The organism is Streptomyces sp. NPDC029151 (assembly GCF_055564315.1).
The window spans coordinates 115,343-172,657 of record NZ_JBVHWQ010000011.1 but is presented as its reverse complement, the minus strand read 5'-3'; the positions used below and the strand labels follow the sequence as shown (position 1 = coordinate 172,657).

The 57,315-nt window shown below is 72.1% G+C and carries 52 protein-coding genes (2 of these 52 only partly in view); 40 read left to right on the top strand and 12 right to left on the bottom strand.

Annotated elements, in window-relative coordinates; translation table 11 throughout:
- On the top strand, nt 1-3,638 hold the 3' portion of the coding sequence (locus tag ACZ4VF_RS32575) for an AAA family ATPase (protein WP_467930519.1). The gene continues 52 nt to the left of window position 1, outside the view; the window shows 3,638 of its 3,690 coding nt (coding positions 53-3,690); its start codon lies off the left edge, out of view; its stop codon occupies nt 3,636-3,638.
- 199 nt (nt 3,639-3,837) lie between these two features.
- Nucleotides 3,838-5,256: a sugar porter family MFS transporter gene (locus tag ACZ4VF_RS32570; RefSeq protein WP_467930518.1), complete on the top strand. Its 1,419-nt coding sequence runs from the start codon at nt 3,838-3,840 to the stop codon at nt 5,254-5,256.
- A 1,324-nt stretch (nt 5,257-6,580) separates the two neighbouring features.
- On the opposite strand, the gene ACZ4VF_RS32565 is transcribed toward ACZ4VF_RS32570, so the two are convergent.
- Nucleotides 6,581-7,564 (bottom strand): LLM class flavin-dependent oxidoreductase, encoded by a 984-nt coding sequence (locus tag ACZ4VF_RS32565; protein ID WP_467930516.1) that lies wholly within the window; start codon nt 7,562-7,564, stop codon nt 6,581-6,583.
- Nucleotides 7,565-7,618: 54 nt separating this feature from the next.
- Nucleotides 7,619-9,067, bottom strand: a complete 1,449-nt coding sequence (locus ACZ4VF_RS32560) for a cytosine permease (protein ID WP_467930515.1) — start codon at nt 9,065-9,067, stop codon at nt 7,619-7,621.
- 170 nt (nt 9,068-9,237) lie between these two features.
- On the opposite strand from ACZ4VF_RS32560, the gene ftsY reads away from it, so the two are divergent.
- Complete coding sequence (ftsY, locus tag ACZ4VF_RS32555) at nt 9,238-10,440, top strand: signal recognition particle-docking protein FtsY (protein WP_467930514.1); 1,203 nt, start codon at nt 9,238-9,240, stop codon at nt 10,438-10,440.
- A 128-nt stretch (nt 10,441-10,568) separates the two neighbouring features.
- On the opposite strand, the gene ACZ4VF_RS32550 is transcribed toward ftsY, so the two are convergent.
- Nucleotides 10,569-11,225 (bottom strand): bifunctional DNA primase/polymerase, encoded by a 657-nt coding sequence (locus ACZ4VF_RS32550; RefSeq protein WP_467930512.1) that lies wholly within the window; start codon nt 11,223-11,225, stop codon nt 10,569-10,571.
- A gap of 474 nt (nt 11,226-11,699) precedes the next feature.
- On the opposite strand from ACZ4VF_RS32550, the gene nsdA reads away from it, so the two are divergent.
- From nsdA to ftsH, 6 genes are all read left to right on the top strand, one after another.
- Nucleotides 11,700-13,178 (top strand): transcriptional repressor NsdA, encoded by a 1,479-nt coding sequence (nsdA, locus tag ACZ4VF_RS32545; protein WP_467930511.1) that lies wholly within the window; start codon nt 11,700-11,702, stop codon nt 13,176-13,178.
- Nucleotides 13,179-13,568: 390 nt separating this feature from the next.
- Nucleotides 13,569-14,909, top strand: a complete 1,341-nt coding sequence (locus tag ACZ4VF_RS32540) for an ammonium transporter (RefSeq protein WP_467930510.1) — start codon at nt 13,569-13,571, stop codon at nt 14,907-14,909.
- Nucleotides 14,906-15,244, top strand: coding sequence for a P-II family nitrogen regulator (locus ACZ4VF_RS32535; RefSeq protein ID WP_030990174.1), 339 nt, complete (start codon nt 14,906-14,908; stop codon nt 15,242-15,244). Before ACZ4VF_RS32540 ends, ACZ4VF_RS32535 begins: the two co-directional genes overlap by 4 nt.
- A gap of 50 nt (nt 15,245-15,294) precedes the next feature.
- A complete protein-coding gene (locus ACZ4VF_RS32530; RefSeq protein WP_467930509.1) occupies nt 15,295-17,748 on the top strand; it encodes a [protein-PII] uridylyltransferase in 2,454 nt (817 codons plus the stop codon).
- Between the two features lie 83 nt (nt 17,749-17,831).
- Complete coding sequence (gene ffh, locus ACZ4VF_RS32525) at nt 17,832-19,379, top strand: signal recognition particle protein (protein WP_467930507.1); 1,548 nt, start codon at nt 17,832-17,834, stop codon at nt 19,377-19,379.
- Between the two features lie 179 nt (nt 19,380-19,558).
- A complete protein-coding gene (gene ftsH, locus ACZ4VF_RS32520) occupies nt 19,559-21,523 on the top strand; it encodes an ATP-dependent zinc metalloprotease FtsH (protein WP_467930505.1) in 1,965 nt (654 codons plus the stop codon).
- Here the strand turns inward: ftsH and ACZ4VF_RS32515 are convergent.
- Nucleotides 21,504-22,400: a class I SAM-dependent methyltransferase gene (locus tag ACZ4VF_RS32515; protein ID WP_467930504.1), complete on the bottom strand. Its 897-nt coding sequence runs from the start codon at nt 22,398-22,400 to the stop codon at nt 21,504-21,506. The two genes, ftsH and ACZ4VF_RS32515, sit on opposite strands and share 20 nt — an antisense overlap.
- Nucleotides 22,401-22,945: 545 nt before the next feature.
- On the opposite strand from ACZ4VF_RS32515, the gene ACZ4VF_RS32510 reads away from it, so the two are divergent.
- The 17 genes from ACZ4VF_RS32510 to ACZ4VF_RS32430 all read left to right on the top strand — a co-directional run bounded on the left by ACZ4VF_RS32510 (nt 22,946) and on the right by ACZ4VF_RS32430 (nt 36,011).
- A complete protein-coding gene (locus ACZ4VF_RS32510; protein WP_467930503.1) occupies nt 22,946-23,542 on the top strand; it encodes a hypothetical protein in 597 nt (198 codons plus the stop codon).
- Nucleotides 23,543-23,849: 307 nt separating this feature from the next.
- Complete coding sequence (gene rpsP, locus ACZ4VF_RS32505) at nt 23,850-24,269, top strand: 30S ribosomal protein S16 (RefSeq protein ID WP_189981066.1); 420 nt, start codon at nt 23,850-23,852, stop codon at nt 24,267-24,269.
- A 5-nt stretch (nt 24,270-24,274) separates the two neighbouring features.
- Nucleotides 24,275-24,514, top strand: coding sequence for an RNA-binding protein (locus tag ACZ4VF_RS32500; protein ID WP_003973401.1), 240 nt, complete (start codon nt 24,275-24,277; stop codon nt 24,512-24,514).
- A 103-nt stretch (nt 24,515-24,617) separates the two neighbouring features.
- Nucleotides 24,618-25,163, top strand: coding sequence for a ribosome maturation factor RimM (gene rimM, locus ACZ4VF_RS32495; RefSeq protein ID WP_467930501.1), 546 nt, complete (start codon nt 24,618-24,620; stop codon nt 25,161-25,163).
- Nucleotides 25,160-25,993, top strand: a complete 834-nt coding sequence (trmD, locus tag ACZ4VF_RS32490) for a tRNA (guanosine(37)-N1)-methyltransferase TrmD (RefSeq protein ID WP_467930500.1) — start codon at nt 25,160-25,162, stop codon at nt 25,991-25,993. The genes rimM and trmD overlap by 4 nt, the downstream gene beginning before the upstream one ends.
- 136 nt (nt 25,994-26,129) lie before the next feature.
- Nucleotides 26,130-26,480, top strand: coding sequence for a 50S ribosomal protein L19 (rplS, locus tag ACZ4VF_RS32485; protein ID WP_205384398.1), 351 nt, complete (start codon nt 26,130-26,132; stop codon nt 26,478-26,480).
- Nucleotides 26,481-26,525: 45 nt separating this feature from the next.
- Nucleotides 26,526-27,227: a signal peptidase I gene (gene lepB, locus ACZ4VF_RS32480; protein WP_467930499.1), complete on the top strand. Its 702-nt coding sequence runs from the start codon at nt 26,526-26,528 to the stop codon at nt 27,225-27,227.
- Nucleotides 27,220-28,311: a signal peptidase I gene (gene lepB, locus ACZ4VF_RS32475; RefSeq protein ID WP_467930497.1), complete on the top strand. Its 1,092-nt coding sequence runs from the start codon at nt 27,220-27,222 to the stop codon at nt 28,309-28,311. The genes lepB (ACZ4VF_RS32480) and lepB (ACZ4VF_RS32475) overlap by 8 nt, the downstream gene beginning before the upstream one ends.
- On the top strand, nt 28,199-29,176 hold the full coding sequence (gene lepB / locus ACZ4VF_RS32470) for a signal peptidase I (protein ID WP_467930496.1): 978 nt from the start codon (nt 28,199-28,201) through the stop codon (nt 29,174-29,176). The genes lepB (ACZ4VF_RS32475) and lepB (ACZ4VF_RS32470) overlap by 113 nt, the downstream gene beginning before the upstream one ends.
- A 66-nt stretch (nt 29,177-29,242) precedes the next feature.
- Nucleotides 29,243-30,028, top strand: coding sequence for a signal peptidase I (gene lepB / locus ACZ4VF_RS32465; RefSeq protein ID WP_467930495.1), 786 nt, complete (start codon nt 29,243-29,245; stop codon nt 30,026-30,028).
- Nucleotides 30,018-30,566 carry an NUDIX hydrolase gene (locus ACZ4VF_RS32460; RefSeq protein WP_467930493.1) on the top strand — a complete coding sequence of 183 codons (549 nt, stop codon included), beginning with the start codon at nt 30,018-30,020 and terminating at the stop codon, nt 30,564-30,566. Before lepB (ACZ4VF_RS32465) ends, ACZ4VF_RS32460 begins: the two co-directional genes overlap by 11 nt.
- Before the next feature lie 56 nt (nt 30,567-30,622).
- Nucleotides 30,623-30,931, top strand: a complete 309-nt coding sequence (locus ACZ4VF_RS32455; protein ID WP_014675276.1) for a DUF2469 domain-containing protein — start codon at nt 30,623-30,625, stop codon at nt 30,929-30,931.
- A gap of 106 nt (nt 30,932-31,037) precedes the next feature.
- Nucleotides 31,038-31,400, top strand: coding sequence for a YraN family protein (locus ACZ4VF_RS32450; protein ID WP_467930492.1), 363 nt, complete (start codon nt 31,038-31,040; stop codon nt 31,398-31,400).
- On the top strand, nt 31,401-33,026 hold the full coding sequence (locus ACZ4VF_RS32445; protein ID WP_467930491.1) for a YifB family Mg chelatase-like AAA ATPase: 1,626 nt from the start codon (nt 31,401-31,403) through the stop codon (nt 33,024-33,026).
- Complete coding sequence (dprA, locus tag ACZ4VF_RS32440; RefSeq protein WP_467930489.1) at nt 33,023-34,183, top strand: DNA-processing protein DprA; 1,161 nt, start codon at nt 33,023-33,025, stop codon at nt 34,181-34,183. Before ACZ4VF_RS32445 ends, dprA begins: the two co-directional genes overlap by 4 nt.
- Nucleotides 34,184-34,546: 363 nt before the next feature.
- A complete protein-coding gene (gene whiG, locus ACZ4VF_RS32435; protein ID WP_225823156.1) occupies nt 34,547-35,389 on the top strand; it encodes an RNA polymerase sigma factor WhiG in 843 nt (280 codons plus the stop codon).
- 64 nt (nt 35,390-35,453) lie between these two features.
- A complete protein-coding gene (locus tag ACZ4VF_RS32430; RefSeq protein WP_467930603.1) occupies nt 35,454-36,011 on the top strand; it encodes a TetR/AcrR family transcriptional regulator in 558 nt (185 codons plus the stop codon).
- 64 nt (nt 36,012-36,075) lie between these two features.
- On the opposite strand, the gene ACZ4VF_RS32425 is transcribed toward ACZ4VF_RS32430, so the two are convergent.
- The gene (locus ACZ4VF_RS32425; protein WP_467930488.1) at nt 36,076-36,645 is read right to left on the bottom strand and encodes a murein hydrolase activator EnvC family protein; all 570 of its coding nucleotides are present in this window, start codon (nt 36,643-36,645) and stop codon (nt 36,076-36,078) included.
- Between the two features lie 273 nt (nt 36,646-36,918).
- Between ACZ4VF_RS32425 and rpsB the strand changes: the two genes are divergently transcribed.
- The 14 genes from rpsB to ACZ4VF_RS32355 all read left to right on the top strand — a co-directional run bounded on the left by rpsB (nt 36,919) and on the right by ACZ4VF_RS32355 (nt 50,977).
- On the top strand, nt 36,919-37,815 hold the full coding sequence (gene rpsB / locus ACZ4VF_RS32420; protein ID WP_467930487.1) for a 30S ribosomal protein S2: 897 nt from the start codon (nt 36,919-36,921) through the stop codon (nt 37,813-37,815).
- Nucleotides 37,816-37,974: 159 nt separating this feature from the next.
- Nucleotides 37,975-38,811, top strand: a complete 837-nt coding sequence (tsf, locus tag ACZ4VF_RS32415; protein WP_467930485.1) for a translation elongation factor Ts — start codon at nt 37,975-37,977, stop codon at nt 38,809-38,811.
- Nucleotides 38,812-39,012: 201 nt separating this feature from the next.
- A complete protein-coding gene (gene pyrH, locus ACZ4VF_RS32410) occupies nt 39,013-39,771 on the top strand; it encodes a UMP kinase (RefSeq protein ID WP_388322516.1) in 759 nt (252 codons plus the stop codon).
- A gap of 187 nt (nt 39,772-39,958) precedes the next feature.
- Nucleotides 39,959-40,516, top strand: coding sequence for a ribosome recycling factor (gene frr, locus ACZ4VF_RS32405; RefSeq protein ID WP_014675285.1), 558 nt, complete (start codon nt 39,959-39,961; stop codon nt 40,514-40,516).
- On the top strand, nt 40,516-41,658 hold the full coding sequence (locus ACZ4VF_RS32400) for a phosphatidate cytidylyltransferase (protein ID WP_467930484.1): 1,143 nt from the start codon (nt 40,516-40,518) through the stop codon (nt 41,656-41,658). Before frr ends, ACZ4VF_RS32400 begins: the two co-directional genes overlap by 1 nt.
- 375 nt (nt 41,659-42,033) lie before the next feature.
- Entirely contained in the window at nt 42,034-43,206 is a 1,173-nt protein-coding gene (locus tag ACZ4VF_RS32395; protein WP_467930602.1) for a cytochrome P450, read from the top strand.
- Between the two features lie 237 nt (nt 43,207-43,443).
- Nucleotides 43,444-43,878, top strand: a complete 435-nt coding sequence (locus ACZ4VF_RS32390) for a hypothetical protein (protein ID WP_467930483.1) — start codon at nt 43,444-43,446, stop codon at nt 43,876-43,878.
- Between the two features lie 78 nt (nt 43,879-43,956).
- On the top strand, nt 43,957-44,241 hold the full coding sequence (locus ACZ4VF_RS32385) for a hypothetical protein (RefSeq protein WP_467930482.1): 285 nt from the start codon (nt 43,957-43,959) through the stop codon (nt 44,239-44,241).
- A 453-nt stretch (nt 44,242-44,694) separates the two neighbouring features.
- Nucleotides 44,695-44,895: an SCO3870 family protein gene (locus tag ACZ4VF_RS32380; protein ID WP_467930480.1), complete on the top strand. Its 201-nt coding sequence runs from the start codon at nt 44,695-44,697 to the stop codon at nt 44,893-44,895.
- 214 nt (nt 44,896-45,109) lie between these two features.
- A complete protein-coding gene (rlmN, locus tag ACZ4VF_RS32375; RefSeq protein ID WP_467930479.1) occupies nt 45,110-46,216 on the top strand; it encodes a dual-specificity RNA methyltransferase RlmN in 1,107 nt (368 codons plus the stop codon).
- 199 nt (nt 46,217-46,415) lie between these two features.
- Nucleotides 46,416-47,489 (top strand): thiamine ABC transporter substrate-binding protein, encoded by a 1,074-nt coding sequence (locus ACZ4VF_RS32370; protein WP_467930478.1) that lies wholly within the window; start codon nt 46,416-46,418, stop codon nt 47,487-47,489.
- A 44-nt stretch (nt 47,490-47,533) separates the two neighbouring features.
- The gene (locus tag ACZ4VF_RS32365) at nt 47,534-49,135 is read left to right on the top strand and encodes an ABC transporter permease (protein WP_467930476.1); all 1,602 of its coding nucleotides are present in this window, start codon (nt 47,534-47,536) and stop codon (nt 49,133-49,135) included.
- Entirely contained in the window at nt 49,136-50,155 is a 1,020-nt protein-coding gene (locus ACZ4VF_RS32360; RefSeq protein ID WP_467930475.1) for an ABC transporter ATP-binding protein, read from the top strand.
- Between the two features lie 24 nt (nt 50,156-50,179).
- Nucleotides 50,180-50,977: a maleylpyruvate isomerase family mycothiol-dependent enzyme gene (locus tag ACZ4VF_RS32355; RefSeq protein ID WP_467930474.1), complete on the top strand. Its 798-nt coding sequence runs from the start codon at nt 50,180-50,182 to the stop codon at nt 50,975-50,977.
- A gap of 100 nt (nt 50,978-51,077) precedes the next feature.
- On the opposite strand, the gene ACZ4VF_RS32350 is transcribed toward ACZ4VF_RS32355, so the two are convergent.
- The 7 genes from ACZ4VF_RS32350 to ACZ4VF_RS32320 all read right to left on the bottom strand — a co-directional run.
- Entirely contained in the window at nt 51,078-51,776 is a 699-nt protein-coding gene (locus tag ACZ4VF_RS32350) for an LAETG motif-containing sortase-dependent surface protein (RefSeq protein ID WP_467930473.1), read from the bottom strand.
- Between the two features lie 166 nt (nt 51,777-51,942).
- Nucleotides 51,943-53,067: an LOG family protein gene (locus ACZ4VF_RS32345; RefSeq protein WP_467930471.1), complete on the bottom strand. Its 1,125-nt coding sequence runs from the start codon at nt 53,065-53,067 to the stop codon at nt 51,943-51,945.
- 36 nt (nt 53,068-53,103) lie between these two features.
- Nucleotides 53,104-53,511, bottom strand: coding sequence for a VOC family protein (locus tag ACZ4VF_RS32340; protein ID WP_467930470.1), 408 nt, complete (start codon nt 53,509-53,511; stop codon nt 53,104-53,106).
- A 124-nt stretch (nt 53,512-53,635) separates the two neighbouring features.
- A complete protein-coding gene (locus tag ACZ4VF_RS32335; RefSeq protein WP_467930469.1) occupies nt 53,636-54,841 on the bottom strand; it encodes a hypothetical protein in 1,206 nt (401 codons plus the stop codon).
- Nucleotides 54,823-55,563: an ABC transporter ATP-binding protein gene (locus tag ACZ4VF_RS32330; RefSeq protein ID WP_467930467.1), complete on the bottom strand. Its 741-nt coding sequence runs from the start codon at nt 55,561-55,563 to the stop codon at nt 54,823-54,825. Before ACZ4VF_RS32330 ends, ACZ4VF_RS32335 begins: the two co-directional genes overlap by 19 nt.
- A 189-nt stretch (nt 55,564-55,752) precedes the next feature.
- Complete coding sequence (locus tag ACZ4VF_RS32325; protein WP_467930466.1) at nt 55,753-57,117, bottom strand: aspartate aminotransferase family protein; 1,365 nt, start codon at nt 57,115-57,117, stop codon at nt 55,753-55,755.
- 19 nt (nt 57,118-57,136) lie between these two features.
- Nucleotides 57,137-57,315 carry the final stretch of an Lrp/AsnC family transcriptional regulator gene (locus ACZ4VF_RS32320; protein ID WP_467930465.1) on the bottom strand. 343 nt of this gene lie beyond the right edge of the window, so only the last 179 of its 522 coding nucleotides appear in the window; its start codon lies beyond the right edge, outside the window — the gene reads right to left on this strand; it ends in the stop codon at nt 57,137-57,139.

The window sequence follows — 57,315 nt, the reverse complement described above, 5'->3', positions numbered from 1 at the left end:
CCACGCTCCGGTTCGAACCCGGCATCACGTGCGTCGTCGGCCCGAACGGCTCGGGCAAGTCCAACGTCGTGGACGCGCTCAGCTGGGTCATGGGCGAACAGGGCGCCAAGTCGCTGCGCGGCGGCAAGATGGAGGACGTCATCTTCGCCGGCACCACCGGCCGCCCGCCGCTCGGCCGCGCCGAGGTGTCCCTGACCATCGACAACTCCGACGGGGCCCTGCCCATCGAGTACGCCGAGGTCACCATCACGCGGATCATGTTCCGCAACGGCGGCAGCGAGTACCAGATCAACGGCGACACCTGCCGGCTGCTGGACATCCAGGAGCTCCTCTCCGACTCCGGCATCGGCCGCGAGATGCACGTCATCGTCGGCCAGGGCCAGCTCGACTCCGTCCTGCACGCCGACCCCATGGGCCGCCGCGCCTTCATCGAGGAGGCGGCCGGCGTCCTCAAGCACCGCAAGCGCAAGGAGAAGGCGCTGCGCAAGCTGGACGCGATGCAGGCCAACCTCGCGCGCGTGCAGGACCTCACCGACGAGCTGCGGCGCCAGCTCAAGCCCCTCGGCCGGCAGGCCGCCGTCGCCCGCCGGGCCGCCGTCATCCAGGCCGACCTCCGCGACGCCCGACTGCGACTCCTCGCCGACGACCTCGTACGCCTGCGGGAAGCCCTCAGCGCCGAGATCGCCGACGAGGCCGCCCTGAAGGAACGCAAGGACACCGCGGAACAGGAGCTGAAGAAGGCCCTCCACCGCGAGGCCCTGCTGGAGGACGAGGTCCGCCGCCTCGCCCCGCGCCTCCAGCGCGCCCAGCAGACCTGGTACGAGCTGTCCCAGCTGGCCGAGCGCGTGCGCGGCACCGTCTCGCTGGCCGACGCCCGGGTCAAGAGCGCCACCTCCGCCCCGCCGGAGGAGCGGCGCGGCCGGGACCCGGAGGAGCTGGAGCGCGAGGCCGCCCGCGTCCGGGAACAGGAGGCGGAGCTGGAGGCGGCCCTGGAGGCGGCCCAGCGGGCACTGGACGACACGGTCGCCCACCGCGCCGAACTGGAGCGCGAGCTGGCGGCCGAGGAGCGCCGGCTCAAGGACGTCGCCCGCGCCATCGCCGACCGCCGTGAGGGCCTGGCCCGCCTGTCCGGGCAGGTCAACGCGGCCCGCTCCCGCGCGGCCGCCGCGCAGGCCGAGATCGACCGGCTGGCCACGGCCCGTGACGAGGCACAGGAACGCGCGGTCCGTGCCCAGGAGGAGTACGAGGCCCTCCAGGCCGAGGTCGACGGCCTCGACGCCGGCGACGCCGACCTGGCCGAGCGGCACGAGGCTGCCAGGCGCCGGCTGGCGGAGGCGGAAGCGGCCCTGGGCGCGGCCCGCGAGGCACTCACCACGGCCGAGCGCAGCCGCGCCGCGACCCAGGCCCGCCACGAGGCCCTGGCCCTGGGCCTCCGACGCAAGGACGGCACCGGCATACTGCTCGGCGCCCGCGACCGCCTCACCGGAGTCCTGGGTCCCGCGGCGGAACTGCTGAGGGTCACCCCGGGCTACGAGATCCCCCTGGCGGCGGCCTTCGGCGCGGCGGCAGACGCCATCGCCGTGACGACCCCCGCGGCGGCGGCCGAGGCGATCACCCTGCTCCGCAAACAGGACGGGGGCAGGGCGGCCCTGATCCTGACGGGCGCGCCGGAGGAAGCGCCCCACAGGAGCGCGGGGGACGGCGCTTCCGGCCACGGTGGACCGGCGGCCGCCGATGGCGGGCCGGCGGCCGGCGATGGCGGGCCGGCCTCCCGTGGGGCCGCCGGCCCCGCGGCCGAAAACCTCTCCGGCACGCCCCTCCCCGGCACGGCACCAGCCCCCCTCCCCGCCGCCGACCTCGTCCGCGGTCCCGCCGAGCTGATGCCCGCCGTCCGCCGCCTCCTGCGCGGGATCGTCGTGGTGGAGACCCTGGACGACGCCGAGGCCGTCGTCTACTCCCACCCGGAGCTGACCGCGGTCACCGCCGAGGGCGATCTCCTGGGCGCCCACTTCGCGCACGGCGGCTCGGCCGGCGCGCCCAGCCTGCTGGAGGTGCAGGCCTCCGTCGACGAGGCCGCCGCCGAGCTGGCCGGCCTGGAGGTGCGCTGCGCGGAACTGGCCGGGGCCCAGCAGGCCGCGGCCGAGCACCGCGAGCAGGCCGCCGCCCTCGTGGAGGAACTCGCAGAGCGCCGTCGGGCCGCCGACCGGGAGAAGTCGTCCGTGGCCCAGCAGCTCGGCCGGCTCGCCGGGCAGGCGCGCGGCGCCGCCGGGGAGGCCGAGCGGTCGGCCGCGGCGGCGGCTCGTGCGCAGGAGGCGCTGGAGAAGGCCGTACAGGAGGCCGAGGAGCTGGCGGAGCGGCTGGCGGTGGCCGAGGAGATGCCGGTGGAGGAGGAGCCGGACGCCTCGGTGCGGGACCGGCTCGCGGCCGACGGGGCCAACGCCCGGCAGACCGAGATGGAGGCCCGCCTCCAGGTCCGTACGCACGAGGAGCGGGTCAAGGGGCTCGCCGGCCGCGCCGACTCGCTCGACCGGGCGGCCCGCGCCGAACGCGAGGCACGCGCGCGTGCCGAGCAGCGCCGGGCCCGGCTGCGGCACGAGGCGGCGGTCGCGGAAGCCGTCGCCTCCGGGGCCCGGCAGCTGCTCGCGCACGTGGAGGTGTCCCTCGCGCGGGCCGAGCGGGAGCGTTCCGCCGCCGAGGCGGCCAAGGCCCGCGGTGAGCAGGAGCTGGCCGCCGCCCGTACGGCGGGCCGTGAACTGAAGGCGGAGCTCGACAAGTTGACGGATTCGGTCCACCGGGGCGAGGTACTCGGTGCCGAGAAGCGGCTGCGCATCGAGCAGCTGGAGGCCAGGGCGCTGGAGGAACTGGGTGTCGAACCGGAGGGGCTGGTGGCGGAGTACGGCCCGCACCAGCCCGTGCCGCCCTCGCCCCCCGCCGACGGCGAGCAGCTGCCCGAGGATCCGGACCACCCGCGCAACCGGCCGCGCCCGTTCGCGCGCGCCGAGCAGGAGAAACGGCTCAAGGCCGCCGAGCGGGCGTACCAGCAGCTGGGCAAGGTCAATCCGCTGGCGCTGGAGGAGTTCGCGGCGCTGGAGGAGCGGCACAAGTTCCTCAGCGAGCAGCTGGAGGACCTGAAGAAGACCCGCGCCGACCTGCTCCAGGTGGTGAAGGAGGTCGACGAGCGCGTCGAGCAGGTGTTCACCGAGGCCTACCGGGACACGGCCCGGGAGTTCGAGGGCGTCTTCAGCCGGCTGTTCCCCGGCGGTGAGGGCCGCCTGGTGCTGACCGACCCCGACAACATGCTCACCACGGGCGTGGACGTCGAGGCGCGGCCGCCGGGCAAGAAGGTCAAGCGGCTCTCCCTGCTCTCGGGCGGCGAGCGCTCGCTGACGGCCGTCGCGCTGCTGGTGTCGATCTTCAAGGCCCGGCCGAGCCCCTTCTACGTCATGGACGAGGTCGAGGCCGCGCTGGACGACACCAACCTCCAGAGGCTGATCCGGATCATGCAGGAGCTGCAGGAGGCCTCACAGCTGATCGTGATCACGCACCAGAAGCGCACGATGGAGGTCGCCGACGCGCTCTACGGCGTGTCCATGCAGGGCGATGGCGTGTCCAAGGTCATCTCGCAGCGCCTGCGGTAGCACGCGTCAAGATCAACTCACTCTGTGTTCAAAAAATGAACACAGAGTGCTGTGTCGTATCTAAAAACTCACAGCCGTTGAAGTATTGACTTCGAAACTTGAAGGCATAGTCTCTGCAACGTTGCTTTTACCTTCAGGTGTCGCCACCTGAGAGGGCTCACCCCACACGGCAGCGTTGCCGTGGCCCGAGGAGATACACGTGACCAGCACAGCGCAGGCACCTCAGTCAGGAGCCAGGACGGCTCAACCCGAACATCTCGGGCACGTCATCTTCATCGCAGCGGCTGCCGCGATGGGCGGCTTCCTCTTCGGCTACGACAGTTCCGTCATCAACGGGGCCGTCGAGGCCATCCGCGACCGTTACGACATCGGATCCGCCGCACTCGCCCAGGTCATCGCGATCGCACTGATCGGCTGTGCCATCGGCGCCGCCACCGCCGGCCGCATCGCCGACCGGATCGGCCGCATCCGCTGCATGCAGATCGCCGCGGTCCTGTTCACCATCAGCGCCGTCGGCTCCGCGCTGCCCTTCGCGCTGTGGGACCTCGCCTTCTGGCGCATCGTCGGCGGTTTCGCCATCGGCATGGCCTCCGTCATCGGCCCGGCCTACATCGCCGAGGTCGCCCCGCCCGCCTACCGTGGCCGGCTCGGCTCCTTCCAGCAGGCCGCGATCGTCGTCGGCATCGCCATCTCCCAGCTCGTCAACTGGGGCCTGCTCAACGCCTCCGGCGGCGACCAGCGCGGCAAGCTGATGGGCCTGGAGGCCTGGCAGGTCATGCTCGGCGTGATGGTCGTCCCGGCCGTGCTCTACGGCCTGCTCTCCTTCGCGATCCCCGAGTCCCCGCGCTTCCTGCTCTCCGTCGGCAAGCGTGAGCGCGCCCGCGAGATCCTCGCCGAGGTCGAGGGCAAGGAGATCGACCTGGACGCCCGGGTCGCCGAGATCGAGCTGGCGATGAAGAGCGAGCACAAGTCCTCCTTCAAGGACCTGCTCGGCGGCTCGTTCTTCTTCAAGCCGATCGTCTGGGTCGGTATCGGCCTGTCGGTCTTCCAGCAGTTCGTCGGCATCAACGTCGCGTTCTACTACTCCTCGACGCTGTGGCAGTCGGTCGGTGTCGACCCGACGGACTCGTTCTTCTACTCCTTCACGACGTCGATCATCAACATCGTCGGCACCGTGATCGCGATGATCTTCGTGGACCGCGTCGGCCGCAGGCCGCTGGCCCTCATCGGCTCCGTCGGCATGGCCGTCGGCCTCGCGCTGGAGGCCTGGGCGTTCAGCTACGACCTGGTCGGCGGCAAGCTCCCGAGCGCGCAGGGCTGGACCGCCCTGATCGCCGCCCACGTCTTCGTCCTCTTCTTCGCCCTGTCCTGGGGTGTGGTCGTCTGGGTCATGCTCGGCGAGATGTTCCCGAACCGGCTCCGCGCCGCCGCGCTGGGCGTGGCCGCCGCCGCGCAGTGGATCGCCAACTGGGCCATCACCGCGAGCTTCCCGTCGCTGGCCGACTGGAACCTCTCCGGCACCTACGTGATCTACACCGTCTTCGCCGCGCTCTCCATCCCGTTCGTCCTGAAGTTCGTCAAGGAGACGAAGGGCAAGTCGCTGGAGGAGATGGGCTGAGCCTCGTGACGAGGCACCCCTGAACTCGGGGGGAAGGGCCAAGTCCCCGCTGCCCCTCCCCTCGAACCGTCCGCCGCCCCCGGCCCGGCCACTGCCCGGACCGGGGGCGGCGGTGTCGTACGACCCGACACCCACGACCCACTACGGCCGCCGACCGTCCCGACACCCGAGCCCGGCCGCCCCGGTGTCCGGCTGCCCTGGTGTCCGGCCGCGCTGGTGTTCTGGGCCGCTCCGTTTCCTGGCCGTTCCGGTTCTTGGTCGCCCTGGTGTTCTGGGCCTGCCTCCGTCCCCGCCCGCCCCGCCTCCCGGCCGTCCCGGTGTCCGGCCGCCCTGATGTTCCGGGCCGCTCCGTTTCCTGGCCGTTCCGGTTTCTTGGGCGCCCTGGTGTTCTGGGCTTGTGTCGGTTCTGGGCCGCTCCCGGTTTCTGGCCGTTCCGGTTCTTGGTCGCCCTGGTGTTCTGGGCCTGCCTCGGTCCCCGCCCGCCCCGCCTCCCGGCCGTCCCGGTTCCCATCGGCCCGGTGTCCTGGGCCTGCCTCGGTTCCCGGCTGTCCCGGTGTCCTGGGCCCGTCCTGTGCCCTAGGCCTGTCCCGGCCCCAGCCGCCTCCGTTTCCGGCGTTCCGGTGTTCTGAGCCGGCCCCGGTTCCCGGCTGTCCTGGTATCCCGGGCCCGTCCGTGTCCTGCCCCGGCTCCGGCCGTTCCGGTGTCCTGGGCCTGCCCAATTCCCAGCTAGCCTGCCCCGGCCCGGCCCCCTCGGTCTCCGGCCGTCTTGGTGTCCTGGGCCGTCCCGATTCCCGGCCGCCCCGATTCTCGGCCGTCCCGGTTCCCGGCTGTCCTGGTGTCCTGGGCCCGCCTAGGTTTCCTGGCAGTGCCGGTGCTCAGCCGTTCCCATCCGCCGACAGCCCGCCAGACTCAGCAGCTCCACCACCAGACTCAGCGGTCAGAAGCCCCAGCAGACCAGCAGCCCCGGCGACCCCCCAGACTCGGCACCCCAGCATCTCAGCACCCCAGCACCGCCAGCAGCCCGGTCACCCAGCCGAGCATGCCCGCCCCCCGGCACGCTCCAGCTCCGCCACCTCCAGTCCGGCGACCCCCCCGTCAGCCCGAGCATGCCCGCCCCCCGGCACGCTCCAGCTCCGCCACCTCCAGCTCCGCCACCTCCAGCTCCGCCACCTCCAGCCCCGGCCCGGTCGCGCCGGTGTCCACAACCCGCCGGTTTCTCCGCAGGCCGTGCGCCGCAGGCCGTGCGCGCCCCGCCCCCTCCCGTCGGCATACGGGCGCGATCACGCGGCGCCTGCCGGGCTGCCGGTCCTCCTCGGTGGCGGCTTCACGGCCGGGGTCGGTCCGTCAGCGCCGGAAGAACCCGTTCCGCGAACAGGGCGAGGCTGCGCCAGCCCTCCTCCACCGGCATCCCGCCCGCCAGGGGATGCAGCACCAGGCTCTCCAGGCCCTGCGCCACGCACTGCTCCGGGGTGAGGATCCGGTACACGCCCTCCGCGCGCAGCTCCGCCACGGTCGTGGCCGCCGACCGCACCGCCGAGCGGATGCCGCCCGGCTGCCAGGAGGCGTAGGTCCGGGCCTCGTGCAGGAAGTGCCCGCCGTACCGGGCCCACCCCCGGTCCGGGTCCTCGGCGAGATGGAGGAGTGGCGTCTCGGCGGCCGGCATCATCGTCCAGCCCTCGGTGCCGTACTCGGTCAGCTTCTCCTTGTAGTACGCCTCCAGGTCGGGCAGGTGCGCGCTCGGGAAGAAGGGCAGGCCGAACCGGGCGGCCCGGCGGGCGGCGGCCTTGGAGGAGCCGCCGACCAGCAGCAGCGGGTGCGGGTCGGTGCACGGCCGCGGGGTGAGCCGCACCCTGCGGCCCCGGTACGTGAACTCCTCGCCGGTCCAGGCGTCGAGCAGCGTCGAGAGCAGCTCGTCCTGGAGCCGGCCCCGGCGCCCCCAGTCCACGCCGAACAGGTCGTACTCCTCCGGCCGGTACCCGATCCCGGCCACGGTCACCAGCCGGCCGCCGCTCAGCAGGTCCAGGACGGCGATCTCCTCCGCCAGCCGCAGCGGATCGTGCAGCGGGCCGATCACCGCCGACACCGTCACAGCGATCCGGCGGGTCGCGCCGAACACCGCGCCCGCGAAGGCGAACGGCGAGGGCAGCCAGTTGTCGTCGGCGCCGTGGTGCTCCTCGGTCTGCACGGTGCCGATCCCGTGCTCGTCCGCGTACGCGGCCATCTCCAGGGCGGCTCGGTAGCGGGCGGAGAGGGCGGCGGGAGGGGCGCCGGGAGCGACGAGGTTGAAACGTACGACGGTGACGGGCATGCGAAGTCCCCCTCCGGTACGGCTCGGTGGAGGGGGACGGTAGCTGACGCAGCGTCAGACGGCCAGGGGCTCGGGCTCCTCGGCGGGCGCGCCGGCCGCCGGGCGCTCGACCGCCGGCTTCGGCAGCACCAGGTACAGCACGCCCGAGATCACGATCGTGGCGACCCAGCCGAGGCCGTACTCGCCGATCACGTTGTTCGCCGCGAGCGGGCCGGTGAACCAGTCCGAGGTGGTGAACATCAGGCCCGACAGCAGGCCCACCGCCCAGGCGGCCACGGCCGCGGGGGAGAAGCCGCCCTTGTACCAGTAGGCGCTGGTGCGGGTGGTGTCGGCCATCGCCCGGCCGTCGTACTCCGTGCGCCGGAACATGTCCGCGCCGAACACGCCGACCCAGGCGGAGAAGGCGACCGCCAGCAGCGAGAGGAAGGCGATGAACGAGCCCATGAAGCTCGTCGCGACCAGCATCAGCACCCCGCCGAAGATCAGCGAGATCACGGCGTTCACCGAGACCGCCCAGTGCCGGGGCACCTTGAAGCCCAGGGTCTGCGCGGTGAAGCCCGCCGAGTACATCGACATCGAGTTGATCAGCAGCATGCCGATCAGCGCGATGAACAGGTACGGCACGGCGATCCAGGTCGGCAGGATCTCGCCAAGGAAGGACACCGGGTCGCTCGCGGAGGCCAGGTCCGGCGTGGACACCGCCATCACCGCGCCCATCAGGACCATGGGCAGCACGACGACACCGGCGCCGCCGACCGCCGTACCCACGATCGCCTTGGAGGAGGCCGTGCGCGGCAGGTAGCGGGTGAAGTCCGGGGCGGACGGGATCCAGCTGACACCGCCGGCGGCGATCATGCCGATGCCGGTGATGACCGCGGCCGTGGAGCCGGCGCTGTGGTCCAGCACCTTCCGCCAGTCGGTGTTCGCCACCAGATAGGCCAGGACCAGCACCGAGAAGACACCGAAGAAATAGGTCGCGTACTTGTTGCACTTCTGGACGGCGTTGATGCCGAGTCCGGAGATCGCGAAGGTCGAGACGACGAACGCCAGCAGGGTCACCATGTCCAGGACGCTGTTCGCCTTGATGCCGAACAGGATGTCCAGGATGGTGAGCATCGCGTACGCGCCGGTCACCGCGTTGATGGTCTCCCAGCCCCAGCGCGCGACCCAGATCAGCGAACCGGGCAGCAGATTGCCGCGCTGACCGAACACGGCCCGCGACAGCGCCATGCCGGGCGCGCCGCCCCGCTTGCCCGCGATGCCGATCAGACCCACCAGGCCGTACGACACGAGTGGCGCGGCGACCGCGACGACCAGCGCCTGCCAGATGTTCAGGTGGTACGCCACGACCAGGCTCGCGCCCATGGTCAGGAGCAGCACGCTGATGTTGGCGCCGACCCAGGTGGGGAACAGCTCCCGGGTCTTCGCGGTGCGCTCGTGGTCGGGGACCTGCTCGATCCCGCGCGTTTCGAGAGCGCCTTCGGTCTCGACGGATTTACTCATGAAAGAGGTGCCAGACATGGGGGGACAGGGTGACGTGGGGACTCTACGCGCGTGGATCGCGTGCCCACCATCGTACTTTGCTCCGAGTCCTCATGCTAAGTGGCCTTTGTCTCTCGGACGAAGCCACAAACGGGGTTCCGGCGCACCCCATGTCCGATACTGGTCGGGTTATGGAAACCGTCATCCTTGCTGTAGTCATCGCCGTGGTCGTGCTCGGCGCGCTCGGCGGGCTGATCGTGGGCAGCCGGCGCCGGAAGCCGCTGCCCCCGCCGCCCCCCCGCACGCCCGACATCACCGCGCCCCCGGCCGAGCCGCACGTCGGCGACGAGGCCGAGACGCCGCGCGACGAACCGCGCCGCACGATCGAGGAGGTGGATCTCCCCGGCGGCCCCGCACCGGTCGTCGTGGAGGAACCTCCGACCGTCGAGGCTCCCGGGATCGAGATCCCGGAGCCCACCGCGGGCCGGCTGGTCCGCCTGAGGGCCCGCCTCTCCCGCTCCCAGAACGCCCTGGGGCAGGGCCTGCTCACGCTGCTCTCCCGCGAGCACCTGGACGAGGACACCTGGGAGGAGATCGAGGACACGCTGCTCACCGCCGACGTCGGCGTGCAGCCCACCCAGGAACTCGTCGAGCGGCTGCGTGAACGCGTGAAGGTCCTCGGCACCCGCACCCCCGAGGAGCTGCGCGGACTGCTCCGCGAGGAGCTGCTCAAGCTGATCGGCACCGATGTCGACCGCACCGTGAAGACCGAGCCGGAGGATCGCAAGCCCGGCATCGTGATGGTCGTCGGCGTCAACGGCACCGGCAAGACCACCACCACCGGCAAGCTCGCCCGTGTGCTCGTCGCCGACGGCCGCAGCGTCGTCCTCGGTGCCGCCGACACCTTCCGGGCCGCCGCCGCCGACCAGCTCCAGACCTGGGGCGAGCGCGTCGGTGCCTACACCGTGCGCGGACCCGAGGCCGGCGACCCCGCCTCCGTCGCGTTCGACGCGGTGAAGGAGGGTAAGGAGATGGGGGTCGACGTCGTCCTCATCGACACCGCCGGGCGCCTGCACACCAAGACCGGCCTCATGGACGAGCTGGGCAAGGTCAAGCGCGTGGTCGAGAAGCACGCGCCGCTGGACGAGGTGCTGCTCGTCCTGGACGCCACCACCGGCCAGAACGGCCTGGTGCAGGCCCGTGTGTTCGCCGAGGTCGTGGACATCACCGGCATCGTGCTGACCAAGCTGGACGGTACGGCCAAGGGCGGCATCGTCATCGCGGTCCAGCGCGAGCTGGGCGTGCCGGTCAAGCTGGTCGGCCTCGGCGAGGGCGCGGACGATCTCGCGCCGTTCGAGCCGGAGGCGTTCGTGGACGCGCTCATCGGAGACTGAGCGGACAACCTCGCCGTGGCCGCTTGAACCACCCTGGGGGACTTCCCGGGTGGTCGAGCGGGCGAGAAGCCCCGCCCCCGAGGTGCAGTCGGGGACGGGGCTTCGCCATGTGTGCCGCGGGTGCGGCGTCAGGCCCGCGACCGGTGCGCGACGTACGCCAGCGTGCCCAGCAGCAGCCGCGCCGACGGGGGACGCGTCGCCGAGTCCAGCGCGGGCGGGCGCAGCCAGCGCACCGGGCCCAGGCCGCCCCGGTCGGAGGGCGGTGCGGTGATGTGCGTACCGGGGCCCAGGCCGCGCAGGTCCAGCGCGGCCGGGTCGTCCCACCCCGTGCGGTACAGCAGCCGGGGGAGGTCGGCGGCGGCACCGGGCGCGACGAGGAAGCGGGCGCGGCCGTCCGGTCCCGCGGTCACCGGACCGAGGGGGAGGCCCATGCGCTCCAGACGGACCAGGGCGCGGCGGCCGGCCGGTTCCGAGACCTCGATGACGTCGAACGCCTGGCCGACCGGCAGCATCACCGAGGCGCCCGGGAACTCCGACCAGGCCTTGCTCACCTCGTCCAGCGTGGCCCCGGCCGGCACCACGGGGGCGAAGTCCAGCGGATGCGCGCCCGGCGCCGGGCAGTCGGACCGCCCGCAGGAGCAGGCGCCCGCGGCGGCGCGTGCCCCCGGCACCACGTCCCAGCCCCACAGCCCGGTGAACTCGGCCACGGCGGTGCACTCCGCCGAGCGGCCGCGCCGACGTGTGCCGGAGCGGATCTCGCGGATGCCGCCGATCGTGAAGCCCATGCCCCCTCCAACGGGTCCGGCGCGCCGGTGGTTACGACACGGAACGAGACGGAAGCGGAACGTAACGCTACGGCTCCGCGTCCCGCGTCGGCGCGGGACCAAGGCGGCGCCTTGAAGCACGGTGGGTGGCACACCCGGTGATGCACGCCCCGGTGTGCATCACTCCGCCCGCTTCCCGGTCGTCCTGTGTCAAGTGAATCGCGCGCAGCCGATCGTGAGTTCATTCGAAGGGGTGGCGAATGGTGGCGTTTCCGGGAACCCTGTGGCTGGACGGGTGATCGTAAGATTACTGTGAGTGTGCGAGTCCCGGGGGCACATGCACTCGTGGGTATGCCGGAGGCAAGTCGTCAACGCGTTCGAAGGGTGAGAACCGACGGACGGGACACCGCGTCCACCGGCATTCTGATAGGGCTTGGCGCACCAGGCGACAAGTGGTCTCAGGGGACAAGTGGTCTCAGAGATGGGGGCGTTCCAGTGGGCGGCAACGGCGGTAGCGGGACACACGCTGACAAGCGGCCCAACGAGCTGCTCGGCTCGTGGTTCGTGCGCAGCGGCTGGTCCAAGGGCGAGCTCGCCCGCCAGGTGAACCGCAGGGCACGCCAGCTGGGCGCCAACCACATCTCCACCGACACCTCGCGGGTGCGCCGCTGGCTGGACGGGGAGAACCCGCGCGAACCGATCCCGCGCATCCTCTCGGAGCTGTTCTCCGAGCGCTTCGGCTGCGTCGTCTCCATCGAGGACCTCGGCCTGCGTGCCGCCCGCCAGTCACCCGCGGCCTCCGGCGTCGACCTGCCCTGGACGGGCCCGCAGACGGTCGCCCTGCTCGGCGAGTTCTCCCGCAGCGACCTGATGCTCGCCCGGCGCGGCTTCCTCGGCACCTCCCTCGCCCTGTCCGCCGGCCCCTCGCTCATCGAGCCGATGCAGCGCTGGCTCGTGCCCTCCCCGGCCTCCCCGGCCCCCTCCGAGCCCCGGCCCGCCGTCGACCCGCGCCGCCCCGGCCGGCTCTCCCGGCCCGAGCTGGACCTGCTGGAGTCCACCACCCGGATGTTCCGCCAGTGGGACGCCCAGTGCGGCGGCGGCCTGCGCCGCAAGGCCGTCGTCGGCCAGCTGCACGAGGTCACCGACCTGCTCCAGGAACCCCAGCCCGAGGCCACCACCCGCAAGCTCTTCCAGGTCGCCGCCGAGCTGGCCGAGCTGGCCGGCTGGATGAGTTACGACGTCGGCCTCCAGCCCACCGCGCAGAAGTACTTCGTGCTCGCCCTGCACGCCGCCAAGGAAGCCGGTGACAAACCGCTCGGCTCCTACATCCTCTCCAGCATGAGCCGCCAGATGATCCATCTCGGCCGGCCCGAGGACGCCCTGGAGCTGATCCACCTCGCCCAGTACGGCAGCCGCGACTGCGCGAGCCCGCGCACCCAGTCCATGCTGTATGCGATGGAGGCCCGCGCCTACGCCAACATGGGCCAGCCCGGCAAGACCAAGCGCGCCGTCCGCATGGCCGAGGACACCTTCGCCGAGGCCGACGACTGGGACGAGCCGGACCCCGACTGGATCCGCTTCTTCTCCGAGGCCGAGCTGTACGGCGAGAACTCCCACTCCTTCCGCGACCTCGCCTACGTCGCCGGACGCAGCCCCACCTACGCCTCCCTGGCCGAACCGCTGATGCGCCGGGCCGTGGAGCTGTTCGCCAAGGACACCGAGCATCAGAGGTCGTACGCGCTCAACCTCATCGGCATGGCCACCGTGCACCTGCTCCAGCGCGAGCCGGAGGAGAGCACCGCCTATGCCGCGCACGCCATGGACATCGCCAAGAAGGTGCGGTCCGAGCGTGTGAACACCCGTATCCGAAAGACGGTCGACACGGCCGTCCGCGACCACGGCGACCTCGCCGCCGTGGTCGACCTCTCCGACAAACTCGCCGTCGACCTGCCGGAGAACGCCGAAGCCGTCTGACCACCGCACACCCCCGAACCCCGGCCGCGGCCGGTCCTCCCGAACTGCCCGACTCGGCTCCCCCATGCCAGGTCATCGGAAGGCCCGCCGCGGCCGGTCCGCGTCTGCCCCGGCGCCCGCTCGCCGCCCTCCTCCGCGGCTGGTCCGCGTGCGTTCCGCGTCCGCTCCGCCGGAAGGTTGCGCCACGATAACGATCGGCGGGCCCGGATTCCGGCGCTTCATCCAGGCGTAACACGCAGGACGCCCTTGTCACCCCGGCGAAACAACGAGGGGCTTCGACCGAAACCGCGCTGCGCCAGTCTCATGGCGCATAACCGGCCCACCCCTCATCCGACCGGACCGCTCAGGCACCGCCCGCACGGGGCCGTACCAACCGACGAGGAGACGCCGATGGCACCAGCCATCATGCTTGCGGCGGACGCACCCAGACTGTCGTCCGCCAACACAGGCTTCATGCTCATCTGTTCCGCCCTGGTGATGCTCATGACCCCGGGACTGGCCTTCTTCTACGGAGGCATGGTCCGCGTCAAGAGCACCCTGAACATGCTGATGATGAGCTTCATCAGCCTCGGGATCGTCACCATCCTGTGGGTGCTCTACGGCTTCTCCCTCGCCTTCGGCACCGGCAACAGCCTCCTCGGTTTCAACGCCGACTGGATCGGGCTCAGCAACGTCGGCCTGACGGAACTCTGGGACGGCTACACCATCCCGGTCTTCGTCTTCATGGTCTTCCAGCTGATGTTCGCGATCATCACGCCGGCCCTGATAAGCGGCGCCCTCGCCGACCGGGTCAAGTTCTCCGCCTGGGCCCTCTTCGTCGCCCTGTGGGCCACGATCGTCTACGTCCCGGTCGCCCACTGGGTCTGGGGCGCCGACGGCTGGGCCTACAAGCTCGGCGTCATCGACTTCGCGGGCGGTACGGCGGTCCACATCAACGCCGGTGCGGCCGCGCTCGGCGTCATCCTCGTCATCGGCAAGCGCGTCGGCTTCAAGCGCGACCCCATGCGCCCGCACAGCCTTCCGCTGGTCATGCTCGGCGCCGGCCTGCTCTGGTTCGGCTGGTTCGGCTTCAACGCCGGCTCCTGGCTCGGCAACGACGACGGCGTGGGCGCGCTGATGTTCGTCAACACGCAGGTCGCGACGGCCGCCGCCATGCTGGCCTGGCTCGCCTACGAGAAGATCCGGCACGGCGCGTTCACCACCCTCGGCGCCGCCTCCGGCGCGGTGGCCGGTCTGGTCGCCATCACCCCGTCCGGCGGCGCCGTCTCCCCGCTGGGCGCGATCGCCGTCGGCGCCGTCGCCGGTGTCGCCTGCGCCGCGGCCGTCGGCCTGAAGTTCAAGTGGGGCTACGACGACTCCCTCGACGTCGTCGGCGTCCACATGGTCGGCGGCATCATCGGCTCCCTGCTGATCGGCTTCTTCGCCACCGGCAAGGGCCAGTCCACCGCCACCGGCGTCTTCTACGGCGACCACACCTTCACCCAGCTGTGGAAGCAGTGCGCCGGCGTCGGCGCGGTCCTCGCCTACTCCCTGGTCGTCTCCGCCGTCCTCGCCTTCCTCCTCGACCGGACCCTCGGCATGCGGGTCGCCGAGGACGAGGAGATCTCCGGCATCGACCAGGCCGAGCACGCCGAGACCGCATACGACTTCAGCGGCGCCGGCGGCGGCGTCACCGGAACCCTCGCCGCCCCGGCCCCGGCCGCCGCGCAGACCAGGAAGGTGGACGCGTGAAGCTCATCACCGCCGTCGTGAAGCCCCACCGGCTCGACGAGATCAAGGAAGCCCTCCAGGCCTTCGGCGTCCACGGACTCACGGTCACCGAGGCCAGCGGCTACGGCCGGCAGCGCGGCCACACCGAGGTCTACCGCGGAGCCGAGTACACCGTCGACCTCGTCCCCAAGATCCGCATCGAGGTCCTCGCCGAGGACGACGACGCCGAGCAGCTGATCGAGGTCATCGTCAAGGCCGCCCGCACCGGCAAGATCGGGGACGGCAAGGTCTGGTCCCTGCCCGTCGAGACCGCCGTACGGGTCCGTACGGGCGAGCGCGGGCCGGACGCCCTCTGACGCGTCAGAATCCCAGTCAGGGACACGCGAAACGGAACAGGAGTCGCCGGGTGACCGGAGCGGATGTGCGCGAAGAGACGGAAGACCCCGGACCCGGCGGCTACGCGGCGGCCCGGCTGCGCCTCCTCACCGAGGGGGCGCGGTCCGGGCCGCCGCGCCGTGCCGCCCTCGCCGACCTGACCGACGACTGGCTCGCCGGACTGTTCACCGCCGCCGCGGCCGGAACCCAGGGCGTGTCGCTGGTCGCCGTCGGCGGCTACGGCCGCGGGGAACTCTCCCCGCGCAGCGACCTCGACCTCGTCCTGCTGCACGACGGCTCCGACCCCGGCGCGGTCGCCGCCCTCGCCGACCGGCTCTGGTACCCCGTCTGGGACCTCGGCCTCTCCCTCGACCACTCCGTACGCACCCCCGACGAGGCCCGCAGAACCGCCGGCGAGGACCTCAAGGTCCACCTCGGCCTGCTGGACGCCCGCCACCTCGCCGGCGACCCCGCCCTCACCGCCGGACTGCGCACCACCGCCCTCGCCGACTGGCGCAACCAGGCCCCCAGACGCCTCCCCGAGCTCCAGGAACTGTGCGCCGACCGCGCCGCACGCCAGGGCGAACTCCAGTACCTGCTGGAACCCGACCTCAAGGAGGCCCGCGGCGGCCTGCGCGACGCCACCGCCCTGCGCGCCGTCGCCGCCTCCTGGCTCGCCGACGCCCCGCGCGAGGGCCTCGACGAGGCCCGCCGCCGCCTCCTCGACGTCCGCGACGCCCTCCACCTGGCCACCGGCCGCGCCACCGACCGGCTCGCCCTCCAGGAGCAGGACCAGGTCGCCGCCGAGCTGGACCTGCTCGACGCCGACACCCTGCTGCGGCAGGTCTACGAAGCGGCCCGGGTCATCGCGTACGCCAGCGACGTCACCTGGCGCGAAGTGGGGCGCGTCCTGCGCTCGCGCGCCGTCCGGCCACGACTGCGCGCCCTGCTCGGCGGCGGCAAACCGGTCACCGAACGGTCCCCCCTGGCCGAAGGCGTCGTGGAGCAGGACGGCGAAGTGGTGCTGGCCCGCACCGCACGCCCCGAACGCGACCCCGTGCTCCCGCTGCGCGCCGCGGCCGCCGCCGCCCAGGCCGGCCTCCCGCTCTCCCTGCACGCCGTACGGCGCCTGGCCGCCACCACGCGCCCCCTGCCCACGCCCTGGCCCGCCGAGGCCCGCGAACAGCTGGTCACCCTCCTCGGCTCCGGCCGCCCCACCGTCGAGGTCTGGGAGGCGCTGGAGGCCGAGGGCCTGATCAGCCGCCTGCTCCCGGACTGGGAGCGGGTCCGCTGCCGGCCGCAGCGCAACGCCGTGCACGTGTGGACGGTCGACCGCCACCTGATCGAGACGGCGGTCCGCGCCTCCGAGTTCACCCGCCGCGTCAGCCGCCCCGACCTGCTCCTGGTCGCCGCCCTGCTGCACGACATCGGCAAGGGCTGGCCCGGCGACCACTCGGTGGCCGGCGAGATCATCACCAAGGACGTCGCCGCACGCATCGGCTTCGACCGCTCGGACGTCGCCGTGCTGTCCCTCCTGGTCCGCCACCACCTGCTGCTCGTCGAGACGGCCACCCGCCGCGACCTGGACGACCCCGCCACCGTCCACTCGGTCGCCGAGGCCGTCGGCACCCTGAGCACCCTGGAACTGCTGCACGCCCTCACCGAGGCCGACGCCCTCGCCACCGGCCCGGCAGCCTGGTCCTCCTGGCGCGGTTCCCTCGTCGCCGACCTCGTGCGCCGCGTCCGCGCCGTGCTCGCCGGGGACGTCCCGCAGGAGCCCGAGCCGGCCGCGCCCACCGCCGAGCAGGAACGCCTCGCCGTCGAGGCCTTCCGCACCGGCGGCCCGGTCCTCGCCCTGCGCGCCCAGACCGAACCGGTCACCGGCGAGGAGCCGTCCGGTGACCCGGAACCCCTCGGCGTCGAACTCCTCATCGCCGTACCCGACCAGCCCGGTGTGCTCCCCGCGGTCGCCGGCGTGCTCGCCGTGCACCGCCTCACCGTCCGCACGGCGGAGCTGCGCGCCCTGAGCCTGCCGCACGACGTGGACGACGACGGCGCGGTCCTCCTCCTCAACTGGCGGGTGGCCGCCGAGTACGGCTCCCTGCCCCAGGCGGCCCGGCTGCGCGCCGACCTCGTCCGCGCCCTGGACGGCAGCCTCGACATCGCCGGCCGACTCGCCGAACGCGACGCGGCCTACCCGCGCCGCCGTGGCTGGGCGGCCCCGCCGGCGCGGGTCACGGTGGCCCCGGCCGCCTCCCACCACGCCACGGTCATCGAGGTCCGCGCCCAGGACGCCCCGGGCCTGCTCCACCGCATCGGCACGGCCCTGGAGAAGGCGGGCGTACGGGTGCGGAGCATGCACGTGTCGACGCTGGGCGCGAACGCCGTGGACGCGTTCTACGTCACGACGGGCACGGGCGCACCGCTGCCCGCCGGGGACGCGGCGTCGCTGGCGGGGGTGCTGGAGGAGACGCTTCGCGGATGACCTGCCCCGGTGCCTCCGGCGCCGGGATACCCTGGAGGGCGATTCCTTCAAGACCGTCACCGACCCCGAGGACCGCGAGCGCCGTGTTCGACACTCTCTCCGATCGCCTGTCAGCGACTTTCAAGAACCTGCGCGGCAAGGGACGGCTCTCCGAGGCGGACATCGACGCCACGGCGCGCGAGATCCGTATCGCGCTGCTCGAAGCGGACGTGGCGCTGCCGGTGGTCCGCACGTTCATCAAGAACGTCAAGGAGCGCGCGCTCGGGGCCGAGGTCTCCAAGGCGCTGAACCCCGCCCAGCAGGTGCTCAAGATCGTCAACGACGAACTGATCACCATCCTGGGCGGCGAGACCCGCCGGCTCCGCTTCGCCAAGCAGCCGCCCACCGTGATCATGCTGGCCGGTCTCCAGGGCGCCGGCAAGACCACCCTCGCGGGCAAGCTCGGCCGGTGGCTGAAGGAGCAGGGCCACTCCCCGCTGCTGGTCGCCGCCGACCTCCAGCGCCCCAACGCCGTGAACCAGCTGAGCGTCGTCGCCGAGCGCGCCGGTGTGGCCGTGTACGCGCCGGAGCCGGGCAACGGCGTCGGCGACCCGGTGAAGGTCGCCAAGGACTCCATCGAGTTCGCCAAGTCCAAGGTCCACGACATCGTGATCGTGGACACCGCCGGCCGCCTCGGTATCGACGCCGAGATGATGCAGCAGGCCGCGGACATCCGGGACGCGGTCGGCCCCGACGAGATCCTCTTCGTCGTCGACGCCATGATCGGCCAGGACGCCGTCAACACCGCCGAGGCCTTCCGCGACGGCGTCGGCTTCGACGGCGTGGTCCTGTCCAAGCTCGACGGCGACGCCCGCGGTGGTGCCGCGCTGTCGATCCGGCAGATCACCGGCAAGCCGATCATGTTCGCGTCGAACGGCGAGAAGCTGGACGACTTCGACGCGTTCCACCCGGACCGGATGGCCTCCCGCATCCTCGACATGGGTGACCTGCTCACCCTGATCGAGCAGGCGGAGAAGACGTTCAGCCAGGAAGAGGCCCAGAAGATGGCCTCGAAGCTGGCGTCCAAGAAGGGCCAGGACTTCACCCTGGACGACTTCCTGTCCCAGATGGAGCAGGTCAGGAAGATGGGCAGCATCAGCAAGCTGCTCGGCATGCTCCCGGGCATGGGCCAGATCAAGGACCAGATCGCCAACCTGGACGAGCGGGACGTCGACCGCACCGCCGCGATCATCAAGTCGATGACCCCGGCCGAGCGCCAGGACCCGACGATCATCAACGGCTCCCGCCGCGCCCGTATCGCCCGGGGTTCCGGTGTCGAGGTCAGCGCGGTGAAGGGCCTGGTCGAGCGGTTCTTCGAGGCCCGCAAGATGATGTCCCGCATGGCTCAGGGCGGTATGCCCGGCATGCCGGGGCTCCCGGGCATGGGCGGCGGCCCCGGCCGGCAGAAGAAGCAGCAGAAGAAGGCCAAGGGCAAGCAGCGCTCCGGCAACCCGATGAAGCGCAAGCAGCAGGAGCTGGAGGAGGCCCAGCGCCGGGAGGCCGCCGCGCAGGGCGGCGCTCTCGGGCTGCCGGGCCAGCAGGGCGGCCAGGACTTCGAGCTGCCGGACGAGTTCAAGAAGTTCATGGGCTGAGGTCCGCAAGGTCACGGGCCGAGGCCCGCTCGTACGACGCCGGGGGCGCTCCCTTCCGCAGGGGGCGCCCCTTCGCGTGCGCCGGCCCTCGTGCGGGCCGGTCCTTCACGCGCCGGTCCTCGCACACGCCGGGTTCTCTTGCGTGTGCCGAGGTACGCCATGTGCCGTAACGTCCAGGTATGAGCAATGCGGCGCCACCCCGCGAGGCCCCTGACCGGCCGTGGCGCGCCGAGGGCACCCCGGACGAGCCGCCCCGGCGCGGCGGGGGGCTCCGGGGCGGGAAGTGGTGGGGCCTGCTCGCCACCGCGGTGATCGTCTTCGTGCTGGCGTACCTGGGGCTGCACTACTTCGGCCAGGGCAACGAGCCGACGATCTCCTACACGCAGTTCAGCAGGGAGGTCACGGACGGCAACGTCGCCAAGATCTACTCCAAGGGCGACGCGATCCAGGGCCAGCTGAGGAGTCCACGCCAGGATCCGGAGGGCGGTGGCCGGTTCACCAAGTTCAGGACGCAGCGGCCGGCCTTCGCGGACGACAGGCTGTGGCAGAACCTGAGCAGCCACGGTGTCACGGTGACCGCGCGGCCGGTGGTGCAGGAACGCAGCCTGCTGTCCAACGTGCTCATCTCGCTGATCCCGATCGCGGTCCTGGTCGTGGTGTGGATCCTCGTGCAACGCCGGCTGGGCGGGATGCTGCCCGGTGCGGGCGGTCTGTTCGGCCGCCGCTCGCCGCCCCGGCCGGTGGGGCTGCTGCCGGACACCGAGCGCACGACCTTCGCCGACGTGGCCGGCATCGACGAGGTCAAGGGCGAGCTGGACGACGTCGTGGACTTCCTGGAGCACCCCGACGTCTACCGCAGGATGGGCGCGAAACTGCCGCGCGGGGTGCTGCTGGCCGGACCGCCCGGTACCGGCAAGACGCTGCTCGCACGGGCGGTCGCGGGTGAGGCCGGGGTGCCGTTCTTCTCGGCCTCGGCGTCCGAGTTCATCGAGATGATCGTGGGCGTGGGCGCCTCCCGGGTCCGGGAGCTGTTCGCGGAGGCCCGCAAGGTGGCGCCGTCGATCATCTTCATCGACGAGATCGACACCATCGGCCGCGCGCGGGGCGGGAGTGCGTCGATGAGCGGTCACGACGAGCGTGAGCAGACGCTGAACCAGATCCTCACGGAGATGGACGGCTTCTCGGGGTCCGAGGGGGTGATCGTCATCGCGGCGACCAACCGGGCGGACATCCTCGACCCGGCGCTGACCCGCCCCGGCCGTTTCGACCGGGTGGTCACCGTGGCCCCGCCGGACCGGGCCGGCCGTGAGTCGATCCTGCGGATCCACACCCGGCGGATCCCGCTCGCGCCCGATGTGGACCTCGCCCGGATGGCGCGGGTGACCCCGGGCATGACCGGTGCGGATCTGGCCAATCTCGCCAACGAGGCCGCCCTGCTCGCGGTCAAGCGCAAGCAGCAGGAGGTGACCGGCGCCGACCTGTCGGAAGCGCTGGAGAAGGTGCAGCTGGGCGCCGAGCGGACCCTGGTCATGCCGGAGGACGACCGTCGCCGTACCGCGTACCACGAGAGCGGCCACGCCCTGCTGGGCATGCTGCAGCCGGGCGCCGACCCGGTCCGCAAGATCACGATCGTGCCGCGCGGCCGGGCGCTCGGGGTGACCATGTCCACGCCGGAGGTGGAGCGGTACGCGCACTCCGAGGTGTACCTGCGCGGACGGATCATCGGCGCACTGGGCGGGATGGCGGCGGAGGACGTCGTCTACGGGGTCGTGACGACGGGTGCGGAGAACGACCTGGAGCAGGTCACCAACATCGCGCGCGGGATGGTGGCCCGCTGGGGCATGAGCGAACGGGTGGGCCGGCTGTCCGCCCTGCCGAGCGACGCCCAGCAGGCGTACGGACTGTCGGCCGCGCCGCAGACGCTGGACGTCATCGACGCCGAGATGCGGCGGATCGTCGACGACTGCTACGAGGAGGCGTGCCGCAAGCTCCGCGACCACCGGGACCAGCTGGACGCACTGGCACAGGCCCTGCTGGAGAGGGAGACGCTGGAGGAGGCGGACGCCTACCGGATCGCCGGCATCCCCCGCCCGGCCAAGGAACCGGAGCCGGAGCCGGAGGCCGTCAGGGAACGCGGGCGATGACGTAGCGGAAGACGTTCGGCATCCACACGGTGCCGTCCGGCCGCCGGTGCGGGTGGAGGGCCTCCGCCAGCTCCTTGTCGACCTGCTTGGCGTCCGTCGCCGTGATCGCGGCGTCGAACAGGCCGGTGGACAGCAGCCCGCGGACGGCGCTGTCGAGGCCGGCGTACCCGAAGGGGCAGGCGACCCGGCCCGAACCGTCCGGTTTCAGCCCCGCCCGCGCGGCGACGTCCTCCAGGTCGTCGCGCCGGGCGGGCCGCCAGGTGCGCGCGCCGCACACGGGGTCGGCCAGTTTGGTGGCTACACGCAACACCGAGGAGGTGGCGCAGCGCTCCGGCGGCCCCCAGCCGGCCAGCACCACCGCGGCCCCGCGTCCGGCCAGCGGCAGCGCGTCGGAGAGGAGCCCGCCGAGCCCGTCGGAGTCGCCGGCGAGGCCGCCGATCGGCTCGAAGACGGTCACCAGGGTGAACCCGGCCGGTCCGGCGGGGTCCGTGCCGGCCGCGTCCGCGGGCAGGCCGGCGACGAGCCTCGCCGCCGTACGCGCGCGCGTGCCGCTGCCGCCGCGTCTGCCCGGACGGCCGGGCGGGATGTCCGGCAGCAGCCGCTCGCGCGCGAGGGCGAGCCGTTCGGGGGAGGCGGAGTCGACTCCGGTGACCGCGGCACCTCTCCGGGCCGCCATCAGCAGGGCGAGTCCGGAACCGCAGCACAGGCCCAGCAGCCGGGTGCCGGGGCCCACGTCGAGTCGGTCGTACACGGTTTCGTAGAGCGGTACGAGCATCCGCTCCTGGATCTCGGACCAGTCACGCGCGCGTGCGCCCAGGTCCACGCGGGCCGCGGAGTCCGCGTGAGACGTGTGCTGCCGCACGAGCGTAGGTGTCATAGGTATGCGCCCCAATCCGCCGACAGTTCGCCGCTGCGCCCGGTTGCCTGGCCCCCGTGCCGTGCGCGCGCACTTCCCACGTATGCCACCTAACTCCCGGCTCGCGGTGCCGTCCAGGGGTCGTGGGGCCCGGCTTGGCCCCGGTACGCCGGTGTGGCGAGATTTCACGTCCCCGCAATCCGGACGGCCCTACGGTGTCCGTTCCAGGGGGCGGTGACCGCCGGCGGGCCCGGGCGGGCCGGTGCCGGGGGGTACGGCGGTGCGCGGTAACGTCACGACGGCCGCGGACGCTGTCCCGGGTGAGGGCCGCGCGCGGAGCGCGGCCGAAACACCTCTTGCGCGGCGGCCGGCCGTCGTCGCGGCGGGGCTGAAGAGCGGGGCGTAGCGCGGACTACGCACCAGCTTGGTAGGAGCTGTGACGCTTCTCCGCAGATCAGCGCACCCGCCCTCGTCTCCACGCATCAGCGGCAACTGACGGGTACGTGCAAATTATTTGGGATGCCCCGGAATAGGAACACAGCGGCACCCCCGCTCGTTGTCATTACGTGAGCACGACACAGACACCACCTGTTCTCGCCGCAGAGCTGGCGCAGGCGTGGGCCGACATCCAGCGGTACCACCCCGAGCTGCCCGACCTTGCCGCGCCGGAATCCCTGATCGGAGAGTCGTCGTCCGCGTGCGGTCACGAGCTCTCCTTCGAACGGCTGCTCCATGAGGCAGTCCACGGCATCGCCGCCGCCCGCGGCGTCCGGGACACCTCCCGGGCCGGCCGCTACCACAACCGTCGTTTCCTCGCGATCGCCGAGGAGCTGGGCCTGGACCACCCGGAGGAGCCGCACCCGAGCAGCGGTTTCTCGCTGGTCACGCTCAACGCCGAGGCGAAGCGGCGCTACCGCCCGACCATCGAGCGGCTGCAGCGCGCGCTGAAGGCCCACACGGCGGCCACCTCGGCCGACACCTCCCGCACCTTCCGCGGCCCGGCCGCCCGGCACGGCTCCTCCGGTGGCGGTGTCCGCGTCAAGGCGGTGTGCGACTGCGGCCGCAACGTCCGGGTGGTCCCCTCGGTCCTGGCCCAGGCCCCCATCGTCTGCGGCGGCTGCGGCAAGCCGTTCCGGATCCCGGAGGTCATGGGGGCGGCGTAGGCGCGGCGGGCGCGTACCGGCATCTCGTGGGTGCCGGGGCTGCCGCCGGCGACTCCACCGCACCGGGCAGCGCACCCGACGTGAGCTCACCTCCACGCCGGGTGCCGCTGCAGCCTGCCCCGCCGCAGCTCACGCACCCTCGGCCCGAAGCGACCCGCGGCGTGTGGCACAATGGCTAGCTGTACTCGACAGCCGCACAGGACCCCTCTCTCCTCCGGCTGACGCGTCCATCGGGCACTCGGGTACCGCAACCCCACGCGGCGTCTCGCCGTGCCCAACCACGTCAATTCCAGGAGAACCCACTCCCGTGGCAGTCAAGATCAAGCTGAAGCGTCTGGGCAAGATCCGTTCGCCTCACTACCGCATCGTCGTCGCCGACTCCCGTACCCGCCGTGACGGCCGGGCCATCGAGGAGATCGGCAAGTACCACCCGACCTACAACCCGTCGGTCATCGAGGTGGACGCCGAGCGTGTGGCGTACTGGCTCGGTGTCGGCGCCCAGCCGACCGAGCCCGTGCTCGCCATCCTGAAGAAGACCGGCGACTGGCAGAAGTTCAAGGGCGAGCCGGCTCCCGCGCCGCTGCTCGTCGCCGAGCCGAAGCCGGCCCGCCCGTCGTTCGAGGCCTTCACCGGCGAGGACGAGGGCAAGGGTGAGGCGATCACCCAGAAGAAGAAGGCTGAGAAGAAGGACGAGGCTGCTGCCGAGTCCGCTTCGACCGAGGCCTGAGCAGCATGCTCGAAGAGGCGCTTGAGCACCTCGTGAAGGGCATCGTCGACAACCCTGACGATGTGCAGGTCGCCTCGCGCAACCTGCGTCGCGGGCGCGTGCTCGAGGTCCGGGTGCACCCGGACGACCTCGGCAAGGTGATCGGCCGCAACGGCCGCACCGCGCGTGCCCTGCGCACCGTCGTGGGCGCCATCGGCGGCCGCGGTGTCCGTGTCGACCTCGTCGACGTGGACCACGTCCGCTGACGCTTCATCGCAACCGGCTCGGGCCGGGGAGGGCCACTGGCCGTCCCCGGCCCGCAGTCGTATGAGCAGGACGCCGGCAGGAGATGACAGGAGAATTGGACACGTGCAGCTGGTAGTCGCACGGATCGGCCGTGCCCACGGGGTCAAGGGCGAGGTCACCGTCGAGGTACGTACCGACGAGCCGGAGCTGAGGCTCGCGCCCGGCGCGGTGCTCGCCACGGATCCCGCCTCCGCGGGACCGCTGACCATCGAGACGGGGCGGGTGCACAGCGGCCGCCTGCTGCTGCGCTTCGAGGGCGTCACCGACCGCAACGCCGCCGAAGCCCTGCGCAACACCCTGCTCATCGCCGAGGTGAACCCGGAGGAACTGCCCGAGGAAGAGGACGAGTACTACGACCACCAGCTGATCGACCTCGACGTGGTCACCGAGGACGGCACGGAGGTCGGCCGGATCACGGAGATCTCGCACCTGCCCTCGCAGGACCTGTTCATCGTGGAGCGCCCGGACGGCACCGAGGTGATGATCCCCTTCGTGGAGGAGATCGTCACCGAGATCGACCTCGCGGAGCAGAAGGCCGTCATCACGCCCCCGCCGGGCCTGATCGACGACCGCGCGGAGATCGCCTCGTCGAGGGACGAGGACGCATGAGGCTCGACGTCGTCACGATCTTCCCGGAGTACCTGGAGCCCCTGAACGTCTCCCTCGTCGGCAAGGCACGCGCGCGCGGGCAGCTGAACGTCCATGTGCACGACCTGCGCGCGTGGACGTACGACCGGCACAACACGGTGGACGACACGCCGTACGGCGGCGGCCCCGGCATGGTCATGAAGACCGACCCCTGGGGTGACGCCCTGGACACCGTCCTCGCCGACGGCTACGAGACGGGCGCCCACGCCCCCGCGCTCATCGTCCCCACCCCGAGCGGCCGGCCCTTCACCCAGGAGCTGGCCGTCGAACTGTCCGAACGGCCCTGGCTGATCTTCACACCGGCCCGCTACGAGGGCATCGACCGACGGGTCGTGGACGAGTACGCCGGCCGCATGCCGGTGTACGAGGTGTCCATCGGCGACTACGTCCTCGCCGGCGGCGAGGCGGCCGTCCTCGTCGTCACCGAGGCCGTGGCCCGGCTGCTGCCCGGCGTCCTCGGCAACGCCGAGTCCCACCGCGACGACTCCTTCGCGCCCGGCGCGATGGCCAACCTCCTCGAAGGCCCGGTCTACACCAAGCCGCCCGTCTGGCGCGGCCGGGACATCCCCGAGGTGCTGCTCAGCGGCCACCACGGCAGGATCGCCCGCTGGCGCCGCGACGAGGCCCTCAGGCGTACGACCGTCAACCGGCCCGACCTGATCGAGCGCTGCGACCCCAAGGCCTTCGACAAGAAGGACCGCGAGATGCTCTCCATCCTGGGCTGGGAACCGGACCCGGCGGGGGAGCCGTACGGCCGATTTTGGCGCCGGACCGAGGGCGTGGAAGAATAGACCGCTGTTGTGCGCTCGTCCGGCGTGCGCCCCTGCCACAGGGGGACACGACGCCCGCCCCGACCCGCACGGCAGTCCTCCTGGAACCCCTAGTTTCCGTTGATGACCTGTGGCATCAGCGAAGAAAGCAGACGAAATGTCTCACCTGCTCGACTCCGTCGACGTCGCGTCGCTGCGCAGCGACATCCCGGCCTTCCGTCCGGGTGACACCGTCAACGTCCACGTCCGCGTCATCGAGGGCAACCGCTCCCGTGTGCAGCAGTTCAAGGGCGTTGTGATCCGCCGCCAGGGCTCCGGTGTCCGCGAGACCTTCACGGTCCGCAAGGTCTCGTTCTCCGTCGGCGTCGAGCGCACCTTCCCGGTGCACACCCCGATCGTCGAGAAGATCGAGCTGGTCACCCGTGGTGACGTGCGCCGCGCCAAGCTGTACTACCTCCGTGAGCTGCGCGGCAAGGCCGCGAAGATCAAGGAGAAGCGCGAGAACTGAGCGCTTTCCCGGAGTCACAGCGGAGCCGGATAGCATCTGGCTCCGATGGACACCGAAGCACAGCAGACGGAACGCGACCGCTCCTCCCACCCCGGTACTCCGGGGGCGGAGGGCCGGTCGCGTTTCGCGTTGCTGTCGCGGGTCGCCGACCGGCTCCCGGGCGGCCGGATCACCCTCACCCTCATCACCGGCCTGGCGTTCCTGCTGCTCCTCAACGCCTTTGTGATGCAGCCGTTCGAGATTCCGAGCGGATCCATGGAGCGCGGATTGAGGATCGGGGACCGCGTCCTCGTAAACAAGTTGGCGTACCGTTTCGGTGCCCGGCCCGGCCGCGGTGACGTGGTCGTGTTCGACGGCACCGGGTATTTCGGGGACGCCGACTACGTCAAGCGGGTGGTCGGTGTGGGGGGAGACCATGTGGTCTGCTGCGACAAGAACGGGAGGATCGAGGTGAACGGCCGGTCCGTCGACGAGACGGCGTTCCTCTATCCCGGGGACGGCGCCTCCAGTGTGCCCTTCGACGTCGTCGTGCCCCCGGGTCGCCTCTTCGTCCTCGGCGACCACCGCAGCGACTCCAGCGACTCCCGCGACCACCTCGGCTCGCCCGGCGGCGGCATGATCCCCGTCGGCGAGGTCATCGGCCGGGCCGACTGGATCATGTGGCCCTACCGCCACTGGACACGCCTGACCCGCCCCGCCGCCTACGCGCGCGTGCCCGCAGCCCCCACGGGGGCCGCCCATGGGTAACCGCGGCAAACCACGCGGGGTGCCCGCCACCCCCGCCGACAACCTGCTGCCCACCGGGGCCCGCCGCACCTCCGCGCCCGGCGGCGGCCGCACGCGCGCGGAGCGGCGCAAACTGCAGCGCAAGGTCAAGCGCAAGCGGAGGCGGTCGGCCGTCCGGGAGATCCCGCTGCTGATCGGGGTCGCCGTGCTCATCGCGCTCGTCCTGAAGACCTTCCTCGTCCAGGCCTTCGTGATCCCCTCCGGCTCCATGGAGGAGACGATCCGCATCGGCGACCGGGTCCTGGTCGACAAGTTCACGCCGTGGTTCGGCTCCGAGCCGCAGCGCGGGGACGTCGTCGTCTTCCACGACCCGGGCGGCTGGCTCCAGGACGAGCAGACCACCAAGAAGAACGACCCCGTCGTCGTCAAGCAGCTCAAGGAAGGCCTCACCTTCATCGGGCTGCTGCCGTCCGACAACGAGAAGGACCTGATCAAGCGAGTCATCGGGGTCGGCGGCGACCACGTCAAGTGCTGCGACGCCAAGGGCCGCGTCACCGTCAACGGCGTCCCGCTCACCGAGGGTGCCTACCTCTATCCGGGGGACGCGCCCTCCGCCATGCCCTTCGACATCACCGTCCCCAAGGGCCGGCTGTGGGTCATGGGCGACCACCGGGGCAATTCCGCGGACTCCCGCTCCCACCAGGACACGTCCTACGGCGGCACGGTCTCCGTGGACTCGGTGGTCGGCCGGGCCATGGTCATCGGCTGGCCGGTCGGCCACTGGACGCGTCTGGAAGAACCTAAAACCTTCGCAAGCGTCACCGACTCCGTGTCGGGTGCGGCCGCTGCTTCCCGGGCGTCGCATAGGGTTGCCTCCGAGAACCGGAACGGAATGACCCAGCTCCCGACCCCTGCGGAACTCCCGCTCGTTATGGGAGTGGTGGGCCTGCACCGTGTACGGGGCAGGCGGCGGCACAGAGTGAGGAGTTGGCGTGGGGGATGTGGCGGTTGGCGCACGGTCGGGACACGACGGCGAGGAGAACCGCGGGCACCCCGTGGAACCGGACGTTCCCGTACCGAACGGCGCCATGACCTCCGGGAATGACGAGGCCGCCGGCGACGAGGGCGAGCAGCAGCCCCGTACCGCGAGCGCGGCCGCGGACGGGACGACGGCCCGGCCGAGGAAGCCGCGCTCCTTCTGGAAGGAGCTGCCGATCCTGATCGGCATCGCGCTGGTCCTGGCGCTGCTGATCAAGACCTTCCTGGTGCAGGCGTTCTCGATCCCCTCGGACTCGATGCAGAACACCCTTCAGCAGGGTGACCGGGTGCTGGTCGACAAGCTGACCCCGTGGTTCGGCTCCGAGCCCGAGCGCGGTGAGGTCGTCGTCTTCCACGACCCGGACAACTGGCTGGCGGGCGAGCCGACGCCCACCCCGAACCCGGTGCAGAAGGTCCTCAGCTGGATCGGCCTGATGCCGTCGGCGGAGGAGAAGGACCTGATCAAGCGGGTGATCGGGGTCGGCGGCGACACGGTCGAGTGCAAGGGCAGCGGCCCGCTGAAGGTCAACGGCAAGGCGCTGAACGAGCCGTACGTCTACCCCGGCAACACGCCGTGCAGCGTGGACGACCAGGGCGGCCAGTTCAAGGTCAAGGTCCCCAAGGGCTACATCTGGGTGATGGGCGACCACCGCCAGAACTCCCGTGACTCCCGGTACAACCAGTCCGACAAGAACCACGGCATGGTTCCCGTCGACAAGGTCGTCGGCCGCGCGGTCGTCAAGGCCTGGCCGATCAACCGCTGGGGCACCCTGCCGATCCCGGACACCTTCGACCAGCCCGGCCTCGACCAGCAGTCCTCGGCGGCGGCGTCGCTGACGGCGGCCCCGCAGGGCATCGCCGTGGCGGCGGTCCTCCCGGTGGCCGTGTGGCGGCGCCGGCGCACGCACCGGCCGGCGGCCGGCACCAGGTAGGAGCCTGCCGGGCGGCGGGAAGAAGGGGCTGCCCCCGTCCGGTACCGCCGGGTAGGGTGCGGACCCATGGGTGGCGAGAGCATGACGCGTACGGCCCCGCAGGGCGGCGGCACCGGCACGGCACGGGCCGGCGGCAGCCGGCTCGGACAGCGGCTGTCCGGACTGGCCATGGCGCTGGGTCTGGTGCTGTTCCTCGGCGGGTTCGCCTGGGGAGCGCTGGTCTACCGGCCGTACACCGTGCCCACCAGCTCCATGACGCCCACCATCGACGCCGGCGACCGGGTGCTCGCCCAGCGCGTCGACGGCGACGAGGTGCGCCGCGGTGACGTGGTCGTCTTCGAGGACAAGACCTGGGTCACCGACGCCAAGGTGGTCAAGCGCGTGGTCGCCGTGGGCGGGGACACCGTCTCCTGCTGCACCAACGGCAAGCTGACCGTCAACGGCAAGCAGATCGACGAGCCGTACCTGCCCGAGGGCAGCCTGGCCGAGATCAAGAACTTCGGCACGGTGACGGTCCCCGAGGGCCGGCTGTTCCTGCTCGGCGACGAACGCCAGGGCTCCCTGGACTCCACCGCCCACCTCACCGACGCGGCCAAGGGCACCGTCTCGCGCGGTGCCGTGTCCGCCCGCGTGGAGGCCGTCGTCTGGCCCTGGAAGGGCACGCTCAAGCGCCCCACCGGGTTCGAGACGCTCGGCGCCCTCTCCCGGCCGGGTCCGCTGCGCACGATCGAGCTGATGGCCGTGGCCGGCGCGGTCCTGGTCCTCGGCGGCGGCGCCTACGGTCCCGTCGCCGGCCGCCTGCACCGCTCCCGCACCCGCGCCGCCCACCCGGAGACGGCCGGTGCCCGCTGAACCCGCACGCCCGGCGGAGGGGCCGCACGACGCACCCGGTGAGGGCGGGGGAGAGGGCGGGCCGCGGAAGGTGGCCCGGGTGGTGCTGCTCGACCCCCGGGACCGCATCCTGCTCCTGCACGGCCACGAGCCGGGCGACCCGGCCGACGACTGGTGGTTCACCCCGGGCGGCGGCCTGGAGGGCACCGAGACGCGCGAGGAGGCCGCGCTGCGGGAACTCGCCGAGGAGACCGGCATCACCGACGTCGAACTCGGCCCGGTGCTCTGGCGGCGGCGGTGCTCGTTCCCGTTCGCGGGCCGCCGCTGGGACCAGGACGAGTGGTACTACCTGGCCCGTACGACCCAGACGGCCACGGCGGCGACGGGGCTGACCGAGTTGGAGCGGCGCAGCGTCGCCGGAGCGCGCTGGTGGACGTGTCGGGAACTGACCCGGGCACATGAGACGGTGTATCCGACCAGACTCGCCGAGCTGCTGAGCACGCTGCTCGTCGAAGGTCCCCCGGCCAGGCCCATGACCCTCGACACGGAAATCGTCTGAGAGCACCCGGGACTGGCGCACAATGGGGGGATCGCACGGCTGAAGGGGAACATGCCATGAGCGCCGAGGACCTCGAAAAGTACGAGACCGAGATGGAGCTGAAGCTCTACCGGGAGTACCGAGATGTCGTCGGTCTGTTCAAATACGTGATCGAGACCGAGCGGCGGTTCTACCTCACCAACGACTACGAGATGCAGGTGCACTCGGTGCAGGGTGAGGTGTTCTTCGAGGTCACCATGGCCGACGCCTGGGTCTGGGACATGTACCGCCCGGCCCGTTTCGTCAAGCAGGTGCGCGTCCTGACGTTCAAGGACGTGAATATCGAGGAGCTGAACAAGAGCGACCTGGAGCTGCCCGGCGGATGATGTCCCCCTCCCGGGTGAGGGAGTTCTCCACAACCGGCGAGTAGTTCACCAAGATCAACATCTTGGGGCGGAACGCGTGACGGTTGGCGCCGGAGGTGGTGCCGACATGAACGCACGAGAAGCAATCGGCAAGTACGGCGAGGACCTGGCCGCCCGGCGGCTCGCCGAGGCCGGCATGACGATCCTGGAGCGCAACTGGCGCTGCGGACGGACCGGCGAGATCGACATCGTGGCGCGGGACGGGGACGCGCTCGTCGTCTGCGAGGTCAAGACCCGCAGGGGCGGTGGCTACGAACACCCGATGGCCGCGGTGACCCCCGAGAAGGCCGCCCGGCTCCGGGTCCTCGCGGCGCAGTGGATCCAGGCCCACGGAGGAGCGCCACCGGGCGGCGTCCGCATCGACGTCGTCGGCGTGCTGCTGCCCCGCCGGGGCGCTCCGGCCGTCGAGCACGCGCGGGGGGTGGCCTGAATGGGCTTCGCCCGCACCTGCTCCGTGGCCCTGGTCGGCGTCGAGGGCGTGGTCGTCGAGGTCCAGGCCGACCTCGAACCCGGCGTGGCGGCCTTCACCCTGGTGGGCCTGCCGGACAAGAGCCTGACGGAGAGCCGGGACCGGGTCCGGGCGGCGGTGGTGAACTCGGGCGGTGAGTGGCCGCAGAAGAAGCTCACCGTCGGCCTCAGCCCGGCCTCCGTGCCCAAGGCCGGCTCGGGGTTCGACCTGGCCGTCGCCTGCGCGGTGCTCGGGGCGGCCGAGCGCATCGACCCCCGCGTCCTCGCCGACATCGTCATGATCGGGGAGCTGGGCCTGGACGGCCGGGTGCGCCCGGTCCGCGGCATCCTGCCGGCCGTGCTCGCGGCGGCCGACGCGGGGTACGAGCAGGTGGTGGTGCCCGAGTGCGCCGCCGCCGAGGCCTCGCTGGTCCCCGGGGTGTCCGTCCTCGGGGTCCGCAGCCTGCGGCAGCTCATCGCGGTCCTGGCCGAGGAGCCCGTCCCCGACGAGGCACCGGACGATCCGGGCCGGCCCGATCCCCTCCTCGCCGGCCTGCGGGTACCCGGCACGGGGGCCGCCACCGGTATGCACAGCATCGGCGCCGCCCAGCACGCCGACGAGCACGACCTGGCCGACGTCGTGGGGCAGACCTCCGCCCGAACGGCCGTCGAGGTGGCCGCGGCCGGCGGGCACCACCTCTTCCTGGAGGGTCCGCCCGGCGCGGGCAAGACCATGCTCGCCGAACGTCTCCCCGCCGTTCTCCCCCGGCTCACCCGGGAGGAGTCGCTCGAAGTGACGGCCGTCCACTCGGTCGCCGGGCTGTTGCCCCCCGGCAAGCCGCTCATCGACGCCGCCCCCTACTGCGCCCCGCACCACTCGGCCACGATGCAGTCCCTGGTCGGCGGCGGCCCGGGGGTCGCCCGCCCCGGCGCGGTGTCCCTCGCCCATCGGGGCGTGCTGTTCCTGGACGAGGCGCCCGAGTTCCACGGCCAGACCCTGGACGCCCTGCGGCAGCCCCTGGAGTCCGGGCACGTCGTCATCGCACGCAGCGCCGGCGTGGTCCGGTTCCCGGCGCGGTTCCTCATGGTCCTGGCCGCCAATCCCTGTCCCTGCGGTCGGTTCTCCCTGCGCGACTCGCTGTGCGAGTGCCCGCCGTCCGCCGTCCGCCGCTACCAGTCCCGGCTGTCCGGCCCGCTGCTGGACCGGGTGGACCTGCGCGTCGAGGTCGACCCGGTCACCCGGTCCCAGCTCACCGAGCCCGGCGCCCGCGGAGAGTCCACGGCGACCGTGGCCGACCGGGTACGGCAGGCCCGCGAGCGGGCGGCGGTCCGGCTCACCGGCACCCCCTGGCGCACCAACAGCGAAGTGCCCGGCCGTGAACTGCGCAGCCGGTACCACGCCGTCACCGGGGCGATGGACGAGGCGGAACGCAGTCTGGAACGCGGCGTGCTCACCGCCCGCGGTATCGACCGGGTCCTGCGCGTCGCCTGGACCGTCGCCGACCTCGTCGGACACGACCGCCCGGACGCGACCGACGTCGCCCTGGCCCTGCAACTGCGCACCGGCGTCCCCCGGGGCGTACCGATGGCCATCGGAGCCCTGACATGACCGGCGAGGGCGACCCCGGCGCCGACCTGCTCGGGCGGGTGTTCCTCGCCCGGGTGATCGAGCCGGGGGACGAGGTCGGGGGCCGGTGGGTGCGGGAGCTCGGAGTGGGGGAGGTGGTGCGGCGGCTGCGGTCCGGCCGGGAGGCGTTGCCCGGGGTGAGCGGGACCCGGTGGGCGGGACTCGTCGCGCGGGCCCGGCGGGCCGAGCCGGAGCGGGATCTGGAGGCGGCCCGGGCCGCGGGGGCGCGGTTCGTCCGTCCGGGGGACGGCGAGTGGCCGGGCCAGCTGGACGACCTCGGGGACGGGCGGCCCCTCGGGCTGTGGGTGCGGGGCCGGGCCCACCTGCGGATGTGGGCGCTCCGCTCCGTGGCCGTCGTCGGCGCCCGCGCCTGCACCGAGTACGGCACCCACGCGGCCGCCACCCTGGCCTCCGGCCTCGCCGAGCGCGGATGGGTCGTCGTATCGGGCGGCGCCTACGGCATCGACGGCGCCGCCCACCGCGGCACGCTCGCCGCCCACGGCGCCACCATCGCCGTCCTGGCCTGCGGCGTCGACCAGCCCTACCCCCGCGGGCACGCCGCCCTGATCGGCCGGATCGCGGACCAGGGACTGGTCGTGGGTGAGCTGCCGCCGGGGGAGCACCCCACCCCCAGCCGGTTCATCCTCCGCAACCGCGTCATCGCCGCCCTCACCCGGGGCACCGTCGTCGTGGAGGCGGCCTGCCGCAGCGGCTCGCTCTCCACCGCCCGGGCCGCGGGGCGCCTCGGCCGCTTCACGATGGGTGTCCCCGGCCCGGTCACCAGCGCACTCTCCGCCGGCGTGCACGAACTGCTGCGCGGAGAGGCCACCCTGGTCACCGACGCCACCGAGATCATCGAACTCGTGGGCGACATGGGTGATCTCGCGCCGCCCCGCCGCGGCCCGGTCCTCCCGCGTGACCTGCTGGAACCGGCCGCCCGGAGCGTCCTCGCCGCCCTGCCCGGCAACCGCGCCGCCCCCGCCGACGAGATCGCGCTCGGCGCACGCACCACGCGGGACGAGGCGATCGCGAGACTGTACGAACTCCGAGCACTTGGTTACGTCGAACGACACGGCGATGGCTGGAAGTTGACACGCCAGGCGATGATCTCGGTCCGCAGCGGTCGCCCGCCATGCTGACCGACCGTGTTCGGCCGTCCGGGGGAACCCCCGACGCCCTTGGAGTTTCCCGGAGTTGGCACCCCGCGCCGATCACGGAGAGCGAGCCGTGGCCCGCGGTCACCCACCCGGCGCGAGCGCCCCGCGCACGGGTGGAGCCTCGGTGTTCGCACACCGCGACTCCTCAGTCACGCTACGCTCACGAAGGCGGTGGCGCAGATGGCGCCAACCCGACATCCGACGTCACCTCACCCAGGCAGCCCACTTCCCCGCATCCCCGTACGAACCCCCACCCCTCCCACCACGTCCACCGGCCCACTCCACCCACCCACCCACTCCGCAGCACTTCACGGCACTTCACGGCAGAACGGCACAAGGCGACGAATGCCCCAGCACACCTCCGGGTCCGACCGGGCGGCGATCCCCCCAGCCGCCCGCGACGGCGGCAGCGTGCGACCGCCCGCACCCTCGACGCTCGACGAGCTGTGGCGGTCGTACAAGGCGACGGGGGACGACCGGCTGCGGGAGCAGCTGATCCTGCACTACTCGCCGCTGGTCAAGTACGTGGCGGGCCGGGTGAGCGTCGGGCTGCCGCCCAACGTGGAGCAGGCCGACTTCGTCTCCTCCGGGGTCTTCGGGCTGATCGACGCGATCGAGAAGTTCGACATCGACCGGGAGATCAAGTTCGAGACGTACGCGATCACCCGGATCCGCGGCGCGATGATCGACGAGCTGCGGGCGCTGGACTGGATCCCCCGCTCGGTGCGGCAGAAGGCGCGGAACGTCGAGCGTGCCTACGCCACCCTGGAGGCACGGCTGCGGCGGACACCCACGGAGGGCGAGGTGGCCACCGAGCTGGGCATGGAGGTGGACGAACTCCACGCGGTCTTCAGCCAGTTGTCGCTGGCCAACGTGGTCGCCCTGGAAGAGCTGCTGCACGTCGGCGGCGAGGGCGGGGACCGGCTCAGCCTGATGGACACGCTGGAGGACACCGCCGCCGACAACCCCGTGGAGGTGGCCGAGGACCGGGAGCTGCGGCGGTTCCTGGCCCGGGCGATCAACACGCTGCCCGAGCGGGAGAAGACCGTGGTCACCCTGTACTACTACGAGGGCCTGACCCTCGCCGAGATCGGCAACGTGCTCGGCGTCACCGAGAGCCGGGTCAGCCAGATCCACACCAAGTCGGTGCTCCAGCTGCGGGCCAAGCTGGCGAGCTTCGGGCGCTGACTCCTCCCTTCCGGGACGGAGCCTCCGTACAGTGGTCGGCGTGCCAAGGATTCGAGCGGCCTCCGTGGCCGAACACCGGTCGATGCAGCGAGCCGCTCTGCTGGACGCGGCTCGGTCCCTGCTCTCCGAGGGCGGGACGGACGCACTGACCTTTCCGGCGCTGGCCGAGCGGACGGGGCTGGCGCGGTCGTCCGTGTACGAGTACTTCCGCTCCCGCGCCGCCGTGGTCGAGGAGCTGTGCGAGGCCGACTTCCCGGTGTGGGCGGCGGAGGTCGCGGCGGCGATGGAGCGTGCCGAGTCGGCCGAGGGCAGGATCGAGGCGTATGTGCGGCGGCAGCTGGCGCTGGTCGGGGACCGGCGGCACCGGGCGGTCGTCGCCATCTCCGCGAGCGAGCTGGACGCCGGGGCACGGGAGAAGATCCGGGCCGCCCACGGGGGCCTGGTCGCGATGATCGTCGAGGCGTTGGCGGAGACGGGGCACGGCCAGCCCCGGCTGGCGGCGATGCTGCTGCAGGGGGTGGTGGACGCGGCGGTGCGGCGTATCGAGCTGGGGGCCGCGGAGGACCCCGCGGTGGTGACGGAAGCGGCCGTGGCCATGGCGCTGCGGGGTGTGAAGGGCTGAGCCCCGCCGGGGCCGGGCGGCCCGGGCGGCAGGAACCGCGCGGCCGGCCGCGGGCGGTCCGAGGTCACGGCACGACCGGCAGCAGTCTCGACGGTCCCCGGGACAGCAGCCACGGCGGCAGCAGGGACAACGGGTCCAGGTAGGTCCCGCCCCGCAGCAGACCCCAGTGCACGCACGCCGCGGGCCCGCAGTGGGAGCCGGTCGGCTCCACCGCTCCCACCGCCTCTCCCGCCTCCACCTCGTCCCCCGTGCGCACCGAAGCCCGCACGGGTTCGTACGTGGTCCGCAGGTCCGTTCCCCGCAGCTCCAGCGAGACCACGCCCCGTCCGGCCACCCGCCCCGCGAACAGCACCCGCCCGGCCGCGACCGCCCGCACCCCGGCGCCGGGCGGAGCGGCGAGGTCGACCCCGCGGTGCCCGGGGCCGTACACCGTCGCCGGTGGTTGCCAGCCGCGCAGGACCGGAGGGCGCAGGCCCACCGGCCAGGCGCGGGCGAGGGCCGGGACCCGGGGCCGCGGGTCCCCCTGCGGGGCCGTCGGCGGGGCCGGGGGCGGGGTGGCCGCCCGGGCCGCGGGAGCCAGTGCCGCAGCCGCCGAGACCAGCAGCAGGGCCGTTCGGAGCATCACGTGTCGCATGGCGACACCGTCCCGCAGCCCCGCCGATCACGGCCGGAGCCTGTGGACCACCCGCCGGTTGTGGACAGCGGCGTCACCCGGGGCCTCGCCGGTCCCGTACACTTCTTCTGGCGATCCGGGTCACCGGGTCGACTTCGCACGCCCCGGTACGAGTTCCGGCAACGGTTCGTACCAAGCGCCCCTCGGTCCTTCGCGGCACGGCGCACGCGGGCGTCAGGCGCGACCGCCGTCCGGCGGACGCGGCACAACCGAGAACACCAAGGAGAAACGGCCATGGCCGTCGTCACGATGCGGGAGCTGCTGGAGAGCGGCGTCCACTTCGGTCACCAGACCCGTCGCTGGAACCCGAAGATGAAGCGCTTCATCTTCACCGAGCGCAACGGCATCTACATCATCGACCTGCTCCAGTCGCTGTCGTACATCGACCGCGCCTACGAGTTCGTCAAGGAGACCGTCGCCCACGGCGGCACGGTCATGTTCGTCGGCACGAAGAAGCAGGCGCAGGAGGCCATCGCCGAGCAGGCCACCCGCGTCGGCATGCCCTACGTCAACCAGCGCTGGCTGGGCGGCATGCTCACCAACTTCTCGACCGTCTACAAGCGTCTGCAGCGCCTCAAGGAGCTTGAGCAGATCGACTTCGAGGACGTCGCCGCGTCCGGTCTGACCAAGAAGGAGCTGCTGGTCCTCTCCCGCGAGAAGGCCAAGCTGGAGAAGACCCTCGGCGGTATCCGCGAGATGCAGAAGGTGCCCAGCGCCGTCTGGATCGTGGACACCAAGAAGGAGCACATCGCCGTCGGTGAGGCCCGGAAGCTGAACATCCCGGTCGTCGCGATCCTCGACACCAACTGCGACCCCGACGAGGTCGACTACAAGATCCCGGGCAACGACGACGCGATCCGCTCCGTCACCCTGCTCACCCGTGTGATCGCCGACGCCGTCGCCGAGGGCCTCATCGCCCGTTCCGGCGTCGCCACCGGCGACAAGGGTGAGAAGGCCGCGGGCGAGCCGCTCGCCGAGTGGGAGCGCGACCTGCTCGAGGGTGAGAAGAAGGCCGACGAGGCTGCTCCGGCCGCCGAGGCTCCGGCTGCCGAGGCTCCGGCCGCCGAGGCTCCCGCCGCCGAGGCCGCTCCGGCCGAGGGCGAGCAGGCCGCCGAGGCCGAGCAGGCCTGACGCCGGTCCGTCAGCGTTCGACGGCGGGGGCGGTGACATCCACTCCGCCCCCGCCGTTCACCCGCAGGTCGGCACCAGGTACGCGGTCCGCGACTACATGTGGAACGCAATCGTGCGGATCTGAAGATCTTCCAGACTTCGAGAAAGACTCACAGACTCATGGCGAACTACACCGCCGCCGACGTCAAGAAGCTCCGTGAGCTGACCGGCGCCGGCATGATGGACTGCAAGAAGGCGCTGGACGAGGCCGAGGGCAACGTCGACAAGGCCGTCGAGGCGCTGCGCATCAAGGGCCAGAAGGGCGTCGCCAAGCGCGAGGGCCGCTCCGCCGAGAACGGCGCCGTGGTCTCCATCATCGCCGACGACAACTCCTCCGGTGTCCTGGTCGAGCTGAAGTGCGAGACGGACTTCGTCGCCAAGGGCGAGAAGTTCCAGGCCGTGGCCAACGCCATCGCCGAGCACGTCGCCAAGACGAACCCGGCCGACCTCCAGGCCCTGCTCGCCTCCGAGATCGAGGCCGGCAAGACCGTCCAGGCGTTCGTGGACGAGGCCAACGCCAACCTCGGCGAGAAGATCGTCCTGGACCGCTTCGCGCAGTTCGCCGACGGCTACGTCACCGCCTACATGCACCGCACCATGCCCGACCTGCCCCCGCAGATCGGTGTCCTGGTCGAGCTGGACAAGCCGAACGCCGAGGTCGCCAAGGGCGTCGCCCAGCACATCGCCGCCTTCGCGCCGAAGTACCTCTCCAAGGACGAGGTGCCGGCCGACGTCGTCGAGTCCGAGCGCCGCATCGCCGAGGAGACCACCCGCGCCGAGGGCAAGCCCGAGGCCGCGATCGCGAAGATCGTCGAGGGTCGTCTGAACGGCTTCTTCAAGGACGCCACGCTGCTCGGCCAGCCGTACGCGCTGGACAACAAGAAGTCGGTCCAGAAGGTGCTGGACGAGGCCGGTGTCACCCTGAAGCGCTTCTCGCGCATCAAGGTCGGCATCTGAGTCCGTACCGCGATCGACGCGCGACCCGACGGGAATTCTCGGTAGGGTCGACCGCAGTCGTCCGCGCACACCGCCACACCCCGGCGTGAGGCGGACGGCAGCAGATCTGACGAGGAGGCCATTGCCGCGCATGGGAGCGAAAAGCAACCCCATCGGCAATGGCCTTCTTCGTATGTGCAACACGTGAAAGTTGGGATCCCCATGACCACCAAGGCCCAGAAGAGCGACGACGGCAAAGTACGCGGCCGGTTTCTGCTGAAGCTGTCCGGAGAGGCCTTCTCCGGTGGCGGGGGCCTGGGCGTCGACCCGGACGTGGTGCACAAGATCGCCCGCGAGATCGCGGCCGTCGTGCGCGACGGCGCCCAGGTCGCGGTCGTCATCGGCGGCGGCAACTTCTTCCGCGGCGCGGAACTCCAGCAGCGCGGCATGGACCGCGCCCGCTCCGACTACATGGGCATGCTCGGCACCGTGATGAACTGCCTCGCCCTCCAGGACTTCCTGGAGAAGGAGGGCATCCAGTCCCGCGTGCAGACCGCCATCACCATGGGCCAGGTCGCCGAGCCGTACATCCCGCTGCGCGCCGTGCGCCACCTGGAGAAGGGCCGCGTGGTCATCTTCGGTGCCGGTATGGGCATGCCGTACTTCTCCACCGACACCACCGCCGCCCAGCGCGCCCTGGAGATCGACGCCGAGGCGCTGCTCATGGGCAAGAACGGCGTGGACGGGGTCTACGACTCCGACCCCAAGACCAACCCCGACGCCGTCAAGTTCGACGCCCTCGGCTACGGCGAGGTCATCACCCGCGACCTGAAGGTCGCCGACGCCACCGCCATCACGCTGTGCCGCGACAACAAGCTCCCGATCCTCGTCTTCGAGCTTCTCGCGGAGGGCAATATCGCCCGCGCCGTCAAGGGTGAGAAGATCGGCACCCTGGTGGGTGACGAGGGCAGCCGGGACTGACCGGCGCACGCCCCCGTCGTCCGGGGAACGCCACCTGTCCGAGGGACGGACGGGACGCGCCCTGGCCGGGGGATGGACAATGTCCTGCCGGTCGGGAACCGTGCAGGAAGAAGACGCGACGCAGCCGGCCGCCGACCGACTTCAGGAACCGCAGCCGGGCCTTACTCAAGACACGCAGGAGCAAGTGGTGATCGAAGAGACCCTCCTCGAAGCCGAGGAGAAGATGGAGAAGGCCGTCGTGGTCGCCAAGGAGGACTTCGCCGCGATCCGCACCGGGCGTGCGCACCCGGCGATGTTCAACAAGATCGTGGCCGACTACTACGGTGCCCCGACGCCGATCAACCAGCTGGCCTCGTTCTCCGTGCCGGAGCCGCGCATGGCGGTCGTGACCCCGTTCGACAAGAGCGCGCTGCGCAACATCGAGCAGGCGATCCGCGACTCCGACCTGGGCGTCAACCCCAGCAACGACGGCAACATCATCCGGGTGGTGTTCCCCGAGCTGACCGAGGAGCGCCGCCGCGAGTACATCAAGGTCGCCAAGGGCAAGGGCGAGGACGCCAAGGTGTCCATCCGCTCCGTGCGCCGCAAGGCCAAGGACGCCATCGACAAGCTGATCAAGGACGGCGAGGTCGGCGAGGACGAGGGCCGCCGTGCGGAGAAGGAGCTCGACGACACCACGGCGAAGTACGTCGCCCAGGTGGACGAGCTCCTGAAGCACAAGGAAGCGGAGCTGCTCGAAGTCTGATGAGCGACTCTTCCTGGGGAGCGCCGTCGGCGGCGGGCCAGGCCGGGTACTGGGGGTCCGCCGGGGGCGGGCCGGTCCAGCCCGTCCCGGGAGCCGTCCCGGCGGGTCCCGCGTACGATGCGCCTGAGGCGCAGCAGACCCGCCCCATGCCCATCGTGCCCGACGGAACCGTGTACGGCGGACACCAGGACGACGACCGGGGGGCCGCGCGGCTGAGCGGCCCCCCGTTCCCAGACGCGATGTTCCAGACCGGGGAACTCCCGGCCGAGACCCAGAACCCGGAGCCCATGCCCGACGCCCCGCAGCCGGCGCCAGCGCCGCAGAAGAAGAGCGCGGGCCGTGACCTGGGCGCGGCCATAGGCGTCGGTGTCGGGCTCGGTGTGGTCATCGTCGCGTCCCTGTTCGTGGAGAAGGCCGTCTTCGTCGGGGTGATCGCGGTCGCCGTCGTCGTCGGCCTGTGGGAGCTGACCAGCAGGCTCCAGGAGCGCAAGGGCATCAAGGCGCCGCTGGTGCCGCTCGCGGTCGGCGGTGCGGCGATGGTCGTCGCCGGCTATGTGCGCGGCGCCGAGGGCGCGTGGGTCGCGATGGCGCTGACGGCCCTGGCCACGCTGGTCTGGCGGATGACGGAACCACCGGAGGGCTACCTCAAGGACGTCACGGCCGGTGTCTTCGCCGCGTTCTACGTGCCCTTCCTGGCCACGTTCGTCGCGATGATGCTCACCGCCGACGACGGTCCCTGGCGGGTCCTCACCTTCCTGCTGCTGACGGTCGTCAGCGACACCGGCGCGTACGCGGTCGGCTGGCGCTTCGGCAGGCACAAGCTCGCCCCGCGCATCAGCCCCGGCAAGACCCGCGAGGGCCTGCTGGGCGCGGTGCTGTTCGCGATGGCCGCGGGCGCGCTGTGCATGCGGTTCCTGATCGACGACGGCACCTGGTGGCAGGGACTGCTGCTGGGCCTGGCCGTCGCGGCCAGCGCCACACTGGGCGACCTCGGCGAGTCCATGATCAAGCGGGACCTGGGCATCAAGGACATGGGCACCCTGCTCCCGGGCCACGGCGGCATCATGGACCGGCTCGACTCGCTGCTGCCCACCGCGCCGGTGGTGTGGCTGCTGATGGTGATCTTCGTCGGATCCGCCTGAGCGGTACGGCGCCACGGTCCCCGTCCCGGGCAGGGCGGGGACCGTCGTTGTATCCCGGCGTCGCGTCCCGGTCCCGCCCCGGATGCCGCAGCACAAGTCGGCGGCCGGGCCCCGGGCGCGGCAGACTCCCTGACAGGACGGCGGTGCAGCCGCCGCCCGGTGACGCGGCAGGCCGCAGTCCGGTGACGCGGCAGGCCGCCGCCCGGCGACGCAGCAGGGAGTGAGCCCCCGATGCCCCTCGACCCGGCCCCCACGGCCCCCGGCGCGAGCACCACCCCCGCGCCGGCCCCCACGGCCCCCGGCGCGAGCGCCGCCCCCGCGCCGGCCTCCTCGAAGCCCGCCCCCGCCTCCGACCCGCCGGTGAGGTTCTGGCCCGTGGAGGACCTGCCCGCGCTCGACCCCGACCCCCTCCTGGACGAGCTGCTGCGCGAGGAGCCGGTCGCCCGGATCAGGCTGCCGTACGGCGCGGGGCACGCCTGGCTGGTCACGCGGTACGAGGACGTCCGGTTCGTCACCTCCGACCCGCGTTTCTCCCGGGAACAGGTCGTCGGCCGCGACGTCACCACCATGCGCCCGGTGCCGGTGGCCTCCCAGACGGCGGGACTGCAGTACATCGACCCGCCCCGGCACACCCGGCTGCGCCGGGTCGTCGCCCGCGCGTTCACCGGCAGCAGCATGCGCCGACTGCGCCCCCTCGCGCAGCGCAGGGCCGCCGAACTGCTGGACGGGATGGCACGTGCGGGCGCGCCCGCCGACCTCATGGAGCACCTGCACGGCCCGTTCCCGATCGCCCTGATCCGTGACTTCCTCGGCGTGGACGAGAAGGACTGGCACCGCTGGGCGGAGACGGGGGAGGCCCTGTTGTCCGCGGGCGCCGGCTCCGCGGAGCGGGCCCGGGAGGCCGCCCGGGCCACCCGGGCCCGGATCACCGAACTGCTCCTACAGCGCCGTACGGAACCGCGAGAGGATCTCGCCGGAGTGCTGGCGCAGGCCGTCGCGGAGGGCGAGATCACCGATGACGAGGCGGTCTCCCTCGCCATCGCCGTGCAGGTCAGCGGCGGCCACGCGGTCCGCAACAACAGCGGTTCGATGATGTACGCACTGCTCACCCACCCCGCGCAGCTGGACCGGCTGCGCCGCGAACCGGAACTGCTGCCCCGGGCCGTGGAGGAACTGTTCCGCTACGTCCCGCACCGCAACGGCGTCGGCATCCCCCGGATCGCCACCGAGGACGTCGAGGTTGGCGGCCGGCTGATCCGCGCCGGTGACGTGGTCTACAACGCCTATCTCGCCGCCAACCGCGACCCCGGGGTCTTCCGCGACCCCGACGCCCTGGACTTCGACCGCCAGGGCGCCGCTCACGTCGCCTTCGGCCACGGCCCGCACCACTGCCTGGCCGCCGTCATGGCCCGGATGGAGGCCGAGGTCATGATCGGTTCGGTCCTCGCCCGCTTCCCCGGCATCCGCCTGGCGGTGCCGCCCGAGCGGGTCGAGTTCCAGCGGCAGGGCCTGATCCGGGGACCGAGGACGCTGCCCGTGACGTGGTGAGCCGGCCCGCGGAGCCGGACCGGAACCGGACGGGGTCACGGAGCACCGGGCGGCCACTCGGAGGACCGAACCGGAACGCAGCCCCTCGCTTTCACCGGTTTCCGTACATCCCTTGATCACGACGATCTCCGCGTGAGAGCGTACGCGGAACATCACGGGCTGCGTGAATACGCCGATTTAGGCGTACACGCATGTGCAGCCGTTCCCGCCTTTCCTCCAGATCGGAACGCAAGCGAAATGAAGGCAATATCCCGGGGCCGCCTCTCGGTGGTCGCCGCTGCCGCCGCGTGCCTGGTCATCGGCACCGCGACCACCGCCAGCGCCGGCACGAACTCGCCCGTCTCGGACGCGCGGAACGGTGACGGCTACGCGTACTTCGTGGCCGACGGCGACAATTTCCTCATCCACGACAACCTGTGCGACGGCGACACCGTCTGGGCCCAGCTGACGTGGTACAAGTCCGGAGACGGCTGGCATTACCGGACGGTCCACAACACGTCCGGATGCAACACCACGGACACCAGACACCCCTGGAACATCCCCGAGGGCGCGGACGTGTGGGTGCGGGCCTGCGGCAGCGTCGAGCCCAACTACTCCAACAGCGGAAACGGCTACCTCAGCGCCGGCCACGACTGCGACTTCACCCAGGGCGGCCAGCACGGCATCGCCTGAACCCCGGCCGGGCCCGGCCCACCGCACGCCGCGGCGTCCGGCGGGCCGGAGCGGCCCGCCGGATGAGAGCATCCGCGGATGGCCGACGCACAGCTGCCTGCGGGGTGGACCCTCCAGCGGATCCGTGACGTGTCCGGGGACCGGGAGGCGGTCGCCCTGGATCCGGAGCGGCCGGTGAAGCGGGTCGGCTCCACCGGAGAGCACGAGGTGCTCCGGCCGGCGATCGTCCTCGGCTTCCGCAGCCTGTGCCTGGTGAAGCCCGTCCACGGCGACGACTGGTACATGGGCAGCCTGTACGACGACGGCAGCGCCGACTGCTGGGCGGTCTACGGCGATCTGCACGAGGCGCTGCGCGGCCTCTAGGCAGGCTCGTGATCGTTCACCGGCGCCGGTCGCAGCGAGCCACGCCCGCGAGCCACGCCCACGGGCCACCTCGCGCGGGCCACCCCAGCCGGGCCGCCTCAGCGCCGTCGGGGGAACCTCCAACCGTTCTGGCGCAGCTTGAAGAGGACGAACAATCCGCAGAGCGCCCACACGCCCAGGAAGGCCCATCTGAACCACGGGGGGCCTTGCCAGCGCTCCGCCAGCTGAAGCGATGCCGCGTAGTAAGAGGTCATTCCTCGCGCGTGCCCGGCTGCACGGGCAGGAACACGCGGACGACTGCCTTCCGCCGCCGCGTGTGCGGGCCTCCACTCCTGGACGTCGAAGACGCTGCACCAGACGAGTTCGCTGTGCCCGTCAACAGGAGAGGGGCCTTCCCTTCGGTGCATGTAGTCTCGTGTGATCAGTCGTCTCTCGACTCAGGGGGAAGTACCCATGACGAAGGGGCCGTTCGTGGCCGTGGCCGCCGCTACCGCAGCCCTTGGGACCGCACTGGGTTCCCTGGCGCTCCAGCTCCGCGCAGACGGCTACGAGCAGTACGTCGAATCGGTGGCCACTTTCAGCGTCCTGATGTACGTCACCTCGGTTCTGACCGTGGTGACCTGGATCCGTGACGGTCGGCCGCACACGAACTGAAGGGTGCCGGCGCGTGTGTCAGGGCGCCCCGGGGATCAACGAGCGGCAAGCCCGGTCATCAGCGACATCGCCCTGCGTGTCGGCGTCGCGACGCCGGCTGGGCCGTCCCTCGGCCGTCCGGGGCCGCTCAGCGGCGACCGGTGACGACCGCTGACTGCAGTCGTGGCCAGTGACAGCCAGGTCACCCGATTGGATCTGCGACACTGGTAGAGCCATGCCTAAGCCCGGAGAACTCACTTTCGTCGCGCCGCGCGGAGCCAAGAAGCCGCCGCGGCATCTCGCCGACCTCACGCCCGCCGAGCGCAAGGACGCGGTGGCCGAGATCGGTGAGAAGCCGTTCCGTGCCAAGCAGCTCTCGCAGCACTACTTCGCGCGCTACGCGCACGACCCGGAGCAGTGGACCGACATCCCCGCCGGTTCGCGCGCGAAGCTCCAGGAGGCGCTGTTCCCGGAGCTGATGACCGTCGTCCGGCATCTGTCCACCGACCAGGGGACCACGCGCAAGACGCTGTGGCGGCTGTTCGACGGCACGCTGGTCGAGTCCGTGCTGATGCGGTACCCGGACCGGGTCACCATGTGCATCAGCTCGCAGGCCGGATGCGGCATGAACTGCCCGTTCTGCGCGACCGGGCAGGCGGGGCTGGACCGGAACCTGTCCACCGCCGAGATCGTCCACCAGATCGTGGACGGGATGCGGGCGCTGCGGGACGGAGAGGTGCCGGGCGGGCCCGCGCGGCTGTCCAACATCGTCTTCATGGGCATGGGCGAGCCGCTCGCCAACTACAAGCGCGTCGTGGGTGCCGTCCGCGCGCTGACGGATCCGGCACCGGACGGCCTCGGGCTGTCCCAGCGAGGGATCACCGTCTCCACCGTCGGGCTGGTGCCGGCCATCCACCGGTTCGCCGACGAGGGCTTCAAGTGCCGGCTGGCGATCTCCCTGCACGCCCCCGACGACGAGCTGCGCGACACCCTCGTCCCCGTGAACACGCGGTGGAAGGTGCGCGAGGTGCTGGACGCCGGGTTCGAGTACGCCGAGAAGAGCGGCCGCCGGCTGTCCATCGAGTACGCGCTCATCCGGGACATCAACGACCAGGCGTGGCGCGGGGACCGGCTCGGGCGGCTGCTCAAGGGCAGGCCCGTGCACGTCAACCTCATCCCGCTGAACCCGACGCCGGGCTCGAAGTGGACCGCGTCGCGGCCGGAGGACGAGAAGGCGTTCGTCGAGGCCATCGCGGCCCACGGCGTGCCCGTGACCGTCCGGGACACCCGTGGTCAGGAGATCGACGGGGCCTGCGGTCAGCTCGCGGCCACCGAGCGGTAACCTGGGCCCGTCCACACATCTTCATATTCCGACAGGGGAGCGCCACAGCGCTGAGAGTGCGGCACCCAGGCCGCAGACCCTCTGAACCTCGCCCAGGTCATTCTGGGTAGGAAGTTCGGTCACCACCTCAAGCTGTCGTGCCCTGCCCGGGTCCCGGGTGGGGCCGCGTTCTTCCTGGCCCACCCCAGGAGGACATCCAGTGCACCACAAGACCTTCGTGGCCGCGGCGGTCGGCCTCGGCCTCGTCACGCTGTCCGCGTGCGGGTCCACCGACGCCAAGGGCTCCGCCGACACCAAGACCGTGACCGTGGTCAGCCACGACTCGTGGGCCGTCTCCAAGGACGTGCTCAAGGGCTTCGAGAAGCAGTCCGGGTACAAGGTCAGGGTCCTCAAGGACGGCGACGCCGGGCAGGCCGTCAACAAGGCGATCCTGACCAAGGACAACCCGCAGGGCGACGTCCTCTTCGGCGTCGACAACACTCTGCTCTCCAGGGCCCTCGACAACGGCCTCTTCCAGCCGTACGAGGCGAAGGGGCTCGGCAGCGTCGGCGCCGAGTACCAGCTCGACAAGGGCAGGCACCGGGTCACGCCCGTCGACCACGGCGACATCTGCGTCAACTACGACAAGGCCTGGTTCGCCGAGCACAGGCTGACCCCGCCGAAGTCCTTCGCCGACCTCGCCAAGCCCGCGTACAAGAACCTCCTCGTCACCGAGAACGCGGCCACCTCCTCCCCGGGCCTCGGCTTCCTGCTGGGCAGCGCCGCGCGGTTCGGCGACGACGGCTGGCAGGGCTACTGGAAGAAGCTGAAGGCCAACGGCGTCAAGGTCGTCGACGGCTGGGAGCAGGCCTACTACCAGGAGTTCTCCGGCTCCTCCGAGGGCAGGAAGGCCGGCGGCGACCGGCCGCTGGTCGTGTCGTACGCCTCCTCCCCGCCCGCCGAGGTGATCTACGCCAAGAAGCGGCCCGCCACCGCCCCGACCGGGGTGTCGTACGGCACCTGCTTCCGGCAGATCGAGTTCGCCGGGCTGCTCGACAACGCCCGGAACCCCAAGGGCGCCAAGGCGTTCATCGACTTCCTGGTCTCCAGGGAGTTCCAGCAGGACATGCCGCTGAACATGTTCGTCTACCCGGTCGTGAAGGGGGCCGCCGTCCCCGCCGACTTCACGAAGTACGGGGCGGCCGCCAAGGACCCCGAGACCCTGGCCCCCGACAGGATCGCCGCCAACCGTGACCAGTGGGTCAAGTCGTGGACCTCGCTCGTACTGAGGTAGCCCCGAGGAGGGACCGCGCGGGAAGCGCGGCGCGGCTCGGGCTGATGGCCCTGCCCGTCGCGTTCTTCGCGCTGTTCTTCGCCTGGCCCGTGGCCGCCATCGTCACGCGCGGACTGAGGGCGGACGGCACCTGGCACCTGGGGCGGATCGCGGACGTCGTCACCGAGCCGGACCTCCGGCACGTGCTGTGGTTCACCACCTGGCAGGCGCTCGCCTCCACCGGGCTCACCCTGCTGCTGGCCCTGCCCGCCGCCTATGCCGTCGCCCGCCTCGACTTCCCGGGCCGGCAGCTGCTGCGGGCCGTCGTCACCGTGCCGTTCGTGCTGCCGACCGTCGTCGCCGGCAGCGCCTTCCTGGCCCTGGTCGGCCACCACGGGCTGCTCGACCAGCTGTGGGGGGTACGGCTGGACACCACGGTCTGGGCGATCCTGCTGGCCCACGTCTTCTTCAACTACGCGGTCGTCGTGCGCACGGTCGGCGGGCTGTGGGCCCAGCTCGACCCCCGGCAGGAGGAGGCCGCGCGGATGCTGGGCGCCTCCCCGCTCACGGCCTGGCGGAAGATCACCCTGCCCGCGCTCGCACCCGCCGTGGCCGCCGCCGCCCTGATGGTCTTCCTGTTCACCTTCACCTCCTTCGGCGTGGTGCAGATCCTCGGCGGCCCCACCTTCTCCACCCTCGAAGTGGAGATCTACCGGCAGACCTCCGAGGTCTTCGACCTGTCCACGGCCGCCGTCCTCACCCTCGTCCAGTTCGCGGCAGTCGGCGCGATCCTCGCCGTGCACGCCTGGACGGTGCGGCGCAGGGAGACCGCCCTGCGGCTCGTGGACCCGCGGACCACCGCCCGGCGCCCGCGCGGCGCCGGCCAGTGGGCGCTGCTCGCCGGCGTCCTCGCCACCGTCGCCCTGCTGCTGGTCCTGCCGCTCGCCGTGCTCGTCCGCCGCTCCCTCGACGCGCCCGGTCTCGGCTACTACCGGGCGCTGGCCGACACGGACGGCGGTACGTTCCTGGTGGCGCCGGTGCACGCGGTGTGGACCTCGCTGGAGTACGCCGTCGCCGCCACCGCCATCGCCGTCGTGATCGGAGGCCTCGCCGCCGCCGCGCTGGCCCGCCGGGACGCGGGACGGCTGGTACGGGGCTTCGACGCGCTGCTGATGCTGCCGCTCGGCGTCTCCGCCGTGACCGTCGGTTTCGGCTTCCTGATCGCACTCGACAAGCCGCCGCTGGACCTGCGCCAGTCCTGGATGCTGGTGCCGCTCGCCCAGGCGCTGGTCGGCGCCCCCTTCGTCGTACGGACCATGCTGCCCGTGCTGCGCGCGGTGGACGTCCGGCTCAGGGAGGCGGCGGCCGTGCTCGGCGCCTCGCCGTGGCGGGTGTGGCGGGAGGTGGACCTGCCGCTGGTGCGGCGCGCGCTGCTGGTCGCGGCGGGGTTCGCGTTCGCCGTGTCACTCGGCGAGTTCGGGGCGACCGTGTTCATCGCCCGGCCCGACAACCCCACCCTCCCGGTCGCCGTGGCCCGGCTGCTGAGCCGGCCGGGTGACCTCAACTACGGCCAGGCGATGGCCCTCTCGACGATTCTGATGGTGGTGTGCGCCGCCGCGCTGCTCGTTCTGGAGCGGCTGCGCACCGACCGGACCGGGGAGTTCTAGATGCTGCTGAGCCTGGACGCCGCGACCGTGCGCTTCGGCGGGCGGGCCGTGCTCGACGCCGTCGGTCTGGACGTCGCCGAGCACGAGGTGGTGTGCGTCCTCGGGCCCAGCGGCAGCGGCAAGTCGACCCTGCTGCGGGCCGTGGCCGGACTCCAGCCCCTGTCGGGCGGACGGGTGCTGCTCGACGGCCGCGACCAGGCGGGCGTACCCGCGCACCGGCGGGGCGTGGGGCTGATGTTCCAGGACCACCAGCTGTTCCCGCAGCGGGACGTCGGCGCGAACGTCGCCTTCGGGCCGCGCATGCACGGCGTCGCCAAGGGCGAACGGGACGCCGAGGTCGGACGGTTGCTGGAGCTGGTCGGGCTGCCGGGGGCCGCCCGGCGGGCCGTGGCCTCGCTGTCCGGCGGCGAGCAGCAGCGCGTGGCCCTCGCCCGGGCGCTCGCCCCCCGGCCCCGGCTGCTCATGCTGGACGAGCCGCTCGGCCAGCTCGACCGTTCGCTCCGGGAGCGGCTGGTGGTCGAACTGCGGGAGCTGTTCGGCCGGCTGGGGACGACCGTGCTCGCCGTCACCCACGACCAGGGCGAGGCGTTCGCGCTGGCCGACCGGGTGGTGGTGATGCGGGACGGGCGGATCGCGCAGACCGGGACACCGCTCGACGTGTGGCAGCGGCCCGCCGACGCGTTCGTGGCCCGCTTCCTCGGCTTCGAGAACCTGGTCCCGGCGACCGTCGCCGGGACGGCGGCCGACAGCCCGTGGGGCAAGCTGCCGGTGCCGGACGGCTCCGCGCAGGGCGAGCGCACGGTCCTCGTCCGCCCGGCCGGCGTCCGGCTGGTCCCGGCCGACCAGGGACTGCCCTGCACGGTCACCGCCCGCACCTTCCGGGGCACGCATGTGGCCCTCCATCTCCAGCCGGCGGACGGCCCGCGCCTGGAGGCGGCCTGCGCGCTGCGGGACGCGCCGGAACCCGGTACGCCGGTGGGTGTGGCGTTCGACGTGTCCGAAACCCTCGTGCTGGGCTGATCACCCCGCCCGTAGGGTGAGGCCATGTCTGTGCTCACGCATGATCGTTACTGTGACGAAATCGCCCGCCAGGTCCAGCAGTTGAGGGCCGTGGTGACCTCCGGCGCCGACCTGTCCGCGACCGTGCCGACCTGCCCCGACTGGTCGCTGGAAGACCTCGTGCGCCACATGGGCGGCGCCCTGCGCTGGGTGGACGCCCTGGTGCGCACCCGGGCCAAGGAGAACATCCCGCAGGAGCAGGTGCCGCAGGGCGCCGGTCCGCAGGAGCGCGGGGACGCGGCGGCCCTGGACCAGTGGCTCGCCGATGCCGGTGAGCTGGTCGTGGGCGCGCTGCGCGAGGCCGGCCCGGACACCGAGGTGTGGTCGTGGGCCGGGATGCTGCACACCGGTTTCTGGGCCCGCCGGATGGCCTGCGAGATCACCGTGCACCGCGCCGACGCCTCGCTCGCCGCCGGGCAGCCCTACGAGGTGGCGCCGGACATGGCGGTGGACGCGCTGGACGAGTGGCTGCAGCTCGTGCAGTGGGTGCAGCGCAACATGCCCCGCGAGCCGGAGCGGGAGCTGCGCGGCCCGGAGCGCTCGATCCATCTGCACGCCACCGACACCGGCCCCGACCTGAACGCCGAGTGGATCGTCGAGCTGGGCGAGGACGGCGTGAGCTGGCGGCGCGGGCACGAGAAGGCCACCGTCGCCCTGCGCGGCCCGATCACCCCGCTGCTGCTCGCCTTCTACCGCCGGCTGCCGCTGGACGCGCCCGGCCTGGAGGTGCTCGGCGACCGTGAGGTGCTGGAGTTCTGGCTGGAGCGGAGCACGTTCGGCTGACGCGCACCGGCCCGCCCCCCCCCGGTGACGGGAGGGCGGGCCGGGTCACCTCACGACGGACGGCGCGGGGTCAGCCGTGACGGCACCCGCGCCCGGCCGTTCAGCCGTTGCGGCTCGCCCCCCGGCGGCGCATGCCGAGCCAGACCGCGCCGCCGCCGACGACGACCAGGAGTGCCGCGATGCCGGCGATCAGGCCGGTGTTGGAGCTCGCACCGGTCTCCGCGAGGTTGGAGTCACCGACCGCCGGGGACGGCGCGTTGCGGGAGGTGCCGGCCGGGGCGGTGCTCGATTCCGAGGCCGACGGGGCCGGGCCGGCCGGCTCGGCCGACGCGGACCTGGACGCGGACGGGGACGGGGACGTCGACGGGGTGGTGCTGGCCGAGGGCGTCGGGGTGCGGCTCTCGGTCGTGCACGCGGTGGACGGGGTCACCAGGGCCGGCTGGATGTCCTCGTCGACGGCCTGGTCGGCCTTGACGTGGATCCGGTAGGTGGCGCTGGGCTTCCAGTCCTCCGCGAAGGTGATCCGGGCGCCCTCCTTCGACCCCTTGACCGGCTGCTCGCCGATCCTGGTCTCGACACCGCCGGCGCCTTCGAGGAAGACGGTGACGGTGGCGTCCTTGGCGGAGGCGTCCGTGTCGGTGACGACGATGACGCCCTTGCCGCCGTCGCACTTGGCTTCGGCGGAGAAGTCCTTGATGTTGCAGGCGAGAGCGGAGCCGGCCAGGCCCAGTACCAGCGCCGCCGATCCGGAGGCGACACCCAGCACGCGCACGGAACGGCGTACGCTACGGCGAGTCATGGACAACGTTTGTCCTTTACAGAGAGCAATTGCGGGGGGTGGGAGGGGAGTTGGGGCGCCGGATGAGGTGAGGCCCCTGTGTCCCCCGGAGGCTCACAGGTTTATAAGCGCTCCGTAAGTAGTGTCAACGCATCGGCCGTCAACGGGCGTTGACTTTGCCCGCTTATTAACCGCCCAGACGTTTGATCGCCTCCGGAGCCTGCTCGATCCGGTCGACAAGGGCGATACGGGACTCCATCGCCCTTTCCCGGGCCAGCGATCGCAGCAGCGGCCAGGCGGGCAGCTCCCGCGTCCAGTGCCCGCTGTCCACCAGCACCATCGGGGTCGGCTCACCGCGCGACTCGTAGTAGTTGGGCGTCGCGTTGTCGAAGATCTCCTGTACGGTCCCGGCGGCGCCCGGCAGGAACACCACCCCGGCGGTGGAGCGGGCCAGCAGGCCGTCCTCGCGGGTGGCGTTGGCGAAGTACTTGGCGAGGTGCGCGGCGAAGGCGTTCGGCGGCTCGTGGCCGTAGAACCAGGTGGGGATGCCCACCGACTCCCCGCCTCCCGGCCAGCGTTCGCGCACCTCGAACGCGGCGCGCGCCCAGTCGGTGACCGACGGCCGGAACGAGGGAGCCTTGGCGAGCAGCCGGAGCGCGTCGTCCAGCATGCCGTCGGCGAACGGGGCCGCGTACGCGCCGAGGTTGGCCGCCTCCATCGCGCCCGGTCCGCCGCCGGTGGCGACCGTGAACCCGGCGCGGGTCAGGGCGCGGCCGAGCCGGGCGGCACCGGCGTATGCGTCGGTCCCGCGCGCCATCGCGTGGCCCCCCATGACTCCCACCACCCGGGCGCCGGCGAGGAGTTCGTCGAGGGCGTCGGAGACGGCGTCGTCGTGGACCGCGCGGAGCATCGAGGCGAAGACGTCACCGTCGGCCTTCGTCCGCTGGAACCAGGCGTAGGCCCGCGCGTCCGGCGTCGCCTCGTACCCCTCCTCCAGCGACTCGAACAACTCGTCGGGCGTGTAGGCGAAGGCGCGGTAGGGGTCGAACGGGAGCCCCGGTATGGGCGGGAACACGAGGGCTCCGGCGGCCCCGACGCGGGTGGCGGCCTCGGGGGCCATCGGGCAGCCGAGGAACACGGCGCCCGTGGTGTCGAGGCGGAGCAGGACGTCGGTACGGCCGGTCAGATCGACGGCCTGGACCCGGAACCGGGCGAGTGAGCCGTGCTCGGCGACCACCGCGTCGAACTCGGCGAGAGACTCGATCTCGTGGTCGTGGGCGGCACGGAGCGGCTGGGCGGGTGTCGGTTGCACCCGCCCATGCTGGCACGGATGTTCGGACTCCGGGGGTCAGCCCTGGATCGCGGCCGGGTCCATCCACACGACCTCCCAGGTGTGGCCGTCGAGGTCGTCGAAGGCGCGGCCGTACATGAAGCCGTGCTCCTGGGTCTCGCCGCTCGCCGTGCCGCCCGCCGCGATGGCCCGGTCGACCAGCTCGTCCACCTTCTCGCGGCTCTCGGCGCTCAGACAGATCAGCACCTCGCTGGTCGTCGTCGCGTCGGCGATCTCCTTCTTGGTGAAGGTCGCGTAGAACGGCTTGGTCAGCAGCATCGCGACGATGGTGTCGCTGATCACCACGGACGCCGCCTTCTCGTCGCTGAACTGCGGGTTGATCGTGTAGCCGAGCCCGGTGAAGAACTTCTTCGACGCGTCCAGGTCGTTCACGGGCAGGTTCACGAAGATCATCTGCTGGTACATGCGGGTCTCTCCCGGGGTCGTGCGCGGTCGGTCCGTCGCGTTCGAAGAGGTAGACCGGGGGCCCGCCCCGAACTCATCGGCGATCACCGGATCTTTTTTCCGCGGCCGGCCGGGCGGGCTGCCGTCAGCGGGTCAGGGGCAGGGCCGACAGCGCGGCGATCACGAGCGTGAGCGGGACGAACAGGGCCAGCAGCGCGGCCGCGCGGAGGGCGGCGGCCACGCGCAGCGTGCCCGCGGGTGCGCCCAGGCGGAGCAGCGCGGCGGTGGTGCCGGCACGGCACTGGCGGGTCTCCACGGCCGTGGTGAGGAGGGTGGCGACCGCGGAGCCGGCGACGACGAGCGCGCCGAGGGCGGACAGCGGGCCGAAGGCGGCGGCCGGGCCGTCGTACAGGGCGGTCATGGCGTAGCCGGCGGAGGCCACCGCGGACACCACGCCGAGCGGACGGCCGATCCGGGCGGCCTCCGTCATCAGCACCCGGCCGGCGAGCAGCCTCAGCGCACCCGGCCTGCGGGCCTGGAGCAGCCGGCCGCACAGGTGGGTGAGGCCGGGGGCGGCCACGACGAGACCGGTGGCGGTGAGCAGCCAGCCGAGGAGGACGGCGAGGGAGGGCACGGGGACGGAACGGCCGGCGTAGGCGTGGGCGGTGAGGCCGGCGGCGACGAGGGCGACGCCCCAGGGGAGACCGACGGGGGTGCGGACACCGGTGTCCGGTGCCGGGGGCCGGCGGTCGGGTCCGCCGTCCGCCGCCGTCTCGTCGCCGTCCGCACCGGCGGCGGCGCCCTCCGCGGGGAGCGGTTCCGCCGCGGGGCGCGGCCGGGGGTCCTTCGGGCGCAGGGCCACGGCCACCGTGGTGGTCGCGGTGGCCGGCAGGACGGCCAGGAGGGTCGCCGTGGCCGGGACCGGGAGCGGGACGCCCGCGGCCAGGACGTCGGCCGCCGCGCCGTCGAACGGCATGCCGGTGAGGTCGCCGCGCAGGTGCAGGAAGAAGAGGAGTGCCAGCGCCGAGCCGAGGGTGCAGGACAGGGCCGTGGTGAGGGCGGAGATCGCCATGAGGCGGGCCGGGCCCAGACCCACCGCGGACAGGCCGGGGCGCGGCCGGGTGCCCGGGTCGGTACGGGCCACGGCGAGCGCCAGGTACACCGTGGCGGCCAGCGGCAGTGCGCACCAGGCCAGGCGCAGCGCGGCGGCGTCCGCGGCCTCGGGGTGGTTCAGGGCGTGGCCGAGGCAGGACAGCAGCAGGAAGCCGGTGCCCGCCGAGGCCGCGGCGACCAGCAGGCGGCGCAGCTGGACGGCGGGCCGGGCGGCACGGGTCAGGCGGAGAGCGAGCACGCGGCCCGGCCTTCCGCGTCGGGGCTGTCCGGCAGGTGCACGGTGTGCACCCGGCGCCCGTCCAGCAGGGCCACCGTGCGGTCGGCGAGGGCGGCGGTGTCGGGGTCGTGCGTGGCGAGCACGACGGTGATGCCGTGCGAGCGGGCCGCCGCGGTGAGGGTGCGCAGCGCATGGGAGCGGTCCGCGCGGTGCAGGGGGGCCGTGGGCTCGTCGGCGAAGAGGACCGCGGGTGCCGGGGCGAGCGCGCGGGCGATGGCGACGCGCTGGCGCTCGGCGTGCTGCAGCTCGTGCGGGCGGCTGCGGGCCCGGTCGCCGACGTCCAGCCGCTCCAGCCACTCCAGCGCGGCCGCCTTGGCTCGGCGCCGGCCGGTGCCGCGCAGCATCAGCGGAAGCGCGGCGTTCTCCCACACGTTCAGCTCGGGGACCAGGAGCGGCTCGGGGTCGATCCAGCCGAAACGGTCCCGGCGCAGCCGCTCGCGGGCCATCGGGCCGAGGGTGTGCACGGGGGAGCTGTTGAACCAGACCTCCCCGCTGTGCACCGGCACCTGGCCGGAAAGGCAGCGCAGCAGGGTCGTCTTGCCGCTGCCGCGCGGACCGCTGACGGCGAGGATCTCGCCCTCCCGTACACCGAGCGAGACCCCGGTGAGTCCGGGGGATCCGTCGCGGTGGCTGAAGTGCAGGGAGCGTGCCCAGAGCACGTCGTTGTCCGGCGGGGCCTCCATGGGCGTACACCTCGGTTCTGGTCCGTTTTCCCGTGTCCGATCCCCCGTCCGGGGGAACGAAAGGCGGGCCGGTCGGTCACTGGAACGCTAGGCAGCCGGTGCGGGGAGGCCGGACAGCACACGGCCCCGGGCCCCCGTTCTCACTCGAACGGAGGGCGCCGGGGCCGGGCCGGTCATCCGGGCGGATGATCAGAGCTTCGTCCACGCCTCGGTGAGGGTGGCGCGCAGGATCTGCTCGATCTCGTCGAAGGTCTCCTGGTGGGAGATCAGCGGCGGGGCGAGCTGGATCACCGGGTCGCCGCGGTCGTCGGCACGGCAGTACAGGCCGTTGTCGAAGAGGGCCTTGGAGAGGAAGCCGTACAGGACGCGCTCGGTCTCCTCGTCGTTGAAGGACTCCTTGGTGTGCTTGTCCTTCACCAGCTCGATGCCGTAGAAGAAGCCGTTGCCGCGGACGTCGCCGACGATCGGCAGGTCGTGCAGCTTCTGCAGCGTGGAGAGGAAGGCGCCCTCGTTGTCGAGGACGTGCTGGTTCAGCTTCTCCTTCTCGAACAGGTCGAGGTTGGCGAGGCCGACCGCCGCGGAGACCGGGTGGCCGCCGAAGGTGTAGCCGTGCAGGAAGGTGTTGTCGCCCTTGTAGAACGGCTCGGCGATCCGGTCGGAGACGATGCACGCGCCGATCGGGGAGTAGCCCGAGGTCATGCCCTTGGCGCAGGTGATCATGTCCGGGACGTAGCCGAACTTGTCGCAGGCGAACATCGTGCCGAGGCGGCCGAAGGCGCAGATGACCTCGTCCGACACGAGCAGCACGTCGTACTGGTCGCAGATCTCGCGCACGCGCTGGAAGTAGCCGGGGGGCGGCGGGAAGCAGCCGCCGGCGTTCTGCACCGGCTCCAGGAAGACCGCGGCGACGGTCTCCGGGCCCTCGAACAGGATCTGCTGCTCGATCTGGTCGGCGGCCCAGCGGCCGAAGGCCTCCGGGGCGTCGCCGTGGATCGGGGCGCGGTAGATGTTGGTGTTCGGCACCTTGTGCGCGCCCGGCACCAGCGGCTCGAAGGGGGCCTTCAGCGCCGGCAGGCCGGTGATCGACAGGGCGCCCTGCGGGGTGCCGTGGTAGGCGACCGCGCGGGAGATGACCTTGTACTTGGTCGGCTTGCCCTGGAGCTTGAAGTACTGCTTGGCGAGCTTCCAGGCGGTCTCGACGGCCTCGCCGCCGCCGGTGGTGAAGAAGACCTTGTTCAGGTCGCCCGGGGCGTGGTCGGCGAGGCGCTCGGCCAGCTCGACGGCCTTGGGGTGGGCGTACGACCAGACGGGGAAGAAGGCCAGCTCCTGGGCCTGCTTGAACGCGGTCTCGGCGAGTTCCGTGCGGCCGTGACCGGCCTGGACCACGAACAGACCCGCGAGACCGTCGAGGTAGCGCTTGCCCTTGTCGTCGTAGATGTAGGTGCCCTCACCCCGGACGATGGTCGGGACCGGGGAGTTCTCGTACGAGGACATGCGGGTGAAGTGCATCCACAGGTGGTCGTACGCGGTGCGGCTGAGGTCCTTGGTGCTCACGGTTATCGGGTCCTCACGGTTATCGGGTTCCCCACATGTAGGTCTGCTTCTTCAGCTTCAGGTAGACGAAGCTTTCGGTGGAGCGCACTCCGGGCAGGGACCGGATGCGTTTGTTGATGACGTCCAGCAGGTGGTCGTCGTCCTCGCAGACGATCTCCGCGAGGATGTCGAACGAGCCCGCGGTCATCACCACGTACT

Excerpts from the sequence above, each read along its gene's own strand:
- ACZ4VF_RS32565 (WP_467930516.1), bottom strand. The coding sequence starts at position 7,564 with ATGCCCGTCACCGTCGTACGTTTCAACCTCGTCGCTCCCGGCGCCCCT.
- ACZ4VF_RS32560 (WP_467930515.1), bottom strand. The coding sequence starts at position 9,067 with ATGAGTAAATCCGTCGAGACCGAAGGCGCTCTCGAAACGCGCGGGATC.
- ftsY (WP_467930514.1), top strand. The coding sequence starts at position 9,238 with ATGGAAACCGTCATCCTTGCTGTAGTCATCGCCGTGGTCGTGCTCGGC.
- ACZ4VF_RS32550 (WP_467930512.1), bottom strand. The coding sequence starts at position 11,225 with ATGGGCTTCACGATCGGCGGCATCCGCGAGATCCGCTCCGGCACACGT.
- ACZ4VF_RS32540 (WP_467930510.1), top strand. The coding sequence starts at position 13,569 with ATGGCACCAGCCATCATGCTTGCGGCGGACGCACCCAGACTGTCGTCC.
- ftsH (WP_467930505.1), top strand. The coding sequence starts at position 19,559 with ATGAGCAATGCGGCGCCACCCCGCGAGGCCCCTGACCGGCCGTGGCGC.
- ACZ4VF_RS32515 (WP_467930504.1), bottom strand. The coding sequence starts at position 22,400 with ATGACACCTACGCTCGTGCGGCAGCACACGTCTCACGCGGACTCCGCG.
- ACZ4VF_RS32500 (WP_003973401.1), top strand. The coding sequence starts at position 24,275 with ATGCTCGAAGAGGCGCTTGAGCACCTCGTGAAGGGCATCGTCGACAAC.
- trmD (WP_467930500.1), top strand. The coding sequence starts at position 25,160 with ATGAGGCTCGACGTCGTCACGATCTTCCCGGAGTACCTGGAGCCCCTG.
- rplS (WP_205384398.1), top strand. The coding sequence starts at position 26,130 with ATGTCTCACCTGCTCGACTCCGTCGACGTCGCGTCGCTGCGCAGCGAC.
- lepB (WP_467930499.1), top strand. The coding sequence starts at position 26,526 with ATGGACACCGAAGCACAGCAGACGGAACGCGACCGCTCCTCCCACCCC.
- lepB (WP_467930497.1), top strand. The coding sequence starts at position 27,220 with ATGGGTAACCGCGGCAAACCACGCGGGGTGCCCGCCACCCCCGCCGAC.
- lepB (WP_467930495.1), top strand. The coding sequence starts at position 29,243 with ATGGGTGGCGAGAGCATGACGCGTACGGCCCCGCAGGGCGGCGGCACC.
- ACZ4VF_RS32455 (WP_014675276.1), top strand. The coding sequence starts at position 30,623 with ATGAGCGCCGAGGACCTCGAAAAGTACGAGACCGAGATGGAGCTGAAG.
- ACZ4VF_RS32450 (WP_467930492.1), top strand. The coding sequence starts at position 31,038 with ATGAACGCACGAGAAGCAATCGGCAAGTACGGCGAGGACCTGGCCGCC.
- ACZ4VF_RS32445 (WP_467930491.1), top strand. The coding sequence starts at position 31,401 with ATGGGCTTCGCCCGCACCTGCTCCGTGGCCCTGGTCGGCGTCGAGGGC.
- dprA (WP_467930489.1), top strand. The coding sequence starts at position 33,023 with ATGACCGGCGAGGGCGACCCCGGCGCCGACCTGCTCGGGCGGGTGTTC.
- whiG (WP_225823156.1), top strand. The coding sequence starts at position 34,547 with ATGCCCCAGCACACCTCCGGGTCCGACCGGGCGGCGATCCCCCCAGCC.
- ACZ4VF_RS32425 (WP_467930488.1), bottom strand. The coding sequence starts at position 36,645 with ATGCGACACGTGATGCTCCGAACGGCCCTGCTGCTGGTCTCGGCGGCT.
- rpsB (WP_467930487.1), top strand. The coding sequence starts at position 36,919 with ATGGCCGTCGTCACGATGCGGGAGCTGCTGGAGAGCGGCGTCCACTTC.
- tsf (WP_467930485.1), top strand. The coding sequence starts at position 37,975 with ATGGCGAACTACACCGCCGCCGACGTCAAGAAGCTCCGTGAGCTGACC.
- pyrH (WP_388322516.1), top strand. The coding sequence starts at position 39,013 with ATGACCACCAAGGCCCAGAAGAGCGACGACGGCAAAGTACGCGGCCGG.
- ACZ4VF_RS32400 (WP_467930484.1), top strand. The coding sequence starts at position 40,516 with ATGAGCGACTCTTCCTGGGGAGCGCCGTCGGCGGCGGGCCAGGCCGGG.
- ACZ4VF_RS32390 (WP_467930483.1), top strand. The coding sequence starts at position 43,444 with ATGAAGGCAATATCCCGGGGCCGCCTCTCGGTGGTCGCCGCTGCCGCC.
- ACZ4VF_RS32385 (WP_467930482.1), top strand. The coding sequence starts at position 43,957 with ATGGCCGACGCACAGCTGCCTGCGGGGTGGACCCTCCAGCGGATCCGT.
- ACZ4VF_RS32380 (WP_467930480.1), top strand. The coding sequence starts at position 44,695 with ATGACGAAGGGGCCGTTCGTGGCCGTGGCCGCCGCTACCGCAGCCCTT.
- rlmN (WP_467930479.1), top strand. The coding sequence starts at position 45,110 with ATGCCTAAGCCCGGAGAACTCACTTTCGTCGCGCCGCGCGGAGCCAAG.
- ACZ4VF_RS32365 (WP_467930476.1), top strand. The coding sequence starts at position 47,534 with ATGGCCCTGCCCGTCGCGTTCTTCGCGCTGTTCTTCGCCTGGCCCGTG.
- ACZ4VF_RS32360 (WP_467930475.1), top strand. The coding sequence starts at position 49,136 with ATGCTGCTGAGCCTGGACGCCGCGACCGTGCGCTTCGGCGGGCGGGCC.
- ACZ4VF_RS32355 (WP_467930474.1), top strand. The coding sequence starts at position 50,180 with ATGTCTGTGCTCACGCATGATCGTTACTGTGACGAAATCGCCCGCCAG.
- ACZ4VF_RS32350 (WP_467930473.1), bottom strand. The coding sequence starts at position 51,776 with ATGACTCGCCGTAGCGTACGCCGTTCCGTGCGCGTGCTGGGTGTCGCC.
- ACZ4VF_RS32340 (WP_467930470.1), bottom strand. The coding sequence starts at position 53,511 with ATGTACCAGCAGATGATCTTCGTGAACCTGCCCGTGAACGACCTGGAC.
- ACZ4VF_RS32330 (WP_467930467.1), bottom strand. The coding sequence starts at position 55,563 with ATGGAGGCCCCGCCGGACAACGACGTGCTCTGGGCACGCTCCCTGCAC.